This window comes from Roseomonas sp. KE2513, assembly GCF_016107305.1.
Classification (GTDB): Bacteria; Pseudomonadota; Alphaproteobacteria; order Acetobacterales; family Acetobacteraceae; genus Roseomonas.
On sequence record NZ_RCVR01000011.1, the window covers coordinates 111,287 to 168,123 of the forward strand.

51 protein-coding genes (2 of these 51 running past the window's edge) are annotated in these 56,837 nt (G+C 70.8%); 21 read left to right on the top strand and 30 right to left on the bottom strand.

Translation table 11 applies throughout. The features are described from left to right. A protein-coding gene (locus tag D9599_RS13400; RefSeq protein WP_198381731.1) for a hypothetical protein crosses the window boundary here: on the top strand, positions 1-552 show its final stretch. 1,032 nt of this gene lie to the left of the window's left edge; the window shows 552 of its 1,584 coding nt (coding positions 1,033-1,584); its start codon lies off the left edge, out of view; its stop codon occupies positions 550-552. Here the strand turns inward: D9599_RS13400 and recO are convergent, their stop codons facing one another. From recO to D9599_RS13450, 10 genes are all read right to left on the bottom strand, one after another. Next, positions 553-1,305 carry a DNA repair protein RecO gene (recO, locus tag D9599_RS13405; protein ID WP_198381732.1) on the bottom strand — a complete coding sequence of 251 codons (753 nt, stop codon included), beginning with the start codon at positions 1,303-1,305 and terminating at the stop codon, positions 553-555. A gap of 43 nt (positions 1,306-1,348) precedes the next feature. Beyond that, positions 1,349-2,284 (bottom strand): GTPase Era, encoded by a 936-nt coding sequence (gene era / locus D9599_RS13410; RefSeq protein ID WP_198381733.1) that lies wholly within the window; start codon positions 2,282-2,284, stop codon positions 1,349-1,351. After that, entirely contained in the window at positions 2,277-2,960 is a 684-nt protein-coding gene (rnc, locus tag D9599_RS13415; protein ID WP_198381734.1) for a ribonuclease III, read from the bottom strand. The genes era and rnc overlap by 8 nt, the downstream gene beginning before the upstream one ends. 13 nt (positions 2,961-2,973) lie before the next feature. Then, positions 2,974-3,726: a signal peptidase I gene (gene lepB, locus D9599_RS13420; RefSeq protein ID WP_198381735.1), complete on the bottom strand. Its 753-nt coding sequence runs from the start codon at positions 3,724-3,726 to the stop codon at positions 2,974-2,976. 112 nt (positions 3,727-3,838) lie between these two features. Beyond that, a complete protein-coding gene (acpS, locus tag D9599_RS13425; RefSeq protein WP_198381736.1) occupies positions 3,839-4,255 on the bottom strand; it encodes a holo-ACP synthase in 417 nt (138 codons plus the stop codon). Next, the gene (locus D9599_RS13430; protein ID WP_198381737.1) at positions 4,252-6,570 is read right to left on the bottom strand and encodes a bifunctional (p)ppGpp synthetase/guanosine-3',5'-bis(diphosphate) 3'-pyrophosphohydrolase; all 2,319 of its coding nucleotides are present in this window, start codon (positions 6,568-6,570) and stop codon (positions 4,252-4,254) included. Before D9599_RS13430 ends, acpS begins: the two co-directional genes overlap by 4 nt. Before the next feature lie 22 nt (positions 6,571-6,592). Next, positions 6,593-6,991 carry a DNA-directed RNA polymerase subunit omega gene (rpoZ, locus tag D9599_RS13435; protein WP_198381738.1) on the bottom strand — a complete coding sequence of 133 codons (399 nt, stop codon included), beginning with the start codon at positions 6,989-6,991 and terminating at the stop codon, positions 6,593-6,595. 73 nt (positions 6,992-7,064) lie between these two features. After that, complete coding sequence (gene folK / locus D9599_RS13440) at positions 7,065-7,619, bottom strand: 2-amino-4-hydroxy-6-hydroxymethyldihydropteridine diphosphokinase (RefSeq protein ID WP_375373050.1); 555 nt, start codon at positions 7,617-7,619, stop codon at positions 7,065-7,067. Continuing rightward, positions 7,576-8,262, bottom strand: a complete 687-nt coding sequence (locus tag D9599_RS13445; RefSeq protein ID WP_198381739.1) for a sulfite oxidase-like oxidoreductase — start codon at positions 8,260-8,262, stop codon at positions 7,576-7,578. The genes folK and D9599_RS13445 overlap by 44 nt, the downstream gene beginning before the upstream one ends. A 59-nt stretch (positions 8,263-8,321) precedes the next feature. Continuing rightward, entirely contained in the window at positions 8,322-9,158 is an 837-nt protein-coding gene (locus D9599_RS13450; RefSeq protein ID WP_198381740.1) for a S9 family peptidase, read from the bottom strand. 163 nt (positions 9,159-9,321) lie between these two features. On the opposite strand from D9599_RS13450, the gene D9599_RS13455 reads away from it, so the two are divergent. The 5 genes from D9599_RS13455 (at position 9,322) to D9599_RS13475 (ending at position 20,903) form a co-directional block, all read left to right on the top strand. After that, complete coding sequence (locus tag D9599_RS13455; protein WP_309228620.1) at positions 9,322-10,800, top strand: efflux transporter outer membrane subunit; 1,479 nt, start codon at positions 9,322-9,324, stop codon at positions 10,798-10,800. Further along, a complete protein-coding gene (locus D9599_RS13460) occupies positions 10,797-12,101 on the top strand; it encodes an efflux RND transporter periplasmic adaptor subunit (RefSeq protein WP_198381741.1) in 1,305 nt (434 codons plus the stop codon). Before D9599_RS13455 ends, D9599_RS13460 begins: the two co-directional genes overlap by 4 nt. Next, positions 12,098-15,196, top strand: a complete 3,099-nt coding sequence (locus tag D9599_RS13465; RefSeq protein WP_198381742.1) for an efflux RND transporter permease subunit — start codon at positions 12,098-12,100, stop codon at positions 15,194-15,196. Before D9599_RS13460 ends, D9599_RS13465 begins: the two co-directional genes overlap by 4 nt. A gap of 24 nt (positions 15,197-15,220) precedes the next feature. After that, positions 15,221-18,322, top strand: a complete 3,102-nt coding sequence (locus D9599_RS13470) for an efflux RND transporter permease subunit (protein WP_198381743.1) — start codon at positions 15,221-15,223, stop codon at positions 18,320-18,322. A gap of 223 nt (positions 18,323-18,545) precedes the next feature. Further along, positions 18,546-20,903 (top strand): FdhF/YdeP family oxidoreductase, encoded by a 2,358-nt coding sequence (locus D9599_RS13475; protein WP_198381744.1) that lies wholly within the window; start codon positions 18,546-18,548, stop codon positions 20,901-20,903. Between the two features lie 10 nt (positions 20,904-20,913). Here D9599_RS13475 and smpB read toward each other — a convergent pair whose 3' ends face one another. Then, positions 20,914-21,399, bottom strand: a complete 486-nt coding sequence (gene smpB / locus D9599_RS13480; protein WP_198381745.1) for an SsrA-binding protein SmpB — start codon at positions 21,397-21,399, stop codon at positions 20,914-20,916. A gap of 4 nt (positions 21,400-21,403) precedes the next feature. Next, a complete protein-coding gene (gene dapA / locus D9599_RS13485) occupies positions 21,404-22,282 on the bottom strand; it encodes a 4-hydroxy-tetrahydrodipicolinate synthase (RefSeq protein ID WP_198381746.1) in 879 nt (292 codons plus the stop codon). A gap of 163 nt (positions 22,283-22,445) precedes the next feature. Between dapA and D9599_RS13490 the strand changes: the two genes are divergently transcribed. From D9599_RS13490 to D9599_RS13505, 4 genes are read left to right on the top strand one after another with little or no spacing between them, the layout of a single operon-like run. Further along, a complete protein-coding gene (locus D9599_RS13490) occupies positions 22,446-24,404 on the top strand; it encodes a lytic transglycosylase domain-containing protein (protein WP_198381747.1) in 1,959 nt (652 codons plus the stop codon). Further along, positions 24,401-25,246, top strand: coding sequence for an alpha/beta fold hydrolase (locus D9599_RS13495; RefSeq protein ID WP_198381748.1), 846 nt, complete (start codon positions 24,401-24,403; stop codon positions 25,244-25,246). Before D9599_RS13490 ends, D9599_RS13495 begins: the two co-directional genes overlap by 4 nt. Further along, complete coding sequence (locus D9599_RS13500) at positions 25,246-25,686, top strand: phosphatidylglycerophosphatase A (protein ID WP_198381749.1); 441 nt, start codon at positions 25,246-25,248, stop codon at positions 25,684-25,686. The genes D9599_RS13495 and D9599_RS13500 overlap by 1 nt, the downstream gene beginning before the upstream one ends. Continuing rightward, a complete protein-coding gene (locus D9599_RS13505) occupies positions 25,686-26,174 on the top strand; it encodes a CinA family protein (RefSeq protein WP_198381750.1) in 489 nt (162 codons plus the stop codon). Before D9599_RS13500 ends, D9599_RS13505 begins: the two co-directional genes overlap by 1 nt. Here D9599_RS13505 and D9599_RS13510 read toward each other — a convergent pair. From D9599_RS13510 to wrbA, 12 genes are all read right to left on the bottom strand, one after another. Continuing rightward, positions 26,171-27,235, bottom strand: a complete 1,065-nt coding sequence (locus tag D9599_RS13510; RefSeq protein WP_198381751.1) for a low specificity L-threonine aldolase — start codon at positions 27,233-27,235, stop codon at positions 26,171-26,173. The genes D9599_RS13505 and D9599_RS13510 overlap by 4 nt on opposite strands. 81 nt (positions 27,236-27,316) lie before the next feature. Next, on the bottom strand, positions 27,317-27,808 hold the full coding sequence (locus tag D9599_RS13515; RefSeq protein WP_198381752.1) for a type II toxin-antitoxin system RatA family toxin: 492 nt from the start codon (positions 27,806-27,808) through the stop codon (positions 27,317-27,319). Next, a complete protein-coding gene (lipA, locus tag D9599_RS13520; RefSeq protein WP_198381753.1) occupies positions 27,808-28,869 on the bottom strand; it encodes a lipoyl synthase in 1,062 nt (353 codons plus the stop codon). The genes D9599_RS13515 and lipA overlap by 1 nt, the downstream gene beginning before the upstream one ends. Positions 28,870-28,941: 72 nt before the next feature. Then, the gene (gene lpdA / locus D9599_RS13525) at positions 28,942-30,336 is read right to left on the bottom strand and encodes a dihydrolipoyl dehydrogenase (RefSeq protein WP_198381754.1); all 1,395 of its coding nucleotides are present in this window, start codon (positions 30,334-30,336) and stop codon (positions 28,942-28,944) included. 28 nt (positions 30,337-30,364) lie between these two features. Continuing rightward, positions 30,365-30,844 (bottom strand): GNAT family N-acetyltransferase, encoded by a 480-nt coding sequence (locus D9599_RS13530; RefSeq protein ID WP_198381755.1) that lies wholly within the window; start codon positions 30,842-30,844, stop codon positions 30,365-30,367. 10 nt (positions 30,845-30,854) lie between these two features. Continuing rightward, complete coding sequence (locus D9599_RS13535; protein ID WP_232480470.1) at positions 30,855-32,258, bottom strand: hypothetical protein; 1,404 nt, start codon at positions 32,256-32,258, stop codon at positions 30,855-30,857. Between the two features lie 31 nt (positions 32,259-32,289). After that, positions 32,290-33,660, bottom strand: coding sequence for a pyruvate dehydrogenase complex dihydrolipoamide acetyltransferase (locus tag D9599_RS13540; protein ID WP_198381757.1), 1,371 nt, complete (start codon positions 33,658-33,660; stop codon positions 32,290-32,292). 14 nt (positions 33,661-33,674) lie between these two features. Further along, positions 33,675-35,132, bottom strand: a complete 1,458-nt coding sequence (locus tag D9599_RS13545) for a pyruvate dehydrogenase complex E1 component subunit beta (protein WP_198381758.1) — start codon at positions 35,130-35,132, stop codon at positions 33,675-33,677. A 1-nt stretch (position 35,133) separates the two neighbouring features. Next, on the bottom strand, positions 35,134-36,180 hold the full coding sequence (gene pdhA / locus D9599_RS13550) for a pyruvate dehydrogenase (acetyl-transferring) E1 component subunit alpha (RefSeq protein WP_198381759.1): 1,047 nt from the start codon (positions 36,178-36,180) through the stop codon (positions 35,134-35,136). 226 nt (positions 36,181-36,406) lie between these two features. Beyond that, a complete protein-coding gene (locus D9599_RS13555) occupies positions 36,407-36,736 on the bottom strand; it encodes a septum formation initiator family protein (RefSeq protein WP_232480471.1) in 330 nt (109 codons plus the stop codon). A gap of 210 nt (positions 36,737-36,946) precedes the next feature. Further along, a complete protein-coding gene (eno, locus tag D9599_RS13560; RefSeq protein ID WP_198381760.1) occupies positions 36,947-38,230 on the bottom strand; it encodes a phosphopyruvate hydratase in 1,284 nt (427 codons plus the stop codon). Positions 38,231-38,363: 133 nt separating this feature from the next. Beyond that, positions 38,364-38,966 (bottom strand): NAD(P)H:quinone oxidoreductase, encoded by a 603-nt coding sequence (gene wrbA, locus D9599_RS13565; RefSeq protein ID WP_198381761.1) that lies wholly within the window; start codon positions 38,964-38,966, stop codon positions 38,364-38,366. Between the two features lie 261 nt (positions 38,967-39,227). Between wrbA and D9599_RS13570 the strand changes: the two genes are divergently transcribed. Both D9599_RS13570 and D9599_RS13575 read left to right on the top strand, forming a co-directional pair. Continuing rightward, on the top strand, positions 39,228-39,671 hold the full coding sequence (locus D9599_RS13570) for a hypothetical protein (RefSeq protein ID WP_198381762.1): 444 nt from the start codon (positions 39,228-39,230) through the stop codon (positions 39,669-39,671). Further along, positions 39,668-40,126 carry a DUF421 domain-containing protein gene (locus D9599_RS13575; RefSeq protein WP_198381763.1) on the top strand — a complete coding sequence of 153 codons (459 nt, stop codon included), beginning with the start codon at positions 39,668-39,670 and terminating at the stop codon, positions 40,124-40,126. The genes D9599_RS13570 and D9599_RS13575 overlap by 4 nt, the downstream gene beginning before the upstream one ends. A 4-nt stretch (positions 40,127-40,130) precedes the next feature. Here D9599_RS13575 and kdsA read toward each other — a convergent pair whose 3' ends face one another. The 4 genes from kdsA to tpiA all read right to left on the bottom strand — a co-directional run bounded on the left by kdsA (position 40,131) and on the right by tpiA (position 43,884). Further along, complete coding sequence (gene kdsA, locus D9599_RS13580) at positions 40,131-40,952, bottom strand: 3-deoxy-8-phosphooctulonate synthase (protein WP_198381764.1); 822 nt, start codon at positions 40,950-40,952, stop codon at positions 40,131-40,133. Beyond that, complete coding sequence (locus tag D9599_RS13585; RefSeq protein WP_198381765.1) at positions 40,949-42,580, bottom strand: CTP synthase; 1,632 nt, start codon at positions 42,578-42,580, stop codon at positions 40,949-40,951. The genes kdsA and D9599_RS13585 overlap by 4 nt, the downstream gene beginning before the upstream one ends. A gap of 102 nt (positions 42,581-42,682) precedes the next feature. After that, positions 42,683-43,054: a preprotein translocase subunit SecG gene (secG, locus tag D9599_RS13590; protein ID WP_198381766.1), complete on the bottom strand. Its 372-nt coding sequence runs from the start codon at positions 43,052-43,054 to the stop codon at positions 42,683-42,685. Positions 43,055-43,125: 71 nt separating this feature from the next. After that, positions 43,126-43,884: a triose-phosphate isomerase gene (gene tpiA, locus D9599_RS13595; protein ID WP_198381767.1), complete on the bottom strand. Its 759-nt coding sequence runs from the start codon at positions 43,882-43,884 to the stop codon at positions 43,126-43,128. Between the two features lie 138 nt (positions 43,885-44,022). Here tpiA and D9599_RS13600 point away from each other — a divergent pair, with 138 nt between their 5' ends. The 8 genes from D9599_RS13600 (at position 44,023) to lexA (ending at position 52,608) form a co-directional block, all read left to right on the top strand. Further along, positions 44,023-45,921: a peptidylprolyl isomerase gene (locus D9599_RS13600; protein ID WP_198381768.1), complete on the top strand. Its 1,899-nt coding sequence runs from the start codon at positions 44,023-44,025 to the stop codon at positions 45,919-45,921. Further along, positions 45,918-47,435, top strand: coding sequence for an anthranilate synthase component I (gene trpE / locus D9599_RS13605; RefSeq protein ID WP_198381769.1), 1,518 nt, complete (start codon positions 45,918-45,920; stop codon positions 47,433-47,435). The genes D9599_RS13600 and trpE overlap by 4 nt, the downstream gene beginning before the upstream one ends. 91 nt (positions 47,436-47,526) lie before the next feature. After that, entirely contained in the window at positions 47,527-48,147 is a 621-nt protein-coding gene (locus D9599_RS13610) for an aminodeoxychorismate/anthranilate synthase component II (protein ID WP_198381770.1), read from the top strand. A 2-nt stretch (positions 48,148-48,149) separates the two neighbouring features. Beyond that, positions 48,150-49,157 (top strand): anthranilate phosphoribosyltransferase, encoded by a 1,008-nt coding sequence (gene trpD / locus D9599_RS13615; RefSeq protein WP_198381771.1) that lies wholly within the window; start codon positions 48,150-48,152, stop codon positions 49,155-49,157. Positions 49,158-49,257: 100 nt separating this feature from the next. Beyond that, positions 49,258-50,085 carry an indole-3-glycerol phosphate synthase TrpC gene (gene trpC, locus D9599_RS13620; protein WP_198381772.1) on the top strand — a complete coding sequence of 276 codons (828 nt, stop codon included), beginning with the start codon at positions 49,258-49,260 and terminating at the stop codon, positions 50,083-50,085. Further along, positions 50,082-50,558, top strand: a complete 477-nt coding sequence (moaC, locus tag D9599_RS13625) for a cyclic pyranopterin monophosphate synthase MoaC (protein WP_198381773.1) — start codon at positions 50,082-50,084, stop codon at positions 50,556-50,558. Before trpC ends, moaC begins: the two co-directional genes overlap by 4 nt. Continuing rightward, the gene (glp, locus tag D9599_RS13630; protein WP_198381774.1) at positions 50,558-51,763 is read left to right on the top strand and encodes a gephyrin-like molybdotransferase Glp; all 1,206 of its coding nucleotides are present in this window, start codon (positions 50,558-50,560) and stop codon (positions 51,761-51,763) included. The genes moaC and glp overlap by 1 nt, the downstream gene beginning before the upstream one ends. 113 nt (positions 51,764-51,876) lie before the next feature. Then, positions 51,877-52,608: a transcriptional repressor LexA gene (gene lexA, locus D9599_RS13635; protein ID WP_198381775.1), complete on the top strand. Its 732-nt coding sequence runs from the start codon at positions 51,877-51,879 to the stop codon at positions 52,606-52,608. A 303-nt stretch (positions 52,609-52,911) separates the two neighbouring features. On the opposite strand, the gene D9599_RS13640 is transcribed toward lexA, so the two are convergent. After that, the gene (locus D9599_RS13640) at positions 52,912-55,095 is read right to left on the bottom strand and encodes a ComEC/Rec2 family competence protein (RefSeq protein ID WP_198381776.1); all 2,184 of its coding nucleotides are present in this window, start codon (positions 55,093-55,095) and stop codon (positions 52,912-52,914) included. A 78-nt stretch (positions 55,096-55,173) separates the two neighbouring features. On the opposite strand from D9599_RS13640, the gene gltX reads away from it, so the two are divergent. Continuing rightward, on the top strand, positions 55,174-56,580 hold the full coding sequence (gene gltX, locus D9599_RS13645) for a glutamate--tRNA ligase (protein ID WP_198381777.1): 1,407 nt from the start codon (positions 55,174-55,176) through the stop codon (positions 56,578-56,580). On the opposite strand, the gene D9599_RS13650 is transcribed toward gltX, so the two are convergent. After that, positions 56,561-56,837: the end of a LysR family transcriptional regulator gene (locus D9599_RS13650; RefSeq protein ID WP_198381778.1), read on the bottom strand. It continues 656 nt past the right edge of the window; the window shows 277 of its 933 coding nt (coding positions 657-933); the start codon falls outside the window, past its right edge; it ends in the stop codon at positions 56,561-56,563. The two genes, gltX and D9599_RS13650, sit on opposite strands and share 20 nt — an antisense overlap.

Here is a 56,837-nt window from a genome sequence, read left to right on the forward strand (position 1 = left end):
ACCATCGTCACGCGCAACCTCGGCGACGAGGTGGACACGGTGCTGGCCCTGCTCGATGCCCAGGGCGGGAAGCTGTCCGAGGACGACGATGGCGGCGGCGGCCTCGCCTCCCGCGTGACCACCGGCGGCCGCGCGGCCTTCGTACGGGCCAGCCTCCTGAACAACGCGCGCGGGGGCTTCGACATCGCGGTGGCCGGCACCTCGGAGGGCACACCGGGCGCGGGCGACGTGGAGGGGGCCTCGCGGCGCCCCGCCCTCGTCCTCGGGGAGGCCGTCCGGCTGACGGTGGAGGCCGATGGGCAGGCCGTGGTCGCCCTGCCTTTCGACGGGCGCCCCGCCCTGGCGATGACCTTCGGCCTCGCGGAGGGACTGGATACGGTGCTGGAGCTGCTCGACGCCGGCGGCGCCGTGCTGGCGGAGAACGACGACGCGGAGGGGCTCGCCTCCCGGCTGGAGATCCCGGCCGAGCCGCGCCCCGCCTATCTCCGGGTGCGGTTGCTCGAGAACAAGGGTGGCGAGGTCAACCTCGTGCTCGTACGGCCCGCGCCCTGATCAGCCGGGCGCCTGGCCGGCAGGTTCCGCCCGCGTGGCGATCCGGTCGGCCAGGGCTTCCCGTGCTGCCGGCATGGGGCGGTGGCGCGTGCCGAAGGCGTCGCGCGCGAGGAAGTGGCCGGTGACGCGGAGGGCGGCAGCCCAGTCGGCGGGGCCGCTCGGCAGGCTGGCGTCCCGCAGGAAGGGCGGCAGGGGCAGCATCCGGTCGGCATAGGGGGCGGCAATATCCGCCCGCGCGGCCCGACCGGATTTTGGAGAGACATGGGTGAGCCCCTCCGTGTCCCCCGTCATGGCGCAGCGCGCGAGATCGAGGCCGTAGCCCAATTCCGAGAGGAGCAGGACCTCCCAGTGAAGGTAGTCCGGCACCACCTCCTCGGCCCCGCGCTGGAGGTGGGCGAGGATCGGCACGAGGGCGCGGAAGACAGCGGGATGCGGCTCCCGCTCCGGCAGGGCCTCGGCCGCAACGGTGCAGGCGGAGGAGAGCAGCGCGAGGGCCAGCGGGTCCTCCATGGCCAGCGCCGCCGTTGGATGGACCAGCTCTCCGCTCAGCGCCCCGAGTTGGTCGGCCAAGCGGGCAACCCAGTGGGCATCGACGAGGTTCCCCGGTAGCCAGAGCGCGGCTTGCGCGCGCGAGGCACCGCCTTTCGCCAAGCCGCCGTGGCGGCCGTGCTCCTCCGTGAGAAGCGTCACCACGGCGCCGCCCTCGCCGAGCGGGCGGGCCTCCAGCACGATGCCCGGGGCGGTCCATTCCATGCCAGTAAGATGGGGCGCCTCGGCGGGCGGCGCCACCGGCCTGCTAGTCGAGGTCCTCCAGGCCGAGGGCCCGCAGCCTCCCCCGCTCCTCATCCCAGCCCGGCCGGTCCTTCACGTTCAGGAACAGGTGCACCGGCCGTTCGAGCAGCTTCGTCAGTTCGGCTCGCGCCCTCTGGCCGATCTCCCGGATTCGGGAGCCGCGATCACCGATGAGGATCGCCTTCTGCGAGGCGCGGCCGACATAGATCGTGCAGTCGATGCGGACGGAGCCATCCTTGCGCTCCTGCCAGGATTCAGTCTCCACCGTGGCGTGGTGGGGAACCTCCTCGTGGGTCTGGCGCAGGATCTGCTCGCGCACGATCTCGGCCGCCAGCATCCGGTCGGTCACGTCCGACAGCTCGTCCTCGGGGAAGAGCCAAGGACCGAGGGGCATGGCCTCGCAGAGCCGGGCGCGCAGCCGGTCCACGCCGTCGCCCGTCTCGGCGGAAACCATAAAGGTGTCGGCGAAGGTGAGCAGGCCCGTCAGTTCGGCGGTCAGAGGCAGCAGGCGCTTGGTGTCAAACAGGTCGGTCTTGTTCAGCACGAGCCAGAGCGGCGGTGTGCCCTGGGCGAGCTTCCTGATGATGGCGCGCAGGGGATCGGTAATGCCAGCACGGGCATCCACCACCAGCATCGCCACGTCCGCGTCCTGGGCCCCGCCCCAGGCAGCCGCGACCATGGCGCGGTCCAGCCGGCGGCGCGGGGCGAAGATGCCGGGCGTGTCGGTCAGCACCACCTGCGCCGGGCCCTCGCTGAAGATGGCGCGGATGCGGAAGCGTGTGGTCTGCGGCTTGTTAGAGACGATCGAGACCTTCGCCCCCGCCAGCCGGTTCACCAGCGTGGACTTGCCGGCATTTGGCGCGCCCAGTACGGCGGCCAGGCCAGCGCGGGTCGGGCCCTGGGAGGTGGTCTCCGGCGGGGCGCCGCTTTCCTCAGCCACGGCCGAGTTCCTTCAGCAGCGCCTCGGCCGCCAGTTGCTCGGCGCCGCGCTTGCTCTCGCCCGAAGCCTCGGCCGTCTTGCCGCAGGCGCGCACCGAAACGGTGAAGACAGGGGCGTGGGAAGGGCCCTCGGCACTCTTGGTCACGTATTCGGGCAGGCCCATGCCGCGCCCGAGCGACCATTCCTGCAGCCGGCTCTTGGCAGACATTGGGGGCGTGGCATCGGCCTCCATATGGCCGATCCATTCCCGCCGGACAAAGGCGCGCGCCTTCTCCAGTCCGCCGTCGAGATAAAGGGCGCCGATCAGCGCCTCGGTCGCGTCGGCGAGGACGTTGGCGCGCTGGCGCAGCCCGGTGCGCCCTTCGGCGGGGGGAATGCGGAGCGCGGCGGAGAGGCCGATCACGTCGCCCACCTTGGCCAGCGTCTCGGCCGCGACGAGCACAGCCAGGCGCTTGCCAAGCTCCCCTTCCCGCTCCTGCGGGAAGCGCTCGGACAACCACTCGGCCATCAGCAACGCGAGGACGCGATCACCCAGGAATTCCAGCCGCTCATTCGAGTCGAGCTGGTTCCGCTTGGGGTCAGCGGCGGAGCGGTGGGTAAGCGCCTGTTCGAGCAGGGCCGGGTCGTTGAAGTCGTGACCCAGCCGCAGGGCCAGGGCTGCGACGGGAGCTTTCACGGCAAGGGGTTCATCAGCGGACGCCTGAGAAGATGCGGCTCCAGCGAACGGAGAAGGGCCAAGCCCAGACTTCCCACCAATTCGCCGTTCCGTCCCAGGAGAAGAAGATGAACTCCGCGCGGCCGACGAGGTTTTCGACCGGAACGAAGCCGACATAGTTCGTGGCGCGGCTGTCGAGGGAATTGTCGCGGTTGTCGCCCATGGCGAAGACGTGGTCTGCCGGAACGACGAATTCCTGCGTGTTGTCGTAGGGGCCGTCATCGGAGGCCTCCAGAATTTCGTGGGTGCGGCCGGGCCCATTGGCGCTCGGCGGCAGGGTCTCGCGGAAGAGGTTGACCGTGATGCGGGGACCGTCGCCCTCCACCGTGTAAGGGCCGACCCGCACGCGGTTCACGGGAGTGCCGTTCACCCGCAGCACGCCACCTCGCACTTGGATGCGGTCGCCGGGCAGGCCGACGATGCGCTTGATGTAGTCGGTCACCCCGTCCCGCGGGAGCTTGAACACGGCCACGTCGCCCCGCGCCGGCAGGCTGCCGAAGACGCGGCCGCGGAAGAGGTTCGGGCTAAAGGGCAGCGAGGCCCGGGAATAGCCGTAGGAATACTTCGAGACGAAGAGGTAGTCGCCGACCAGCAGCGTCGGGATCATGCTGCCGGATGGGATGTTGAACGGCTCGAAGGCGACGGTGCGGATGCCAACGGCGATGAGGCCCGCGTAGAGGATCGTCTTCAGGCTCTCCAGCCAGCCGCCGGAGGACTTCTTGGTCATGGTGGTAATGCTCGCGGCCCCAGCCGGCCGGCCGAACGCCCCCAAAAACCCATGAATGGGGGTCGGGTCGGGCCGCCGCAGGGCGGGTGGGTGCGCCAGAAGGGCGCGCCTGTCAAGGAAGGGGCTGGAGCGGCACGGCGGAGATGATCACCACCGCCTCGGCATAGGGGTACTCGTCGGTCATCGTCAGCGACACCTGCGGCGCATGGCCGACCGGCACCAGCCGCTCCAGCCGCGCCAGCGCGCCGCCGGTCATGCGCAGCGTGGGCTGACCGGAGGGCAGGTTCACCACGCCGAGGTCCCGCCAGAAGACCCCCGCACGGAAGCCGGTGCCCAGCGCCTTGGACGCCGCCTCCTTCGCCGCGAATCGCTTCGCGTAGGTCGCGATCCGCGTGCGCTCGCCCCGTCGCTCTGCCTTGGCGCGCTCGGCCTCCGTGAAGATGCGGGCGAGGAAGCGCTCGCCGTGGCGCGCGATGGTCCGCTCGATCCGGCGGATGTCCACCATGTCGTTGCCAAGCCCGAGGATCACGACTTCGCCCGCTCCACCTGCTCGATCCCGGGCAGGGAACGCAGGGCCGCGATGACGCTGGAGAGGTGGCGGAGGTCCTTCACCTCCAGGTCCACGTTCAGCTCCGCGAAGTCGGCGGCGCGGTGGAGGAAACGGAGGGATTGGATTCGCGCCTCCTGCTTGGCGATGGCCGTGGTCATGCCCGCGATGGCCGGCCCCTCGTTGGAGGTCACGACCGAGAGGCGCGCGACGTGCTCCCCGGCGGCACCGGGCTGGGCGTCCCAGTCCACGTCGATGAAGCGCTCGGGCGTGGCGGCGAAGGCCTCCAGCGTGTGGCATTCCTGCTTGTGGATGGTCACGCCCCGGCCGGTGGAGACGATGCCGACGATCCGGTCACCGGGAACGGGGTGGCAGCAGCCGGCGAAGCTGACGGCCATGCCGGAGACGAGGCCGGTAATGCCATGCGCCACCTCCCTCTCCCGCGGGCCGCGGGCAACGGTGGCACCTGGCTTGCCGCGGGCGCGGGTGAGGGCGAGGGCCTCAAGGCCGGTAACGGCGGGGCGTGGCGGGCCGCGCAGCTCCGGCACGGCGGCGTGGAGCACGTCCCTTGCCGTGATGTTGCCGTTGCCGACGGCGATGCAGAGTTCCTCAAAGCCTGGCTGCTTGAGCGCCTTTACCGCGGGCTCGGCGATGCGCTCGGAGAAGTCCAGGCCCTCCTGGCGGAAGGCGCGGGCAATGGCCTGGCGGCCATTCTCGCGGCTCTCCTCCCGCTGGCGGGCGAGCACGGTGCGCCGGATGCGGGCGCGGGCCTTGCCGGTGACGACGAAGCGTTCCCAGGCCGGGTTGGGCGTGCCGCCGCGGGCGGTGATGATCTCGACCTGGTCGCCATTCTCGAGCTGGTGGCGCAACGGCACGATGCGGCCGTTGATCTTCGCGCCGACGCAGGAATCGCCGATCTGGGAGTGGACGTGGTAGGCGAAGTCCACCGGCGTCGCCCCGCGCGGCATGGCGATCAGGTCGCCCTTGGGCGTGAAGCAGAAGACCTGGTCCTGGTGGAGCGCGAGCTTCGTGTTCTCGAGGAAGTCCTGCGCCTCGCCGGCGTTCTCCAGGATTTCCAGCAGGTCCTTCACCCAGGGGAAGCGCTTGCGGTCGCGGGCGGCGTTCACCACCCCGTCCGGACCCTGCTTGTAGATCCAGTGGGCGGCGACGCCGAACTCCGCGACCTCGTGCATTTCCGGCGTGCGGATCTGCACCTCAATCTTGGCGTTGCGCCGCTCCGGCACCGTTACGCCGGTATGCAGGGACTGGTAGCCGTTGGGCTTCGGGGTGGAGATGTAGTCCTTGAATCGTCCGGGGACGACGCGATAGGCCGAATGCACGGCGCCCAGCGCCGCGTAGCAGTTCGCCTTGTCGTCGGTGATGACGCGGAAGGCCATGATGTCCGAGAGCTGCTCGAACTCGACCTTCTTCGAATGCATCTTCAGCCAGATGCCATAGGCCGACTTCTCCCGGCCCTGAATATCGATCACCGGCACGTCGGCGTCCCGCAGCCGGCGGCGCAGGTCCTCCGCGATCTCGGCGATCAGGTCCGCGCCCTGTCCGCGGAGGAAGGAAAGGCGGGCGGTGATGGTCTGGGAGGCGTCGGGCTGGAGCTCGCGGAAGGCGCGGTCCTCCAGCTCGTCCTTCACGGCCTGCATGCCGATGCGCTCGGCCAGCGGCGCGTAGATCTCCATCGTTTCCCGCGCCGTGCGCTCGCGCCGGTGCTGCTGGGGGACGAAGTGCAGTGTCCGCATGTTGTGCGTGCGATCGGCCAGCTTCACGAGGAGGACACGGATGTCCTCGCTCATTGCCAGCACCAGCTTGCGGAAATTCTCGGCCTGCTTCGTGCGCTCGGACTGGAGTTCAAGCCGCGTCAGCTTCGTCACGCCGTCCACCAGCCGCGCGACCTCTGAGCCGAAGTCGCGGCTGAGTTGGGCGAGGGTGACGCCCGTGTCCTCCACAGTGTCGTGGAGAAGGGCGGTGGCGATGGTGGCGGCGTCGAGCCGGTAACCGGCGAGGATGTTCGCAACGGCCACCGGGTGGCCGATATAGGGGTCGCCGTTGTCGCGCTTCTGCTCGCGATGGGCGGCCTCGGCGACGCGGTAGGCCTTCTCGATCAGCGCCCCGTCCGCGCGCGGGTCGTAGCCGGTGACGAGGGCGGCGAGGGCCTTGCCAGGATCTGCCTCGGGGCTGCCGGCTTCCAGCCTTGCAGGGCCGCGGCTGACCACGCCCTCGGGCGCCCAGAGGGGGCCCGTGACGGCACCGGGGAGAATGGGTGTCCCGGCGCCGTCGCTCATCGGGTGCTGCGGCTGCGCGCGGTCAGCGGCGGCCGCCCAGCTCGGCCGCGATGGCGGCCTCGAGGTCGTCGCCGGACATATCCTCGACCTGCATGCCCGCTTCGCCCGCGCTCTCCTCGGTCACGTCCATGACGCCAAAGATGTTCTCGTCGGTGGCGATCAGGTCGATGACCTCCTCCTCCACGGGCTCCGGCTCCGGGGCGCGCAGGAGGGACTTCACGATGTCCTGCTCAAGGCCATCGAGCTCCACGGTCTGCTCGGCGATCTCGCGCAGCGCGATGACGGGGTTCTTGTCGTTGTCGCGGTCGACCGTCAGCTCGTCGCCGCGCGAGATGGCGCGGGCGCGCTGGGCAGCGAGGAGGACGAGATCGAAGCGGTTGGGAACCTGAAGGATGCAGTCCTCGACCGTGACGCGGGCCATGGCGGACTCCCTAAGCTGTGTACGGGGCGAAGGGATGACATAGAGAGCCGCCGATCCAAAGGCAAGGCCAGCCCTATCCGGCCGGGCGCATGGGAGCGTCCGGCAGGGAGCGGAGCATTTCGGATACGCTACGGCCGCTCGCCGGGTCCGTCCAGTCCGGCCAGACCTCCGCCAGGGGCACGAGGACGAAGCGGCGCATATGGGCGCGTGGATGGGGCAGCACCGGGTCCGGCACCGCCCGCACCAGCCCGCCCATGGCCACGATGTCGAGGTCGAGCGTGCGCGGCGCATTGGGATAGGGCCGCACCCGCCCGGCGGCGTCCTCGATGGATTGCAGCGCCCGCAGCAAGGCCGCCGGCTCTGCCGCGCCCCGCAGCCGGGCGACGCCGTTCACGTACCAGGGGCTGTCGGGGTCCGGCGGCTCGGGCGCCGTTTCCCACCAGCGGGAGACAGCGACGAGAGAGAGGCCGAGCAACCCGTCCAGTGCCGCCGCGGCGCGCCGGCAGGTAGCCAAAGGGGCCGCGCCGTCGGCCCCCGGCAGGTTGGCGCCGATGGCGACGAGCGTATCCCCCTGCCCCGCGGGCTCAGGAATAGCGCTCTTCCCGCCAGGGATCGCCGCGGTCGTGATAGCCGCGCACCTCCCAGAAGCCGGGCTTGTCCTCGGCGATCAGGGTGATCCGCCGGATCCACTTCGGGCTTTTCCAGAGATAGAGATGCGGCACCACGAGGCGCAGCGGGCCGCCGTGCTGGCGGCTGAGCGGCTTGCCGTCCCAGTGCGTGGCCAGAAGGTTCTCCGGGCGGGCGAGGTCGTCCAGCGGCAGGTTCGTCGTGTAGCCGTCATGCGACTCCATCGTGACGAAGCGGGCCTCCGGGCGCGGCTCGGCCTGCGCGAGGAGGTCGATGATCGCGATGCCTCGCCAGTCGTTGTCGTAACGCGACCACTGGGTGACACAGTGGATGTCGTTCCGCCGCTCCTCCTGCGGCAGTGCCATCAGCTCAGCCCAGGAGAGGGAGAGCGGATTGCCTACCAGCCCATCAATGTCGAGCCGCGCCGCCGCCTCGGCCACGGCCGGCTGAATGCCGAGGTCGAGGACGGGCCAGTCCGTCACCAGCCGCTGGCCGGGCGGCAGGCGATCCCGATCCGGGTCGCCGGCGGTGCCGGTGAGCAACCGGCCCTCCTCCGCCCAACGCTGCTTGGTGCGGATGAGCTTTTCCTTGATGCCCTCAAGGAGGCCCTCGGGCTTGCCGGCGGGCGTGCTGCTGTCGGTCATGGCGTCAGAGGTGCCCTCGCTGGCGCGCGGATGCAACTGGGACCCTGCGCGACGGGTTCTCAGGGATGGGAGGCGAGCCAGGCGTCGACCGGCGGTCCCCAGACCGGCTCGCCGGCTCCCGCATAGAACATGTCGTGCCCGTCCGTGCCGAATGCCGGAAGCTGCAGGAGGGTGGAGCGGCCGCCTGCGCGGGCATGGGCGGCCTGCATCTCGGCGACCAGTGCGGGCCCGAAGAAGGTGTCGTTGGGCGTATGGATCCAGAGCAGCGGCAGGGCGCTTGGCCGGGCCTCCGCCGCGAGCCGCCCGGCATCGGCAACGAGGCGACCCGGCGCGCAGTTGTTGTTGGGCAGGTCGTCCCGGTGCCCTCCCCGCCCAGGTGCCACGGCGATGATGGCGGAGACGCCGGGCGGCGGGTCGGCCGCGAGGGCGAGCACCCCCCAGCCGCCGGCGGACTGGCCGATGACCACGATGCCATCGGGCGCGATACCCGGCATCCCGCGGGCCGCGGCGATGGCGGCACGGATGTCGTGAGCCGTCTCCCGCGCCCCGGCGGCATAGTTAGGGGCATTGCAAGGGCCATAGCCCTCCATGAACGGCCCGGTATCGGTGCCGTAGCCGCGTCGCAGGGGCGCGAGCACCGCCTGCCCGCGGGCGAGGAAGTGCCGCGCGACCGGAGAGTCGCAGCTCAGCAGCCCGTAGCGCCGCCGCGCCGCCGCCTGCCCGGGCGAGCCGTGGTTGACGACAACGAGTCGCGCGGGGCCGCTGCCGTCGGGCAGGCAGATCCGGGCGGGAATCGGCCTCAGGCTCCCATCGACGCCAGGGACCTTGACGATGATCGTGTCGGCCCCAGTAACGGGCGCCCCCGTGCAGGCCGCGAGGACCAGTGGCAAGGCCATCAAGAGAGCTGAAAGCCGGCCCATGATACGGCGTGGCGGGGCGGCCTGTGGCAGGCCTGCCGCGGCGGTGCGGCATTCCCGCCGCATCAGTGGCGAAGGGTAACGAGGCATGGGGTCCGGCCCGGTTCCCGCCTACTATACGGGTGTGCAAGACGAGATGTCAGTGACCCTGCCCCCCCGCGCGACGCGACGGGGCACAAGCCAGATCATGCTCGGGACCATCCTGGGCCTGCTTCCCGGCGGCTGCGCGCTGCTGCCCGACGCGATTCCCGGCATCGCCAGCGGTCCGGACCGTTTCCGCGAGGCCCGGCCAGATGCCAGGGCCACTTGGCCGGATCCCGACTGGTGGCGCGGCTTCCGCTCGGTGGAACTGGACCGGCTGATGAACCGGATCGCCTCCCAGAACCTCGACCTTGCCCAGGCGGAGGCGCGCGTGCGCCAAGCCGATGCCTCCGCGCAGATCGCAGGCTCGGCGCTGCTTCCCCAGGTGACGGCGGGCGGCAGCACGCAGCGGAGCCGCACCGGCCAGGGCGGTGCGGCTATCCGCCGCTACTCGGCCGACCTCGCCGCTTCCTACGAGCTGGACCTTTGGGGCCAGAACCGGAACAACCTGCAGGCGGCGCTCCTCGCCGCCCAGGCGCAGCGTTTCGACCTCGGCACCGTGCTGCTGACCACTGAGGCCTCGGTCGCGAACACCTATTTCACCATTCTCGAGGCGCGGAACTCGCTCCGCATCCAGGAGGCGAACCTCGCGGCCGCGCGCCGGGTGCTGAACGTGATCCGCCAACAGGTGGCCGCCGGCACCGCGACCGGCCTGGACCTCGCCCAACAGGAGACTGTGGTGGCCCAGCAGGAGGCGGCGGTGCCGCCGCTGCGGCAGACGGTGTCGCAGAACACAGCCTCGCTCGCCGTGCTGATCGGCCTCGCGCCGACCGAACTGGACGTGATCGGGGAGGGTTTCGAGGGGCTCGACGTCCCCTCCCCCGCCCCCGGCCTGCCCTCCGCCCTGTTGGCGCGGCGGCCGGACGTGCTGGCGGCGGAGGCGGCGCTGGCGGCGGCGAATGCGGACGTGGCGGTGGCGCGGGCGGCCCTCTATCCCAATATCACCCTCTCGGCCCAGGGCGGGTTCCAGTCGGCGCTGCTGGGCACGCTGCTGCGGCCGGAGGCGCAGTTCTACAGCATCGCGGCCAACCTCGTGCAGACCGTCTTCGACGCGGGCGCCACGCGCGGCCGCATCGCCCTCTCGCGCGCCCAGGCGGAGGAGCTCCTGGCAGCCTATCGCCAGGCGATCCTCTCCGCCCTCTCGGACGTGGAGAGCGCACTGGCGGCGCTGCGGGAGACGACCGAGCAGGAGCGCCTGCTGGCCGAGGCGGAGCGGCGGGCGGCGCGGGCCTGTTCGGTGGCTGAGGAGCAGCTTCGGGGCGGGATCATCAACCTGATCACGCTGCTGAACACGCAGCTCACGCTGTTCACGGCGCGCCGGAACCTCTCCCGCGGGCGGCTGCAGCGGTTCCAGGCGGCGGTCGGGCTCTTCCGGGCGCTCGGCGGCGGCTGGGGCCCGGGCGTCTCCGGAGGCGGCGCGATCAGGATTTCATCGGCCACTCCCCCGGCGGGAGCGGGCGTGTCGGAGGGGAGCCGATGAGGCGTATTTCGGGATGGCTCCTGGCCCTCGTGCTGCTGGCGGGCGCCGGCGGCGCGGGTTGGTGGTGGTGGGAGCACCGGGGCGCCAACGACCCCTCCGCGGCGCATGACCAGGCAGGGGCCCAAGGGCAGCAGGGCGGCGCCGTCGGACCAGGCCCGGGGCGGCAGCGCGCCGGCGCCGGGGGAGGACCAGGCGGCCGTGGCCGGCCGGGTGGCGGCATCCCCGTGCCAGTGACCGTCGCCGAGGCGATGCAGCGCGACGTGCCGCTGACCGTGGACGCGCTCGGCAGCGTCGTGCCGCTCGAGAGCGTGGTGGTCCGCACCCAGCTCGATGGGCAGCTCATGGAGGTGAACTTCCGCGAGGGGCAGGAGGTCGCCAAGGGCGACGTGCTGGCGCGCGTGGACGACCGCGCCGCTCAGGCCGCGCTACAGCAGGCCGAGGGCAAGCGCGCCTACGACCAGGCGCAGCTCGCGAATGCCCGGGTGGACCTGCAGCGCTACCAGGGCCTCGCGCAGGGCGCGGGTGTCACGCGCCAGCAGTTGGACACGCAGCGTGCGCAGGTGGCCATGCTGGAGGCCCAGGTCCGCCAGGACGAGGCCGCCATCGAGCAGGCCCGCACGCAACTCGATTTCGCGACTATCCGCGCCCCGCTCGCCGGGCGGGTGGGCATCCGCCAGGTCGATCCCGGCAATATCGTGCGGGGCTCGGACACCAATGGCATCGTCACGGTGACGCAGATGGCGCCCATCGGGGTCACCTTCACCCTGCCGCAGCAGGAATTGCCGCGGCTGCTGCGGACCATGGCCGCCGGCCCTGTGCCGGTCGAGACCCTGCCCGGCCCCGGCAATGCGCCCACCGCCCGCGGCACGCTGCTGACGGTGGACAACGCGGTGGACCCCACCACCGGCACCATCAAGGCGAAGGCCACCTTCCCGAACGAGGACCGCGTGCTCTGGCCCGGCGCCTTCGTGAACCTGCGCCTGCGCATCGAGGTGGTGCCGCAGGCGACCGTGGTGCCGCTCGTCTCCATCCAGCGCGGCCCGGACGGCACTTATGCCTTCGTCGTGAAGGAGGACCGGACCGTCGAGCAGCGGCCAGTGACGGTCGGGCAGATGACCCAGGCCGACGCCGTCGTGCAGTCCGGCCTCCGCCCCGGGGAGCAGGTAGTGACCTCGGGCGGGCTGCGGCTGAGCGCGGGCACCACCGTCGCCCTCTCCGACGACACGGCGCCCGCGCGGCCAGCCGGGCCGCGCCCGCGGCGGACGGCGGATGCCCAGCCCGCAACGGGGGCGCCGAATTGAACATCTCGGCCCCCTTCATCTCCCGGCCGGTCGCGACGACGTTGCTGTCGATCGCGGTGCTGCTGGTCGGGCTCTGGGGCTACCTGCGCCTGCCGGTCTCCTCCCTGCCGGAGGTGGACTTCCCGACGATCGAGGTTTCCACCCAACTTCCAGGCGCCTCCCCGGATACGGTCGCCCTGCTGGTCACGGCGCCGTTGGAGCGGCAGCTCGGTCAGATCGCAGGGGTGTCGGTGATGACCTCCACCTCCGGCCCGGGGACGAGCCGGATCGCGCTTCAGTTCGCGCTCGACAAGGACCTCGACGAGGCCGCGCAGGACGTACAGTCCGCGCTCGATGCCGCGCGCGGCACGCTGCCGAGCACCCTTCCCTACCCGCCGCTCTACGCGAAGGTGAACCCGGCGGACCCGCCGATCATTACAATTGCCCTTACCTCCGATACGCTGCCGATCGCGCGGCTCTCCGACACGGCGGACACGCTGCTCGCGCAGAAGCTCGCGCAGTCGGCGGGGGTGGGCCGGGTGACGGTGCAGGGGAACATGCGCCCTGCGGTGCGCCTACGGATCGATCCGGCGCGGCTCGCCGGCTACGGCCTCTCCATGGCCGATGTGCGGACGGCCGTGACCTCGTCCAACGCGAACACGCCGAAAGGTTCGCTGGACGGCGCGCGCCAGGCGTCGACCATCATGTCCAACGACCAGATCACCACCCCGGCCGCCTTCGCCGATGTGATCGTCGCCTATCGCAACGACGCGCCCATCCGCCTGCGCGACCTCGGCGAAGCGGTGGAAGGGCTGGAGAACGACCGCAACGCCGCCTGGTTCAACGGAGAACCCGCGGTGATCCTCGACGTGCAGCGCCAACCGGGCGCCAACATCGTCGATACCGTCACCCGCATCCGCTCCCAGCTTCCGGACCTCGAGCGCGGCCTGCCCGCGGGGATCCGCATGTCCATCGTCTCCGACCGGACGGAGACGATCCGCGCCTCCGTGCGGGAGGTGGAGCTGACGCTGGTTCTCTCCACCGTGCTGGTGGTGGCGGTGATCTGGCTGTTCCTGCACTCGGGGCGCGCGACCATCGTGCCGGCGGTCTCGCTGCCGCTCTCGCTCATTGGCACCTTCGCCGTCATGTCCTGGCTGGGCTTCTCGCTCGACAACCTCTCCCTCATGGCGCTGGTGATCGCGACGGGCTTCGTGGTGGACGACGCCATCGTCATGATCGAGAACATCGTCCGTCACATCGAGGATGGAATGCCCCCTCTCCCCGCTGCCTATGCGGGCGCGAAGGGCATCGCCTTCACCATTGTCTCGCTCACCGTCTCCCTCATCGCGGTCTTCATCCCGCTGCTCTTCATGGAGGGGGTCGTCGGCCGCCTGTTCCGGGAATTCGCGGAGACGCTGACGGCAGCCGTGCTCGTCTCCATGGTCATCTCCCTCACTCTCACGCCCATGATGTGCGCGCTGCTGCTGCGCCCCGCCGCGGAGGAGAAGGGCCGCGTCGCGCGGGCAGCGGACCGCGTCTTTGACGCCCTGCTCGGCGCCTACCGCCGGGCGCTCGCGGTCACGCTGCGCTTCGAGGCGCTCACCCTGCTGGTGGCGCTCGGCACGGTGGTCCTGACGGGCTGGCTCTACGTCGTGATCGACAAGGGCTTCCTGCCGGCACAGGACACGGGGCTGATCCAGATCGCGACCGAGGCGCCGGGCGATGTCTCCTTCTCCCGGATGTCCGCCCTCCAGCGGCAGGTGGCGGATGCCGTGCGGGCGGACCCGGCGGTGCTCTCCGTCACCTCCGTGGTCGGTGCCGGCACGGTGAACGCGACGCTGAACGGCGGCCGCGTGACCGCGGTGCTGCGCCCGCGCGACGAGCGCAACGAGACAGCGCAGGAGATCATCGCCCGCCTCTCGCCCAGGCTGGCCGGCATCGCGGGGATCGTGAGCTATCCCTCTGCCGTGCAGGACATCCAGATCGGCGCGCGGGCGAGCACGACCCAGTACCAGTTCACTATCGTGGACGCCGACGCCGCGACGCTGAACGCCTGGTCGCCGCGTATCCTCGACGCCCTGCGGCAGCGGCCGGAGCTGCGCGACCTCTCCAGCGACCAGCAGCAGCAGGGCCTGCGCCTGACCGTGGACGTGGACCGCGCCCGCGCCGGACGTCTGGGCGTGACCATGCAGGTGATCGACGACGCCCTCTACGACGCCTTTGGCCAGCGCCAGATCTCAACCATCTACGCCGCCAACAACCAGTACCGCGTCATCCTCGAGGCTTCGGCGGATTTCCTGGCTGATCCCACCCGACTTGGCCTGCTGCGGGTGGCGGGCAGCACCAACGGCACGGCGACCGTCGTGCCCCTTTCCGAGGTCGCCCGCATTGGCCGTGGCTCCGGCCCGCTGCAGGTAACGCGGGAGAACCAGTTTCCGGCCGTCACCTATTCCTTCAACCTTGCCGAGGGTGTTTCCCTCGGCGGCGCGGTCACGGCGGTGGAGGGAACGCTCCGGCAGCTCGGCGTGCCCTCCACCATTACCGGCCGCTTCGCCGGGGATGCCGCGGAGTTCAGCTCCTCGCTCCGCAGCCAACCCTGGCTGATCCTGGCGGCGGTGGTGGTGATCTACATCACCCTGGGCGTCCTTTACGAGAGCCTCGTCCACCCGCTGACAATCCTCTCCACCCTGCCGTCGGCCGGCATCGGAGCGCTGCTCGCGCTCGAGCTTTTTGACCTCGACCTTTCAGTGGTCGGGATCATCGGCATCCTGCTGCTCATGGGGATCGTGAAGAAGAACGCGATCATGATGATCGACTTCGCCCTCGACGCGCAGCGCGAGCACGGGATGGCGCCGAGGGAGGCCATCACCCAGGCGGCGCTGCTCCGCTTCCGCCCGATCACCATGACGACGCTGGCCGCCCTTCTCGGCGCGCTGCCCCTCGTGCTCGGCCACGGCGCCGGCTCGGAGCTGCGCCTGCCGCTCGGCGTCTCCATCGTCGGCGGGCTGCTGCTCAGCCAGCTCGTAACGCTCTTCACCACGCCTTCCGTCTATCTCGCGCTCGAATGGGTGCGCGCGCGGCTGCAACGGCGCCCCACCGCCGTGCCGGCGGAGTAGAGGCCACGCGATGAGCATCGCCCAATGAGCATCTCGGGGCCCTTCATCGCGCGGCCCATCGCCACCTCGCTCCTGGCGATCGGCATCGCGCTTATCGGGCTGGTGGCCCTTTTCCGCCTGCCGATCGCAGCCATGCCGCGGGTGGACATTCCCACCATCGTCGTGACCGGCAGCCAGCCCGGCGCGAGTCCCGAGACAATGGCCGCGACCGTCGCGGCGCCGCTGGAGCGGCGGATCGGCACCATCCCGGGGGTGACGGAGATGACCTCCTACTCCTCCCTCGGCAGCACGGTCATCATCATCCAGTTTGATCTCTCCCGCACCCAGCGCAGCGCGGCGCGGGACGTGCAGGCGGCGGTGAACGGCGCGCGGCAGGACCTTCCCTCGGGGCTGCCCACGCCGCCCACCATCCGCAAGATCAACCCGGCCGATGCACCGGTGATGATCCTGGCGATGTCCTCCGAGACCATCACCGGCCCCGCCGTCTACGACGCGGCGGACTCGCTCGTCGCTCAGCGCTTGGCGCAGGTGCCGGGCGTGGCCCAGGTTTCCGTGAACGGCGGCGACCAGCCGGCGGTGCGCGTGGCCGTGAACCCGGCCGCGGCCGCGGCGGCCGGCGTCTCGCTGGACGCGATCCGCACCGCCATCACCGGCGCCAACGTCACCCAGGCCACCGGCTTCATCGAGGGACCGGAGCAGAACGCCGCCATCCAGACAAACGACCGCATCGGCAATGCCGCGGCCTTTAGCGGCATCGTCGTGAAGGCCGCGAACGGCACGATCGTGCGGCTAGACCAGCTCGCCCGCGTGGAGGACGGCGTGCGCAGCCGCCGCCAGGCCGGCTGGTTCAACAACCGCCCCGCGATCCTGCTCGTCGTGATGAAGCAGGCAGATGCTAACGTGATCGAGGTGGTGGACGGCATCCGCGCCATGCTGCCGGGGGTCCAGTCCTGGGTGCCCGCCGGCACGCGGATCGAGGTGGTGAGCGACCGTTCCGTTACCATCCGCGCCTCGGTGGAGGAGGTGCGGACGACGCTCGCCCTGACCATCGGCCTCGTTGTCGGCGTCGTCGCCGTCTTCCTTCGGCGCTGGGCACCGGTGCTGGCGGCCAGCGCGGCCGTGCCGCTCTCGCTGCTCGGCACCGTCGCTGTGATGTGGTGGATCGGCTACTCGCTGAACAACCTCTCCCTCATGGCGCTGACCATCTGCGTCGGCTTCGTCGTGGACGACGCCATCGTCATGATCGAGAACATGGCTCGCCACCGGGAGCGCGGCCTCTCGCCCCTGGAGGCGGCGCTCGCGGGCGCGAAGGAGATCGGCTTCACCGTCCTCTCCATCACCGTCTCCCTCATCGCGGTCTTCATCCCCCTTCTCGCCATGGGCGGTATCATCGGCCGCATCTTCCGGGAGTTCTCGGTGACGCTGGCCGTGGCCGTCGGCATCTCCGGCGTCGTCTCCCTCACGCTGACGCCGATGATGGCGGCCTGGATGGAGCGCGGCGGGCCGGAGAAGCCGCCCGGCCGCCTCGCCCGCGCCTTCGAGGGCGGGCTGTCGGCCCTGGTGGATGGCTATATTCGCAGCCTCGGCTGGCTGTTGCGCTTCCGGTGGAGCATGCTGCTGGCCACCATCGCGCTGATGGCGCTGACGGTCTGGCTCTACGTCATCGTGCCCAAGGGCTTCCTGCCCAGCCAGGACACGGGGCTGATGACGGGCAGCACCCAGGCCGCTCCCGACACCTCCTTCGCCACGATGGAGTCACTCCAGCGGCGGGTCGTAGCCATTATCGCCGCCGATCCGGCGGTGGAGAGCGTCGGCGCGACGGTCGGCTCGAATGGCGGCCAGGGCGCGGCGAACCGGGGGCAAATCTACATCACCCTCAAGCCGCTCGCCGAGCGCGGCATCAACGTCGAGGGGGTGATCGCCCGCCTGCGCGCGCCGCTGGGCCGCATCCCCGGCGCGGCGGTCTTCCTTCGCAGCCAGGAGGACGTGCGGATCGGCGGACGCCAGGACTCCGGCAGCTTCTCCTACGTGCTGCTGGGCAACGACGTGGAGGAGTTGCGCCAGTGGTCCCAGACCATGGTGCAGGCGCTGCGCGCCGTGCCCGGGATCAACGACGTGACCAGCGACCAGGACCGCGCCGGGCTGGTGACGCGCGTGGAGGTGGACCGCGCCGCCGCCGCGCGCCTCGGCGTGACGCAGACCGAGATCGACGCGGCGCTGAACAACGCCTTCTCCCAGCGCCAGGTCTCGACCATCTACCGCGCGCGCAACCAGTACCGCGTGGTGCTGGAGGTCGATCCATCGCTCCAGCAGGGGCCGAACGACATCTCCCGCATCTTCGTGCCGGGCCAGGGGACCACGCAGGTGCCTCTCTCGGCTCTCGTGCGGGTGGTGCCGGCCTCGGCGCCGCTCGCGGTCACGCACCAGGGCGGGTTCCCGGCCGCGGCCATTTCCTTCAACCCCGATCCCGGCCTGAGCGTGGAGGACGTGCGGCAGAAGATCGAGGAGGTGCAGCGCCAGATCCGCATGCCCAGCAGCATCCGGCCGCAGTTCGGCGGCAATGCGGCGGCGGCTCAGGCCTTCTCGCGCGACATGCCACTGCTCATCGCCGGGGCCTTCTTCGCGATCTATGTCGTGCTCGGCGTGCTCTACGAGAGCTACGTGCACCCGCTGACCATCATCTCCACCCTGCCAACGGCCGGGCTCGGGGCGCTGCTGGCCCTGCTGGTCACGGGCACGCCGATGACGGTGATCGCGCTGATCGGCGTCATCCTGCTGCTTGGCATCGTCAAGAAGAACGCGATCATGATGGTGGACTTCGCGCTGGAGCACGAGCGGCGGCTCGGGGGAACAAGCGAGGAGGCGATCCTCGCCGCCTGCCGCGAGCGCTTCCGGCCAATTCTGATGACGACGCTCGCGGCCCTCTTCGGCGCGGTGCCGCTGGCGTTCGGCACGGGCACAGGGTCCGAGCTTCGTGCGCCGCTGGGCATCGCGATCATCGGCGGGCTGATCGTCTCGCAGGTGCTAACGCTCTATACCACACCGGCCGTCTACATCGCCCTCGACCGGCTACGCCGGCGGCGGGGTGCGGGCGGCGAGGTGGCGAACGCGGTTCCCGCGGAGTAGCCGGGCGGTGCTACGGACGTACGCGGCCCATGGTCCGGTTGTGAAGAATCGTTCATCTATTTGCGCAATTACCCCGTGAAAGCGCGCGCCGCCTCGGCCCTGGCGCGGCTCCAGCCGCGGCGCAGGAAACGCGCCCACTCCCTCGACGTTGCCGACCTGACCGGAGGCTCCATTCTCCGGCGGCAAGCGGCACGGCCGCTGGTGAAACGGGTGGGGCAGTCGGATGAGCGATCAGGACGAGACGGTTCACTACGACAGCCCCTCGGGTGGCTGGGGCTCGCTCCGGGGCATCGCCCGCATCTTCGGCGAGGAGTGGAACACCCCCGCCGTGATGGAGACGCTCGCGCGGCAGAACAAGCCGAAGGGCTTCATGTGCGTCTCCTGCTCCTGGGCGAAGCCCGCCGACTATCACGCCTTCGAATTCTGTGAGAATGGCGCGAAGGCGACCCTCTGGGACCTGACGACGCGCCGCTGCACGCCGGATTTCTTCGCGGAGCACACCGTCACCGAGCTGCGCGGCTGGTCGGACTATGACCTTGAGCAGACCGGCCGCCTGACCCACCCGATGCGCTACGACCGCGCGACAGACCGCTACGTTCCCTGCGCCTGGGGGGAAGCGTTCGAGGCGATCGGGCGCGAGCTGCGGGGCATCGACCCGAAGTCGGCCGTCTTCTACTCCTCCGGCCGCGCGAGCCTTGAGACCTCCTATATCTACGCCCTCTTCGCCCGGCTCTACGGCCACAACAACCTGCCCGACAGCTCGAACATGTGCCACGAGACGACCTCGGTGGCGCTGAAGAAGGTGATCGGCGCGAGCGTCGGCACGGTGGTGTTCCAAGACCTAGCCAACTGCGACGCGATGTTCTTCTTCGGCCAGAACACCGGCTCGAACAGCCCGCGCTTCCTCCATCCGCTGCAGGATGCCGCCAAGCGTGGCGTGCCGATCGTCACCTTCAACCCCGTGCGGGAGAAGGGGCTTGAATCCTTCACCAACCCGCAGAGCCCGGTGGAGATGCTCACCGGCAAGGAGACGAAGATCAGCAGCCAGTACCACCAGGTACGGCCGGGTGGCGACATCGCGGTGCTGATGGGCATGTGCAAGCACGTCTTCGCCGCGGACGACGAGGCGAAGAAGACCGGCCGCCGCGTGCTGGACGCGGACTTCATCAAGCAGCACACCAAGGGGCTGGAGGAGTTCGAGGCCCAGGTCCGCGCGACGCCCTGGGAGAGGATCGAGGCGGAATCCGGCCTCACCCGCGAGGCGATCGAGGGCGCGGCCCAGGTCTATGTCGAGGCGGACCGGGTGATCGGCATCTACGGCATGGGCCTGACCCAGCACGTGCACGGCTTCGAGAACGTGACGATGTTCGTCAACCTGCTCCTGCTAAAGGGCAATATCGGACGGGACGGCACCGGCATCTCGCCCGTGCGCGGCCACTCGAACGTTCAGGGCCAGCGCACCGTCGGCATCTCCGAGAAGCCGGAGCTGGTACCGCTCGACCGGTTGGCGAAGCAGTTCGGCTTCGAACCACCGCGGGACGAGGGGATGAACACCGTCGCCGCCTGCAAGGGCATTCTGTCCGGCAAGGTGCATGCCTTCATCGGCCTGGGCGGCAACTTCGTGCGGGCCATCCCCGAGCGCGACCGGATGGAGGAGGCCTGGACGCGGATGCGGCTGACCGTGCAGGTCGCCACCAAGCTCAACCGCAGCCATCTCGTGAACGGCGAGGTCGCCTATCTTCTGCCCTGCCTCAGCCGCACGGAGAGGGATGAGCAGGCGAGCGGGCCGCAGACGGTGACGATGGAGGACACCTTCAGTTGCATCCACGGCTCCATCGCCCGGCGCGTGCCCGCCAGCGAGCATCTGCTCTCCGAAGTGGCCATCGTCGCCGGCATGGCGAAGGCGACCCTCGCACCAAATCCGCGTGTGAAGTGGGACGAGTGGGTGGCTGACTACGCCCGCATCCGCGAGCAGATCGCCGAAACCTACCCGGACGAGTTCCACGACTTCGAAGAGCGCAAGTTCACGCCCGGCGGCTTCTACCGCGGCAATTCCGCGCGCGAGCGGATCTGGAAGACTGAAGCCGGCAAGGCGATGTTCACGCCGCCGAAGGTGATGTCCTCCACCGGCTTCGAGGACGCGCCCGGCCGTTACCGCCTCATCACCATGCGTAGCAACGACCAGTTCAACACGACCATCTACGGCTACAGTGACCGGCTGCGCGGCATCGAGGGCACGCGTAACGTAATGCTGATCAACCCCGAGGAGATGCGCCGCGCCGGGCTGCACGAGGGGCAGGTCGTCTCGCTTGTCAGCGATGCAGGCGACGGGATCGAGCGCGAGGTGCACGGCCTCGTCGTCATGCCCTTCTCGCTGCCCGATGGTTGCCTCGGCGCCTACTACCCCGAGATGAACCCGCTGATGCCGGTCACGCACCACGACGAGCATTCCAAGACGCCCGCCGCCAAGTCGGTGCCGGTGCGGATCCGTCCGACGGACGAGACCCGCAAGCCGGGGCTGGAGCCGGTGGGCCACACCACGCGCGTTGAGGGCCGCCCCGTCGGGATAGACGCCACCTGAGCGGGGCGCGCTAGCCCCGGTCGCGCATCACCCGGGCCTTGTCGCGCTTCCACTCGCGGTCAGCGATGGCGGCGCGCTTGTCCGCCTTATTCTTGCCCTCGGCCAGACCAAGCGTGAGCTTGGCGAGCCCGCGGTCGTTGAAGTGGATATCAAGCGGAACCAGCGTCGCGCCCTCGCGCGAGATGGCACCGGCCAGCGTCTCGGCCTGCTTCCTGTGCAGCAGCAGCTTGCGCGGACGCCGCGGCTCGAACTTGGCCACCACGCTGCCGGCCTGCCATTCGGGGATGTAGAGGTTGAAGATCCACATCTCCCCGTCGCGTTCGCCGGCCCAGGCCTCGGTCAACGTCGCGCGACCGGCGCGCAGGCTCTTCACCTCCGGCCCGACGAGCGCGATGCCGGCCTCGTAGGTGTCGAGGATCTTGTAGTCGAAGCGTGCCTTGCGGTTCTGCGCCGCGACGCCGTGGCTGATCAGGCCCTTCTTGCGGGGTTCTGCCATGGGCTCAGTTCAGCAGCCCGGCACCGCTGAGGGCGGTGCGGACGCGCGTGCGGGAGGCCTCGGCGATGGGCGCCAAAGGTGGGCGGCAGTAATCCGTCCCCTTGCCGAGAAGGCTGGCGGCGAACTTCACCGGGCCGGGCGAGCTCTCGCAGAACATGGCGTCGTGCACCGGCACCAGCCGGTCCTGGATCGCCATGGCATCGGCCACCCTTCCTTCCGCCCAGGCATCGTGCATCTCCCGGCACAGGCGCGGCGCGATGTTGGCGGTCACGCTGATGCAGCCGACGCCGCCGGCGGCGAGGAACGACAGCACCGTGTGGTCCTCCCCCGACAGCTGGCAGAACTCGGGGCCGCAGGCAGCGCGGGTGTGCAGCGGGCGCGTCAGGTTCGCCGTCGCGTCCTTCACGCCGATGATGTTCGGGTGCCTCGCCAGCCGCGCCATCGTCTCCACGCTCATGTCCACCACGCTGCGGGGCGGGATGTTGTAGATGATGATGGGCAGGTCCACCGTGTCCGCGATCGTCTTGAAGTGGAGGTAAAGCCCCTCCTGCGTCGGCTTGTTGTAGTAGGGCGTGACCACCAGCACGGCATCAGCCCCCGCCCGCTTCGCGTGCTGCGCCAGCGCCACCGCCTCGGCCGTGCTGTTCGAGCCGGCGCCGGCGATCACCGGAACCTTCCCGCCCGCCGCCTCGATGCACATCTCCACCACGCGCTGATGCTCCTCGTGGGAGAGGGTCGGGCTCTCGCCCGTGGTGCCCACTGGGATCAGCCCCTGGGTGCCCTCCGCCACCTGCCAGGCGACGAAGTCCTGGAAGGCGCGCTCGTCCAGTTTGCCGTCCTGCGTCATGGTCGTGATGAGGGCGACGAGCGAACCCTTGAACATCTGGCGTTTCCTGGCGGCGGGGAGTGGAGTGATGTGGGGTGCCGGCGCCCCCCGCGCCAGCCTTCCCCGGCTTACGCGGTGCCCCATTCCAGAACAAGAGGGACGGGACAAAGGCAATGCGGCGCGGGACAGCGCGCTTCGGGACGCGCTAGAAACGGTGGTCATGCCTCTCCGCCCCAGGCCGCTCGCGGCCCTGCTCCTCCTCTCGCTCGCCATGCCGGTCTCGGCCCAGCCCTGGGCGGGGGAGGTGCAGCGCAATGCCGGGCGGACGGCGCTCGCGCTCGCCAATTCGGGGCGCTACGCCGCCGCCGAGGCCGCGGCAGCGCAGGCTGACCCGCTGGTGGCGAAGATCGCCCTCTGGCTCCGTCTCCAGCAGCGCGGACAGGGGACAGGGGCGGAACTCGCCGCCTGGGTGGCCGCCAACCCCGACTGGCCCCTGCCCCAGACGATGAACCGCCGGGCGGAGGAAGCGCTGGCCGCCGACCCCGACGATGCCCGTGCCCTCGCTCATTTCGCCCGCAATCCTGCGGTGACGCTCGACGGCGCGCAGCGCCATGCCGATGCCCTGACGCGCTCGGGAGATGCGCTCAAGGCCGCCAACATCCTCCGCGCTGCCTGGGCCGGGGGCTTCGGCGATGCCGCGGCCGAGGCCGGCTTTGCCGAGCGCAATGCCGCCATCCTGACTGCGGAGGACCGCTGGCGCCGCTTCGACCGCCTCTTCCTCTCGCGCGACCTCTCCGATGCCGGGCGGGCGGCGGCCTGGGTCGATCCCTCGCGCCGCGGCCTGGCCGATGCGCGCCTCGCCATGGCCGGGGAGGCGGCGGTGCCGCTCACCCAGTCCGACGACCTTGGCCTGCTCGCTGCCAGCGCCCGCATGCTCCGCCGGGCTGATCGGGATGCCGAGGCCGCCGCCGCCTGGGCCGCCGCCACGCCGCTTCAGCGTGACCTCTCGCCCGAGGGCGCGAAGGCGATCTGGGCGGAGCGGCAGATCCTCACCCGCAAGCTCCTCCGCCAGGGCGGGGACCGGCTGGCCTATCAGGTGGTCTCCGAGCACGGGCAGGTCTCGGGCGAGCCGCGGCAGGAGGCGGAGTTCCTCGCCGGCTGGATCGCGCTGCGGCGCCTGAACAACGCCTCCGCCGCCCTCCGCCACTTCACCGCCCTGGCCGAGGGCAGCGCGAGCATCATCACCCGCGCCCGCGCCGCCTACTGGCAGGGGCGTGCGCTGGAGGCGAGCGACGCCGCCCGCGCCAGGACGCGCTACGGCGAGGCCGCGCAGCTCGGTACCGCCTTCTACGGCCAGCTCGGCGCCCTGGCGTTGGGAGAGGACGAGACCCGCCTCGCCGCGCGCATCGGGGCCACGGCGCCGCCCCAACCCACGGCCGAGGCGGCGTCGATCTTCCCCGAGCGGGAACTGGCGGCCGCCGCCGCGGCGCTGGTCGATCTCGGCGACGCCCGGCGCGCCCGCATCTTCCTCCTGCGGATGGAGGAACTCTCGCCCGACGCCGCGGACCGCCTGCTCATCGCCCGCCTCGGCGCCTCCTTCGGCCGGCCGGACTTCGCGGTCTGGATCGCCCGCCGCGCGGGCGCGGACGGGGTGATGCTCCTGCCAGACGGCTGGCCCGCCCCCTACCCCGCCCCGCCCGGCGCGCTGGAGCCCGCGATCGTCAACGCCATTGCCCGGCAGGAGAGCAACTTCGACCCGGAGGCGGTCTCCTCCGCCAATGCACGCGGCCTGATGCAGCTTCTGCCGGCCACTGCCGCCGGTGTGGCGCGCCGGCTGGGCATCCCGCACCAGCCGGGATGGCTAATCACCGACCCCGCACACAACATGCGGCTCGGCTCGCAGTACCTGGCGGACCAGATGGAGCGCTTCGGCGGCAACCTTGCCCTGGCCGCCGCCGCTTACAACGCCGGCCCCGCGCGGGTCGGGGAATGGCTGGGCACCTATGGCACGCCGGGCGAAGGGGGGCTGGACGTGATCGACTGGATCGAGCTGATCCCCTTCTCGGAGACGCGGAACTACGTGCAGCGAGTCGTGGAGAACACGGTGGTCTACCGCGCGCGCGATCCCTCGACGGCCGCCCTGCCGCACCCGCTCCGCCGCTGGATGACCGCCCCTTGACGCCGGTCCAGCACCGCGTCCGCGCGAGGGATGGGCTGAAGCTCAGCGCGCTGGAATGGCGAGGCGACCCGACGCGCACGCCGCTCCTCCTTCTTACCGGCATCTGCCGCACGGCATGGGACTACGAGGGCCTGGCCGCGCGCCATGCAGGGAAACGGCGAATCGTCGCCCTTGAGTACATGGGCCACGGCGACAGCGACCGCGCGCCAGAACTCTCCCGCTACCGGCCCGAGAAGGCCGTGGGCGACGTGCTGGACGCCTGCGCCGCCCTGGGCGTCTCGCGCGCGGCGGTGGTCGGCACCTCCTTCGGCGGCATCATGGCCATGGCACTCTCGGTGCTCCGCCCGACGCTGCTGCGTGCGGTCGTGCTGAACGATATCGGCCCGAAGATCGACCCGCGCGGCCTCGGCCTCGTCGGCGGCTTCGCCGGCTACGACCCGGGCTTCGAGCGGATCGAGGAGGCCATCGGGTATTTGCGGAGCGTCATGCCGCTGATCCCCCTGCCCGACGAGGAGGCCTGGCGGCAATTCGCGGCGCTCACCTACAAGCCCGGCCCGGACGGGCGGCTGCACCCGCGCTGGGACACGCGCATCCAGCAGGCGATGGAGGCGGGCGGCGGCGGGCTGAACCTCGGCCCTGTCTTCCGCGGCCTGCGCCCCATTCCCGGCATGCTCGTCTGGGGCGAGAGCAGCGAGTTCCTGGCCGCCGACACGGTGCGCGCCATGGTGCGGGACAAGCCGGACCTTGAGCTGGTGAGCCTGCCCGGCGCAGGCCACGCCCCCACGCTGAACGAGCCCGAGGTGGCGGAACCGCTGGACCGCTTCCTGGAAGCCATCCGCTGATGTTCCCCGCCACGGCCGTGGCGAGCCTGCTCGGCATCGGGCGGCTTCGCCCGGCGCCGGGCACCTGGGGCTCGCTCGTCGTGTTGCCGGCGGCGCTGCTCGGGCCCTGGTGGTGCCTGGCCCTGGGTATCGGCTTTGCCGTCGCCGGTTACTGGGCCATCTCCATCCTGCCCGAGGCGCGAGCCGACCCGGGCTGGGTGGTGGCGGACGAAGCGGCCGGGCAGTGCCTCGCGCTCGCCGCCCTCGCACATAGCGCCTCCTTCTGGTGGGTGCTTGCCGCCTTCGCGCTTTTCCGCGCCCTCGATATCGTCAAGCCCGGCCCCATCGGCTGGGCCGACCGGATGGAGGGGAGCCTGGGCGTGATGCTCGACGACGTGCTGGCAGGGCTGATGGCAGCGGCCGTGCTGCTGGCTGCGCGTTTTCTGCTGGGAGAGGTCTGATGCCAGAAGCAGGCTACGAGGCAGCGGCCAGACTGCTGGAACTCCTCCGCGCGCACGGCCTGACCATCGCCACGGCCGAGTCCTGCACGGGCGGCCTCGTCGCCGGCGCGCTCACGGCCGTGCCAGGGTCGTCGGATGCCGTGGTCGGCGGCTTCGTTACCTATTCCAACGGCATGAAGACACGGATGCTCGGCGTGCCGGAGGAAGTCCTCGCCAGCGTCGGCGCCGTCTCCGAAGCCTGCGCCCGCCGGATGGCCGAGGGCACGGCGCGGGAGAGCGGGGCGGATATCGGCGTCTCCACCACCGGCATCGCAGGGCCCGGCGGCGGCAGCGCGGAGAAGCCGGTAGGTCTCGTCTATATTGGGGCCGCCCGCCGCGACGGCCGCTCCGAGGTTGAGCGCCACGTCTTTCCGGGTGACCGCGCCGCGGTTCGCGCAGCGACCGTGGAGGCCGCGCTGCGCCTGGCCGCGGAGATGGCGCGCGCCTAGTGCCGCAGGATGCGGCGCACAGCCCCGAGCGCCTCGTCAATCATCGGCGCCTGAACATCGAGATGCGTGCAGGCCCGCAGCCGCCCGCCAAGGGCGCTGACCGAGATGCCCTCCGCCAACAGCGCCGACTGTAGCGCCGCCGGCGCCATTCCCGCCGCCGTCGGATCGAAATAGACGAGGTTTGTGTCGGGCTCCTCGACCGACATGCCCTCGATCTGACGCAGCCCGGCGGCGAAAGTCCGCGCATTCGCGTGGTCGTCCGCCAGCCGGCCCACATTGTGGTCCAGCGCGTAGAGGCAGGCGGCGGCGCAGATGCCGGCCTGCCGCATGGAGCCGCCTAGCCGCTGCTTCCACCGCCAAGCGCGGCCGATGAACTCTTCCGAGCCCACCAGCACGGCGCCGAGCGGCGCGCCGAGGCCCTTGGTGAAATCCAGCCAGGCCGTGTCGAAGCCCGCGCACATCTCGTCGGCCGGCACGCCGCTGGCCACGCAGGCGTTCATCAGCCGGGCGCCGTCCATATGGGTGGACCAGCCCTGGCCATGGGCGATCTCCGTCAGCTCGTTCAGCACCGCCACCGGCCAGACCGCGCCGCCCCCGGTATTCGCAGTCTGCTCGATCTCGAGCAGCGTCTGCGGCGGGGCGTAGCGGCTGCGGGAGCGGATGGCGCCGCGCAGCGTCTCGGCGTCGAACATCCCGCGCGGCCCGCGCAGCGGGTTGATCTGCACGCCCGCGATAGCCGCGTGGCTGCCGCCCTCGCTCGTCAGGATATGCGCAGTCTCGTGCGCCACCACCTCGTCGCCGTTGCGGCAATGGGTGTTGAGGGCGACGACGTTGCACATGGTGCCGGAGGGCAGGAACATCGCCGCCTCCTTGCCCAGCAGCTTCGCCATGCGGTCGCAGAGGGCGTGCACCGTCGGATCGTCGCCGTGCTGCTCGTCGCCGACCTCCGCCTCCATCATCGCGGCCTTCATCGCGGGCGTCGGGCGCGTCTGCGTGTCGGAGTAGAGGTTGATGCGAACCGGGGGCGCACCGGGAGCGGGGCGCTCTGGGGCATGGACCATGGCGTAAACCTCTCGCGACGTGTCGCGGGGGTTCTGCCAGCCGCGCGGCGCCCCGGCCAGGGGGCAGAACAAGGGGGCGGTTCAGCCCTCGCTGGCCTTGGGGGCGGGGTTGGGGCGCGCGGTCAGCCCCGCGCTTGGCCTCTCGCGGCCGTAGAGCGCCATCGCCCGCCGCTCGAAGGCCCGGACCATCAGGCGCACGGCCTCGTTGAAGACGGTTCCGATCACCGCCTGCAGCAGACGCGACTTGAACTCAAAATCGACGAAGAACTGCACCTCGCAGCCGCCCTCCACCGGCGCAAAGCGCCAGTGGTTGTTGAGGTAGCGGAAGGGGCCGGTAAGGTATTCCACGTGCACGTGGCTCGGCCGCTCCAGCCCCACGCGGCTGCGGAACGTCTCGCGGAACATCTTGAAGCCGATGGTCAGGTCCGCGATCAGCTCCCCCTCCTCCCGCGAGATCACGCGGGCGCCGACGCACCAGGGCAGGAACTCCGGGTAGCGGCGCACATCCGCCACCAGGTCGAACATCTGCTCGGGGGTGTAGGGAAGGCGCTTGCGCTCCGCGTGGGTGGGCATCAGGCCGCGTTCACGGAACGGCCGAGAGCGGCGTCGCGGGAGGCGCGCAGCGCCGCGAAATCGCGGTCGGCATGGTAGGAGGAACGGGTGAGCGGCGTTGCCGAGACCAGCAGGAAGCCCTTCGCGCGCGCCATGCGGGCATAGTCCTCGAATTCCGAGGGTTCCACGAAGCGGTCCACCGCGGCGTGCTTTACCGTCGGCTGCAGGTACTGCCCGATGGTCAGGAAGTCGATCTCGGCGGAGCGCATGTCGTCCATCACCTGCAGCACCTCGGAACGGGATTCGCCCAGGCCTACCATGACGCCCGACTTGGTGAAGATGCCGGGGTCCAGCCGCTTCACCTCATCGAGCAGGCGGAGGGAATGGAAGTAACGCGCGCCGGGCCGAATGGTCGGGTAGAGGCGCGGAACAGTCTCAAGGTTGTGGTTGAACACGTCCGGCCGGGCCTCGACCACCACCTCAAGCGCGCCGTCCTTGCGCAGGAAGTCGGGGGTCAGGATCTCCACCGTGGTCTCCGGCGCCGCGGCCCGGATGGCCGCGATCGTGCGGGCGAAGTGCAGCGCGCCGCCATCCTTCAGGTCGTCCCGGTCCACCGAGGTGATGACGACATGGCGAAGCCCGAGGGCCGCGACCGCATCCCCCACCCGGCGCGGCTCGTCCTCGTCCAGCGCGTGCGGCATGCCCGTGGTGATGTTGCAGAAGGAGCAGGCGCGGGTGCAGATCCCGCCCATGATCATCATGGTCGCGTGGCGCTGCGACCAGCACTCCCCGATATTTGGGCAGGCCGCCTCCTCGCAGACGGTAACGAGCTTGTTGTCCCGCATGAGGTTGCGAGTCTCGTGATAGACCGGATGGGTCGGCGCCTTCACCCGGATCCAGTCCGGCTTGCGCTTGATCGGGTTGTCCGGCCGGTTCGCCTTCTCAGGGTGGCGCAGCGCGGCCGGGGCGGCGCTCGGCACGATGCGCGCGATCGCGGGCGCCTCCGGCACGGCCAGGACGGCCGAGGCCTCGGCGGCGGTGGCGCCGCCGGCGCGGTGATCCACCAGGATACGGGTGGCCATGGGTGTCATCCTAAACCCCGCCCCCGGAGTGTCCGGACGCGGGGCGATGGGGGTGGAAGCGGGTTCCGGCCGCTAGATGTGGATCACCCGGCCATAGGCATCAAGCACGGCCTCGTGCATGGCCTCGCTGACGGTCGGGTGGGGGAAGACGGTGTGCATCAGCTCGGCCTCGGTGGATTCCAGGGTGCGGGCGATGCCGTAGCCCTGGATCAGCTCCGTCACCTCGGGCCCGACCATATGGGCGCCCAGCAGCTCGCCGGTCTTGGCGTCGAACACCGTCTTCACCAGCCCCTCGGGCTCGCCCAGCGCGATGGCCTTGCCGTTGCCGATGAAGGGGAAGCGCCCGACCCGCACCTCGTGCCCGGCCTCCTTGGCACGCGCCTCAGTCATGCCGACGCTGGCAACCTGCGGGCGGCAATAGGTGCAGCCCGGGATATTGCTGACATCCATGGCGTGCGGGTGCAGCCCCGCAATCCCTTCCACGCAGATGATCGCCTCGTGAGAGGCCTTGTGGGCCAGCCAAGGCGGACCAGCCACGTCGCCGATCGCGTAGAGGCCGGGCTCGCCAGTCCGGCAGAGCTCGTCGATGACGATGTGGGAGCGCTCGACCTTCGCCTTGGTGTTCTCGAGGCCAAGATCCTCGACATTGCCGACGATGCCGACGGCCGAGATCAGCCGGTCCGCCGTGATCTCCTGCACCTTCCCGCCGACCTCGACGCTCACGGTCACGGAATTGGCCGACTTCGTGACCTTCCCGACCTTGGCGCCGGTCAGGACGTTCATCTTCTGCTTCGTGAAGGCCTTGTGGACGAAGGCGCTGATCTCCGCGTCCTCCACCGGCAGGATGCGGTCCAGCGCCTCGATGAGCGTCACCTGCGCGCCCATGTTGAGGAAGAAGCTCGCGAACTCGCTGCCGATGGCGCCCGAGCCGACGACGATGAGCGACTTCGGCATCGTGTCCGGCACCAGCGCCTCGCGGTAGGACCAGATGAGCTTGCCGTCCGGCTCCAGGCCCGGCAGCACGCGGGCGCGGGCGCCGGTGGCCAGGATGATGTTCTTCGCGGCCAGTTCCGCGACCGGCTTGCCGTCCTTCGTGACCGACAGCTTGCCCGGCCCGGCGAGCTTCGCGGTGCCGTCATAGACGGTCACCTTGTTCTTCTTCATCAGCCCCTTCACGCCCGCCGAGAGCTGCCCGGACACGGCGCGAGAGCGCTTCACGACCTTCTGGAAGTCGTAGCGGATGTTGTCGGCCGAGAAGCCATAGGCATCCAGCGTGTGCAGGAGGTGGTTGATCTCGCTCGCACGCAGCAGGGCCTTCGTCGGGATGCAGCCCCAGTTGAGGCAGATGCCGCCGAGGTTCTCGCGCTCGACAACCGCCACCTTCATCTTCAGCTGCGAGGCGCGGATAGCCGCGACGTAGCCGCCGGGCCCGCCGCCCACCACCACCAGATCGAACTCGTCGGCCATCGCGACCCTCCTTCCTGTCCCGCCAGTACTAGCTTGCCAGCCGCGCGAGAGCGTCGCCGCTCACCCGCCGCCCGCGCCATTCGTCGAGCGCCTCGGCGCCCAGCCCCTCGTAGAACTTGATGGCGGGCTCGTTCCAATCCAACACCTGCCAGTCCAGCCGGGCCCAGCCACGCTCCACCGCGATCCGCGCGAGGTGGCGGAAGAAGGCGCGGCCGATCCCGAGACCCCGGTGCGGGGGCTCGACGAAAATATCCTCGAGGTGGATGCCCGGCTTGCCCGTGAAGGTGCTGACGTTGTTGTACCAGAGCGCCCCGCCGACCACCCGGCCGCCCAGCTCCGCCAGCACCGCGTGAAGCAGCGGCGCGGGCCCGAAGAGAAGCGCACGGAAATCCTCCTCCGTCGCGACGGCGCGGTGGGAAAGCCGCTCGTACTCCGCGAGGGCACGCACGAGGCGCAGCACCGCGGGCAGATCGTCCGGCGCAGCGTCGCGCAGAGTGAAACTGTCCATCCGGCCCCCCTCAGGCCTGCGCGCCGCGCAGCGCCGGCCAGCGCTTGGCGGCGAGCGAGAGGATGGCCCAGGCAGCCGCAACCGAGAGGCCAAGGATCAGCGCGAGGTTGTAGCGCTCCTGGTTCACCGACGCCCCGGCATGGACAACCAGCATGATCCAAGCAGGCGCGGCATAGAGCGCCCAGAGCCGCAGCCGCCGCGCTCGATGCGCTGCCATCAGCCCGAGCGGCAGCAGCAGAATCACGACGATCCCCACATTCCGTCCCACCCAGAGCCCCCGCCAGGCGAGGGAGAGGGTGGAGGCCGCATAGGCGACGGGCCGGCCGATCACCTCATCCCGTAGCAGCCCCGGCACGAGGTCGTCGATCCGGCCGGGCGCCTCGAGCGCGGCGTGCCGGCGGTGCTGGCCGATGTCGTAGAGGCTGTCCGGCTGGTTCCAATCCAGCCGCCGCACCGTCTCGTGCCCGAAGAGCCGCTCGGCCAGCCTGTCGCCGAAATCCGGCAGCCAGTAAAGGAAGGAGGCGCCGAATTCGCCCGGCGTCATCTCGTTATACGCCATGCGCTCGATCAGCACCGCCGGGCCATAGCCGGCGGTGAGCGCGAAACGGCCGAGCACCGCCTCGTTCCGCGCCGCCCAGGGCAGTGTGACGGCCGCGACGCCGAGGGCGAAGAGCGCCGTCGCGGCAATCCGCCGTCCGGAGGGGGCCGGCCGCATCGCTACGTAAAGCAGCGCCAACAACGCGAGCGGAAGCAGCACGACATGGCTCGGCCGCGTGAGCAGCAGCAGGCCGAAGAACAGCCCGCCTAGCAGCGCCGCTCCGCGCCCGCCATCCAGCAGCGCCCGCATGAAGGTGTAAGCCGCACCGGAGAAGAGGAAGAGCGCCAGGCTCTCTGTCATGGCGAGGCTGAAGAGCCGCGCGTAGGCGAGGCAGAGGACCAGTCCGATTCCGGTGGCGAGCCCTGCTACAGCCAAGCTCCCGCTCACTCGCCGCGCCGCCGCCATCAGGAAGGCCAGCGCCCCCGCGACAAGCGCCATGTGCAGCGGCCGCACCAGCCCGCCATAGGCCGGGCAGCGAGCCGCGACATCGGCCGAGGGCGTGTGTTGCACCATGCAGCCCGCCGCCTCCCGCAACGCGGGCTCCACCGACATGACGCCCGCCAGCAGCAGCGGGTAAACGGGCCCGAGGAACATGCCCGGCGGGGGCGCCTCCACCGCGCTGTCCACGCGGTCGAAGAAGCCGTCTGAGAAGGTGCCCCAGCGCAGCAGGTCCCAGGCGGTTGTCGCGTAGAAGGACTGATCGCCATAGGAGAGGTCGCGCGGCGGCGCCCGCAGCCCCGCCACCAGCAGCGCGGCGAAGCAGAGGGCGAAGGCCAGCACCACCGGCCTTCCACCCCTCCCCCAGCGGGCGAGCATCGTCACCTCTCCGCGCCGGCCGCCGGATGCATCAGAGCATCAGGCTCAGCGGATCCTCGACGATCGACTTGAAGGTCGCGACCCATTCCGCCGCCAGCGCGCCGTCGATGGCACGATGGTCGACCGAGAGCGTGACCGTCATGACAGTCGCGACCGCCAGTTGCCCGTCCTTCACCACCGGCCGCTTCTCGCCGGCGGAAACCGCGAGGATGCCGGCCTGGGGCGGGTTGATGATGGCCGAGAACTCCTTCACCCCGAACATGCCCATGTTCGAGATGGAGAAGCCGCCGCCCTGGAACTCCTCCGGCTTCAGCTTCCCGGCCTTCGCGCGAGCGGCAAGGTCCTTCATCTCGTTGGAGATGGTGGCCAAGCCTTTTTGGTCGGCCTTGCGGATGATCGGCGTGATCAGCCCGTCGGGGATAGACACGGCGATGCTGATGTCCACGTCGTCGTAGATCACCATCGCGTTGTCGGTCCAGGTCGCATTCGTCTGCGGCAGCTTCCGCAGCGTCGCGGCCGTCGCCTTGATGACGAGGTCGTTCACCGAGAGCTTGTAGGCCCCCGGCCCCTCCTTCGGAGAGCGCGCGTTGAGGTCGGCACGCAGCTTCATCAGCGCGTCCAACTCCACGTCGATCGAGACGTAGAAGTGCGGGATGGTCTGCTTCGCCTCCGTCAGGCGGCGGGCGATGACCTTGCGCATGGAGGAATGCGGAACCGCCTTGTGCGGGGCGGTGATGACCGGCGCGGGCGCGGCGGGCTTCGGCGCGGCAGGTGCCGGGGCGGCGGCCGGTGCTGCAGCAGCCTGCGGCGCGGGCGCGGCGGGCTTCGGGGCCGCCTGGGCCGCCTCCACATCCGCCTTCACGATCCGCCCGCCCGGGCCAGAACCCTTGATCGAGCCGAGGTCGAGCCCCGCCTGCCCCGCCATGCGGCGCGCGAGCGGGGAGGCGAAGATGCGCCCGGCCTGCCCATTCGCCTGGGGTGCGGGTGCGGGCGCCTGCGGCTTCGGCGTATCCGGCACCACCGGCTGCTCCGGCGCGCCCGCGACCTTGCCGCCCGAGGCCTGCATGGCCTCCAGCGCGGGACTGCCGGAGGGCGAAGGCGAGGATTCCGTGGCCTTGGCGGCAGGCGCGGCGGCGGGTGCGCCCGAAGGCACCGCCTCCCCTTCCTCCACCATCACGCCGATCGGCTGGTTGACCTGCACGCCCTCGGTCCCGTCGGGCACGAGGATCTTGCCGAGGATGCCCTCATCCACGGCCTCGAATTCCATCGTGGCCTTGTCGGTCTCGATCTCGCAGATCACGTCGCCCGACTTGACCTGCTCGCCCTCCTTCTTGAGCCAGCGGGCGAGCGTCCCCTCCGTCATCGTCGGGGAAAGCGCGGGCATCAGGATGTTCGTTGCCATGGTGCGCGCGCCCCTTACTTGTAGGTCACTTTGCGCGTCGCCTCGATCACCTGCGCCACCGTCGGCAGCGCCAGCTTCTCGAGGTTGGCGGCATAGGGCATCGGCACGTCGAGGCCGGCCACGCGGACCGGCGGCGCGTCGAGGTAGTCGAAGGCTTCCTCGACCACCTGCATCGCGACCTCGGCGCCGATATTGGCGAAGGCCCAGCCCTCCTCCAACGTCACCAGCCGGTTCGTCTTGCGGACGGAGGCGAGCACCGTCTCGATGTCGAGCGGGCGGATGGTGCGGAGGTTGATCACCTCCGCCGAGATCCCCGCCTTTTCAAGCTCCGCCGCCGCCTGCATCGCGAGGCCGACCATGATCGAGTAGGAGACGATCGTGACGTCGCTGCCCTTGCGCTCCACCTTCGCCTTGCCGATCGGGAGGACGAAGTCCTCCGCCACCGGGCAGTCGAAGGTCTGGCCGTAGAGGATCTCGTTCTCAAGGAAGATGATCGGGTTCGGGTCGCGGATGGCCGCGCGCAGCAGGCCCTTCGCATCGGCCGAGGACCATGGCGCAATCACCTTCAGGCCCGGCACATGCGCGTACCAGGAGGTGTAGTCCTGGCTGTGCTGCGCGGCCACGCGTGCCGCCGCGCCGTTGGCGCCGCGGAACACGATCGGGCAGCCGAGCTGGCCGCCGGACATGTACAAGGTCTTCGCGGCCGAGTTGATGATGTGGTCGATCGCCTGCATGGCGAAGTTAAAGGTCATGAACTCGACGATTGGCTTCAACCCGGTCAGTGCCGCGCCGACGGCCATGCCGGTGAAGCCGTGCTCGGTGATCGGCATGTCGAGCACGCGCCGCGGCCCGAACTCGTCCAGCATGCCCTGCGAGATCTTATAGGCGCCCTGGTACTGGGCGACCTCCTCGCCCATCAGGAACACGTCCTTGTCGGCGCGCATCTCGAGCGACATGGCGTCGCGCAGCGCCTCGCGCACCGTGATGGGCTTTGTCTCGCCCCAGTCCTTCTCGGGCGCGGCCTCGGTGGACTTCGCCTGGGCGGCCACTCCTTCGTCGCGCGCCGCGCCGCGGGCGGAGACCTGGCCGTAATCCTCGGCGGTCTTGGCCACCTTCGCGACCTCGCCGCCGTGCTGCGTGGCGTTCGATTCCGGCAGATCGACGGAAGCCGCCTTGCTGCCCTGCTGGGTGGCGGGCGTGCCGGCATCGCCCGCGGGGGCCGCGCTGCCGTCGCCGCCGTCGAGCTCGGCAATGGCGGCATTCACCTGCACGCCCTCCGTGCCCTCGGGGACCAGGAGCTTCGTGATGCGCCCCTCGTCCACAGCCTCCACCTCCATGGTGGCCTTGTCGGTCTCGATCTCGGCGAGCACGTCGCCGGACTTTACCTCATCGCCTTCCTTCTTCAGCCAGCGGCTGAGCTTTCCCTCCGTCATGGTGGGGGAAAGCGCGGGCATCAGGATCGTCGCGCCCATCTCAGCGGGTCTCCACCAGAACGTCGGTCCAGAGTTCGGATTCGTCCGGCTCGGGGCTGGACTGGGCGAATTCGGCGGCGTCCGCCACGATCGCCTTCACCTCGTCATCCACCGCCTTCAGATCGGCCTCGCTCCGGCCGGCCTCCAGCAGCAGCTTGCGGACATGCTCGATGCAGTCGCTCTGCTCGCGCATCTTCTGCACCTCCTCGCGCGTCCGGTACTTCGCGGGGTCGGACATGGAGTGGCCGCGGTAGCGGTAGGTCAGCATCTCCAGCAGGTAGGGCCCCTTGCCCTCGCGGCAGTGCGCCACGGCCCGCTCGCCGGCGGCCTTCACGGCCATCACGTCCATGCCGTCCACCTGCTCGCCCGGGATGCCCCAGGGTGCGCCATTCTTCGACAGGTCCTTCGAGGCGGAGGCGCGCTCCACGCTCGTGCCCATGCCATAGCGGTTGTTCTCAATGACGAAGACGCAGGGCAGCTTCAGCAGGGCGGCGAGGTTGAAGCTCTCGTAGACCTGGCCCTGGTTGGAGGCGCCCTCGCCAAAATACGCGAGGCTCACCCCGCCATTCTCGCGGTACCAATTCGCGAAGGCGAGGCCGGTCCCGAGCGCCACCTGGGCGCCGACGATCCCGTGGCCACCGTAGAAGCCCTTCTCGCGGGAGAACATGTGCATGCTCCCGCCCTTGCCCTTGGAATAGCCGCCGATCCGCCCGGTCAGCTCCGCCATCACGCCACGGGCCTCCATGCCGGTTGCCAGCATGTGCCCGTGGTCGCGGTAGGAGGTGATGACCTGGTCGCCCTCCTGCAGGGTCATCTGCATGCCCACCACCACGGCCTCCTGGCCGATATAGAGGTGGCAGAAGCCCCCGATCAGGCCCATGCCGTAGAGCTGGCCCGCCTTCTCCTCAAAGCGGCGGATAAGCAGCATGTCGCGGTAGGCGCGGGACAACAGGTCCTGGTTGTGCCCTGTGGAGGGAGCTGAGAAAGGAGCCGCCTCCTTCCCGTTCGCGCCGCCGCGCTTTGTCGCGCTTTCCGTCCCGTTGGCCATGGGCTGCTCCTGGTTCAAGCCGCCCGAGAAGCGGCTTCCTAGGGGCAGATACGGTGACCCATGCCGATCAGCAAGTTATAGGACTCAGCTAAGTTATTGATGTTGCACCGCGACATGACGATTCATGCAGGGGTCATGACGCATTTGCGAGGTTGAGGAGGGCATAAACGCCCTTTCGGCCGGGCAGAACCCTAAGCGCGGGCCCCGCTGCCTATGCTAACCGAGATCAGAAAAGGCGCCGGTTCGGCGCGTAGGGAACGACGATCTCGTCCCGCGCGACGACGTTCAGCAGGGCGCGGGCGCGCTCCTCCAGCATGTCGCGGTCGAGGTGCTCGGCGCGCAGGCCGGCCACCTTCCTCTCCATGGCGTCACGTTCCGCCTCCGCTTCGGCCAGCACGAGGCGGGCCTGGGCGATCTCGGCATTGCGGGCATCGCGCGCGATCAGGCCGCGCGTGCCGTTCATCGCGTGGTGGGCGAAGTAGCCGCACAGCGCGAAGAAGATTACTGGAAGCACCAAGGCTTGCGCCCGGCGCTTCACACCGCTGAAGAAAGCCAACTGCCCCTCCCCCGAAGAGCTTAGGCTGATCAAAAGTGATCCCCTGGCCGTGAGTAGACTGACACCAGGGCTGTCGCGCAAGGCGTTTCGAGCCAATGCGATGAAAAATGGGGCAAAAATATGCGGGCGTGGCGCCGAAAACGCGGTCCACGCCCGTGTGGGGACGCCAAGCGCCCCCGCGGCGGCGGACTAACGTCCCCGCGGCAGAGGCTAGCGCCCCCGCGGCAGAACCGTACGGCCGGCGTAGCGTGCGGCGGGGCCGAGATCCTGCTCGATGCGGATGAGCTGGTTGTACTTCGCCAGCCGGTCCGAGCGCGACAGCGAGCCGGTCTTGATCTGCCCGCAATTCGTGGCCACCGCGAGGTCGGCGATCGTCGCGTCCTCCGTCTCGCCGGAGCGATGCGACATCACGGCCTTGTAGGCAGCGCGATGCGCCATCTCTACGGCCTCCAGCGTCTCGGTCAGCGTGCCGATCTGGTTCACCTTCACCAGGATGGCGTTGCCGACGCCGCGCTCGATGCCCTGGCGCAGGCGCTCGGGGTTGGTCACGAAGAGGTCGTCACCCACGAGGTTGACGCTGCCGCCGAGTCGCTCGGTCAGCAGCTTCCAGCCCTCCCAGTCGTCCTCGGCGCAGCCATCCTCGATGGAGACGATCGGGTAGCGGCCGCAGAGACCCGCCAGGTAGTCCACCATGCCCCCGGCATCGAGCTTCTTGCCCTCGCCCTCCATGTCGTATGTACCGTTCTTGAAGAACTCGGTGGAGGCGCAGTCGAGGGCGAACATGATGTCCTCGCCCACCCGGTGGCCGGCCGCCTCGCAGGCCTGGGTGATGAAGTCGAGCGCCTCCTCGGCGCTCTTCAGGTTCGGCGCGAAGCCGCCCTCGTCGCCCACATTCGTCGCGTGGCCGGCGTCGTGCAGCTTCTTCTTTAGCGCCTGGAACACCTCGGACCCGATTCGCACCGCATCCGCCACCGTGCCGGCGGCCACCGGCATGATCATGAATTCCTGGATGTCGATCGGATTGTCCGCATGCTGGCCGCCGTTGATGATGTTCATCATCGGCACCGGAAGGGTGCGGGCGAAGGTGCCGCCGACATAGCGATAGAGCGGCAGGCCGTAATGTTCCGCTGCCGCCTTAGCGGAGGCGAGCGAGACCGCGAGCATCGCGTTGGCGCCGAGCCGCGCCTTGTTGGGCGTCCCGTCCAGCTCGATCATCGTCTGGTCGATCTTCACCTGGTCGGTGACGTCGAGGCCGGAGAGGGCATCGAAGATCTCGCCCTCGACATTGGCGCAGGCCTTGCGCACGCCCTTGCCACCGTAGCGGGACTTGTCGCCGTCGCGCAGCTCCACCGCCTCATGCGCGCCCGTTGAGGCGCCGGAGGGAACGATGGCGCGGCCCATAGCCCCGCTGTCCAGCATCACCTCCACCTCCACGGTGGGGTTGCCGCGGCTGTCGAGCACCTCGCGGGCAACGATGTCGGAAATGGCGCTCATCTGTGCTGTCTCCCGGCCTTGCCCCGCGTTTCCGGGACCCGGAGCGGATAGGGCCAGCCGGGATGGCAGGCAAGTGTGCGGCCGTAACGATGCCGCCACCTGCCCTTCCCGGCCGAAGACCAAGACCGGTGGATCAGGCCGCCAGCTTGGCCGCGATCCGCGCGACATGCGCGCCCTGGAATCGGGCCCCGCCGAGGTCGTCCTCCGTCGGCTTCGCGCTGCCGTCGCTGCCCGCGATGGTGCTGGCGCCATAGGGGGTGCCGCCCTGCACCTTCGTGATGTCGGTCAGCGGTGCATAGCTGTAGGGCAGGCCCACGATCACCATGCCGAAATGATAGAGCACGTTGTTCGTGGCGAGGATCGTGCTCTCCTGCCCGCCATGCGGGCTGGCCGTGGAGGTAAAGGAGGAGCCCACCTTCCCTACCAGCGCACCGGTGGCCCAGAGCCCGCCCGTCTGGTCGAGGAAGTTCTTCATCTGCGCGGCCATGTTCCCGTAGCGGGTCGGCGTGCCGATGATGATGGCGTCGTAGCCCGGCAGTTCCGCAACCGTCGCGACAGGCGCCGCCTGGTCCACCTTATAGTGGGACTTCCGAGCCACCTCCTCCGGCACCAGCTCGGGCACGCGGCGGATATCGACGGTGGTGCCGGGCACGGAGCGGGCGCCCTCCGCAACCGCTTCTGCCAGCGCCTCGATATGGCCGTAGCTGGAGTAGTAGAGGACCAGGACCTTCGCCATCCGATGAGCTTCCTTTCGATACGGGATCTGCGCGGCGCCCGCGAAACAGCTTGGGGTGCCGCCGCAACGATGGTCGGGACTTAGGTGGCTTCGGCCCGGCGTCAAAACCCGGGAGGCGGATAACCGTCATTCACGCTGCGGCATGACAATAGCGTCATCCCGCTCTGCCAAACGTGCCGCGCCCGCGTTCGGCGCCTCATGCAAACCCCGTCAACGATTGCGCGTATCGACGCGCGAGCCGGCCTGCAGCGGCGGGTCTGGATGGCCTCCCGCATCGCGTGGCGGGTCATGGTGGCCGTGCTCCTGCTCGCCGCCGGAGGAGCCTTCGGTGACGGCCCCCTGGCGGAGGCCGAGGCACGCGCCGCCGATGGCAGCATCAGGGTCGCCTACGACCGGTTTCAGCGCTCGGATGCCGGCTCAACCCTCGACCTCCGGCTTGCAGGAGGACAGGGCAGCGAGGCGCGCTTCTGCCTCGATCACGCCTTCGGGCTAGCCTGGCAGGTCACCCTCATCGAGCCCGCTGCGGTGCGGGAGGAGCTGGACGCCGGCGGCACCTGTCATGTCGTGGCGCTTACCGCCGCGCCGCCGGCGGCGCCGCTCATCCGCCTGCGGGTCCATCCCCGCCACGCCGCGCTGCGGATCGAGGGCGCGGTGTATGTCCCCGGCGGCGACCCCGTGCGCATACAGGCGCTCGTCTGGCCATGACCGACATCATTTTCCGCACCGCCATCGCCTGGCTTGGCCTCACCATCCTGCTCCGCCTCTCCGGCCGGCGGACCTTGGGAGAAATGAGTGCGGTGGACCTCGTGGTGCTGCTGATTACCGGTGACATGATCCAGCAGTCCCTGCTCGGGGACGACGCGAGCCTCACCAGCGGCTTCGTGGTGATCATCACCCTGCTGACGCTCACCATGGCCTACGCAAAGGCCAAGGCTGTCTGGCCCGGGGCAGCGCGCCACTTCGAGGGTGTCCCGACGGTGCTGATCCGCAACGGCCAGCCGGACGAACGGCAGATGGCGAACAGCCGCGTTGCCATGGATGAGATCCTGGAGGCCGCCCGCCTGCAGGGCATCACGGAGCCGGAGGAGATCCGTTTCGCCCTGCTGGAGGTGAGCGGCCAGATCAGCATCATCCCGCGCGCCCCGACCGGGCGCGCCTAGAGGCTCAGCCCGCCTTGGTCAGCGCGTCGAAGCGCTTCAGGCGCTCGATCAGCGCCGGCATCTCCCGCAGCGGGATCATGTTCGGCCCATCGCTGGGCGCGTGGTCCGGGTCCGGATGGGTCTCGATGAAGACCATGGCCACCCCTACCGCCACCGCTGCCCGCGCCAGGACAGGGGCGAATTCCCGCTGCCCGCCGCTGGACCCGCCGAGGCCGCCCGGCTGCTGCACGGAATGGGTGGCGTCAAAAACCACGGGGTAGCCCGTCCGCGCCATGATCGGCAGCCCGCGCAGGTCGGAGACGAGGGTGTTGTAGCCGAAGGAGGTCCCGCGGTCGCAGAGCAGGATATGCTCGTTGCCGGTGGAGGCAATCTTGGCCGCAACGTTCACCATGTCCCAGGGCGCGAGGAACTGTCCCTTCTTCACGTTCACGGCGCGCCCGGTGCGGCCGGCCGCCAGCAGCAGGTCCGTCTGGCGGGAGAGGAAGGCTGGGATCTGCAGGCAGTCCACCACCTCGCCTACCGGCGCGCACTGCGCGGCGTCGTGCACGTCGGTCAGAACCGGCAGCCCGGTGCGGTCGCGCACCTCGGCGAGGATCGACAGCCCCTCCTCCAGTCCCACGCCGCGGGCGGCCCCGGCGCTGGTGCGATTGGCCTTGTCGAAGCTCGACTTGAAGACCATCCCGACGCCGGCCTCCCGCGCCATGGCCGCGAGGGCCTCGGCGCATTCCAGCGCGTGCGCCCGGCTCTCGATCTGGCAGGGGCCGGAGATGAAGGCGAGCGGCAGGTCGTTCCCGACCTGCACGTTCCCGATCGAGACGGTGCTCATACGAGGCGCGCCTGGCGCACCGCCGCCCCGATGAACCCTGCGAAGAGCGGGTGCGGGTCGAAGGGCTTGGACTTCAGCTCGGGGTGGTACTGCACCCCGACGAACCAGGGATGGTCCGGCCGCTCCACGATCTCAGGCAGCACGCCGTCGGGCGACATGCCGGAGAAGCGCAGGCCCGTCTGCTCCAGCTTGTCCCGATAGTTCACGTTCACCTCGTAGCGGTGGCGGTGCCGCTCGCTGATCTCGGCCTTGCCGCCATAGATCGAGCGCACGAGCGAATCCTCCGCCAGCAAGGAGGGGTAGGAGCCCAGCCGCATGGTGCCGCCGAGGTCGCCGCCCTCCTCGCGCCGCTCGAGCTGGTTGCCGCGCTTCCACTCCGTCAGCAGGCCCACCACGGGGTCCTCGCAGGGGCCGAACTCGGTGGAGGAGGCGTGGGGCAGCCCCGCCTGGTTCCGCGCGGCCTCGACCACGGCCATCTGCATGCCGAAGCAGATGCCGAAGAAGGGCACCTTCTGCTCCCGCGCGAACTGAACCGCGCGGATCTTGCCCTCCGAGCCGCGCTCACCGAAGCCGCCGGGGACGAGGATGCCGTGCACCCCCTCCAGCCGCTTCGTCGCGCCCTCGCCCTCGAAGATGGAGCTGTCTACCCAGTCGAGCCGCACCTTCACGTTGTGCGCGATGCCACCATGGGTCAGCGCCTCGCCGAGCGACTTGTAGGCGTCGAGCAGCGACATGTACTTGCCGACCACGGCGACCGTCACCTCGCCCTCCGGTTGCTGGAGGGAGGCGACGATCCGGCGCCAGCGGGAGAGGTCGGGCTCACCGTAGACCGACATGTCGAAGTGCCGCAGCACTTCCCGGTCCAGTCCCTCCGCATGGTATTGCAGTGGCACGGCGTAGATCGAGGTCGCGTCGAGCGCCGGGATCACGCTCTCGGGCCGCACGTTGCAGAAATTGGCGATCTTGCGCCGCTCGTTCTCCGGAATCGGCCGATCGCTGCGGCAGAGGAGGATCTGCGGCTGAATGCCCAGCCCTAGCAGCTCCTTCACGCTGTGCTGCGTCGGCTTCGTCTTCAGCTCGCCGGCGGAGGCGATCCAGGGCACGAGCGTCAGGTGCACGAAGATGCTGCGGCGCGGGCCCAGCTCGTTCGCCAGTTGGCGCATCGCCTCGAGGAACGGAAGGCTCTCGATGTCGCCGACGGTGCCGCCGACCTCCACCAGCACGAAGTCGTAGTCCTCGACCCCTGCGGTGATGCCCTCCTTGATGGCGTCGGTGATGTGCGGGATCACCTGGACAGTTCCACCCAGGTACTCGCCGCGCCGCTCCTTCGCGATCACGTCGGAGTAGATGCGCCCCGTCGTCCAGGCGTCGGCCTGGTTGGCATGAACCCCGGTGAAGCGCTCGTAATGGCCGAGGTCGAGGTCCGTCTCCGCGCCGTCGTCGGTCACGAAGACCTCGCCGTGCTGATACGGGCTCATCGTGCCCGGATCGACGTTGAGATAGGGGTCCAGCTTCCGCAGGCGGACCTTGTAGCCGCGCGCCTGCAGGAGGGCCGCAAGGGACGCGGCGGCGATGCCCTTGCCGAGGGAGGAGACCACGCCGCCGGTGATGAATACGTACCGCGTCATGGGAGACCCTCATAGCAAGCGTTTGGGCGCCGCGGCCAGGGGCCGCGGACGCAGGGAAGACATGCACGACCCCTCCTTGCGAAGGGCCGCCGTCGGAACGGGTTAGTTGTTCGGCACGCTCGGCGCCGGCGGCAGCGCGGGCAGCGCCGGGGCGGCAGGTGTGCCACCGGCAGCGGGCGCGCCGCCGGGCGCGGCACCCGGGGCGGCGGAGGGCGGCGGCGCGTCGAAGATGGAGCGCTGCCGCCCCGTTCCCTGGTTCATCAGCCCGAGCGCGAGGGCGAGCGCCATGAAGATGGCCGCCAGCACGCCCGTCGCCCGCGTCAGCAGGTTGGCGGTCCCCCGCCCGGACATGAAGCTGCCCATGCCCTGGGAGGAGCCGATGCCCAGCCCTCCGCCCTCGCTGCGCTGAAGCAGCACCACCCCGATCAGGGCGGCGGCGACGAAGAAGTGCAGAACGAGAAGGACGGTGATCATGGCGGCCGGGTTCTAGCCCCGTTACGTCCCCGGGGGGAAGGGCAAAGCCCTCCCGGCCCCGGCTTGGTGGTTCAGGCCGGCACCGCCGCCGCAATCGCCAGGAAATCCGCCGCCTTGAGGCTCGCCCCACCGACCAGAGCCCCGTCCACGTTCGGGAGCGCCAGGATGGAAGCGGCGTTCGAGGGCTTCACCGAACCGCCGTAGAGCAGCCGCGTCGTCGCACCGCTTCCGGGGAAGCGCCCCACCAGTTCCGCCCGCATCCGCGCGTGCATGGCCTCGATGTCCCCCTCCGTCGGCGTGCGGCCGGTGCCGATCGCCCAGACGGGCTCGTAGGCCACCACCCCCTTGGCCTCCGTGAAGCCCTCGGGCAGGGAGCCCGCGATCTGCGCGGCCACCACCGCCTCCGCCTCGCCCGAATCGCGCTGGGCCTCCGTCTCGCCGACACAGACCACGGGGATCAGCCCCGCCTCGATCGCGGCCTTGGCCTTGGCCTTCACCAGCGCATCGGTCTCGCCCCGGTCCGCCCGCCGCTCGGAATGGCCGAGGATGACGTAGCCGCAGCCGGCATCGGCCAGCATGGCGGCCGAAACGTCGCCGGTATGGGCGCCGTTCGGCTCCGCCGCGCAGTCCTGCCCGCCGATCGCGACCGGCTTCCAGCCCATGGAGGCCGCGGCGACATGCAGGTGCAGGAAGGGCGGGCAGATGAGCAGGTCCGCCCCGCGAACCTCCTCCAGCCCGGCGCGCACGCCCTCCGCGAGGGCGGCCGCATCGCGCAGCGTGCCGTTCATCTTCCAGTTGCCGGCGATGAGGGGGCGGACTCCGGGCGTCATGATCTCTCTCCTGGGCTTGGCGCCGCGTATCGGGGCGCCCCGCTTTTGGCAACCGGCGGTTCGGCGATCCGGCGTTTGGCAAGGGCCCCCGGTTGCGCTACGGGCTGCGCCTTCTCCCGCCTTCAGGTCTCAACGCCAATGATCACCGCGTTCCGCCGCCTCGCCGGCACCTGGTTCGCCAAGGGCCTGTTCATCCTCCTGGTGCTGTCCTTCGGCATCTGGGGCATCGAGGACGTCGTCCGCAATTTCGGGCGGGACAACGCGGTGGCGCGCGTCGGCGGCCAGCCGATCGAGCTGACCGAGGCCCAGAACGCCGCCCGCCGGGAGGGCCAGCGCATCCAGCGCGAGCTCGGCCCGCGCTTCGAGCCGAACGACGCCTTCCGCAACGCCGTCGCCCGGCAGGCGCTGGAGAACCTCATCGCCGGCCGCGCGCAGAACCTGGAGGCGCGGCGCATGGGCGTCGGCGCCTCGGTGGACGCGATCCGCGCCTATACCTTCTCCATTCCCTCCTTCCAGGGCGCGGATGGCCGCTTCAATCCGCTGATCCTGAACCAGTTCCTGCGCCAGAACGACCTGACCGAGGCCGACTTCACCCGCCTCGTCGCCTCGGACCTCGAGCGCCAGCAACTCGTCGGCGCCGTGCGGGCCGGTGCCCGCTCGCCGGAGGTCCTCACCCGTCAGCTCCTCGCCTTCGCGGAGGAGAAGCGCAGCGCCGACGTGGCCGAGTTCCCGCTGCTGAGTGCCCCCGAGGTGCCCGAGCCGACCGAGGCGCAGCTGACCCGCTTCCACGAGAACAACCCCGCCCAGTTCTCCTCCCCCGAGTACCGCGAGGCCGCCCTCGCCCTCCTCACGCCCGAGGTGCTGCTGCCCCGCGTGACCGTGACGGATGCCGAGGTGGAGGCCGGCCTCGACGCCGAGCGTGAGCGGAGCGGCACGCCCGAGCGCCGCACGGTCGAGCAGGCCCTCGTCTCTACGAAGGAGGCGGCGGACGCGATCCGCACCGCCTGGCAGGGCGGCGCCGACCTCGCGACGATCAAGGCCCAGGCCGAGGCCGCCGGCGGCTCCGCCCTCGAGATGGGGACGGTCACTCGCGCCGAGATGCCCGTAGAGAACCTCGCCGCCGCTGTCTTCGGCGCCCCCGAGGGCGGCGTGGCCGAACCGGTGCAGAGCCCCTTCGGCTGGCACGTGATGAAGGTGACGGCGATCCAGCCCGGCGCCGAGCCGCCGCTGGACGAGCTGCGCGCCCGCACCCGGCAGGCTCTCGCCCTAGAGAAGGCCGCCGATATGACTTTCGAGGAGGCGAACAAGCTGGAGGACGCGCTCTCCTCCGGTGCGACTGTGGAGGAAGCCGCCCAGCGCTTCGGCCTCACCCCCGCCCGCGTCACGGTGGACAAGGACGGCAACGGCCGCGACGGCCGCCGCGTGGAGCTGCCCGGCGGCCCCGCCGCCCGCGCCGCCGTGCTGGAGGCAGTCTTCGCCAGCCCCGTCGGCAGCGGCCCGCGCGTGGCCGAGGCCGCCGGCAGCTTCGTCGCCCTCGACGTGCCCAGCTCCACCCCCGCCGCCCTCCGCCCCTTCGCGACGGTGGAGGCCGAGGTGCGCCGCGCCTGGACCCTCGACGCCCGCCGCCGCGCCCAGGAGGAGCGGGCCGCCGCCCTCCTCGCCGCCGCGCAGGGTGGCAAGGACTTCGCCGAGGCAGCGCGGGAGGCGGGCGTGGAGCCCGCCCGCATGGGCCCTGCGCTCCGTGATCCCCAGGCCGCGACGCCCAGCGGCATTCCGCCGGAGCTGCTGCCCGGCCTCTTCGCCGCGAAGCCCGGCGAGGTGACCATGGCCGCCACCGCCGCCGGCTTCGCGGTCGCGCGCCTGGCCGAGGTCGTGCCGGCGGATGTCGCGGCCGACACGGCCGGCCTCGCCCGGGTGAAGGGCGAGGTGGAGGGAACCATGCAGGACGACCTAGAGGCGCAGTTCGCCGCGGCCCTTCGCGCCCGCGCCAACGTCACCATCAACCCCGCCATGCTGGAGCAGGTCGCCGGGCGATGAGCGGAACCGAGCAGGGCTACGCCGCCTTCGCCGAGGCGCACGCCGCCGGCCGCGGCCAGGTCGTTTGGCGCGAGCGCGTGGCGGACCTCGACACGCCCGTCGGCGCCTTCCTGAAGCTCGCCGAGGGCCGGCCGAACACCTTCCTGCTTGAGAGCGTCGAGGGCGGGCAGAGCCGCGGCCGCTACTCCGTGATCGGCCTCGCGCCCGACCTTGTCTGGCGCTGCCGGGATGGGAGGGCCGAGATCAACCGCCACGCCCTCTCGGCTCCCCACGCCTTCGCGCCCGAGGAAGCCCCGCCGCTCGAAAGCCTGCGCGCCCTCATTACCGCCTGCCGCATGGATTTGCCCCAGGGCTTGCCGCCCCCCGCCGCCGGCCTCTTCGGCTATCTCGGCTACGACATGGTGCGGGAGATGGAGCGCCTGCCCGCACGCACGCCGGACGTGCTCGGCATCCCCGACGCCGTGCTCGGCCGCCCCACCCTCATCGCCGTCTTCGACCATGTGCGGGACGTGCTAACCCTCTGCGCCCCCGTCCATGCCGACCGCGGCGAGACGCCGCGCGCCGCCTGGGAGTCGGCCCAGGCGCGGCTGGACGAGGCCGAGGCCGCGCTCGACCGCCCCGTGCCGCGCGCCGCCCCGCCGGCCGCCCTGCCCGCCCCCGGCGCCCCCAGCTCCAACTTCACGAAGGAGGGGTTCATGGCGGCGGTGGAGCGCGGGAAGGAGCTCATCGCCGCCGGCGACGCCTTCCAGATCGTGCTCAGCCAGCGCTTCCAGGCGCCCTTTGCCCTGCCGCCCTTCGCGCTCTACCGGGCGCTGCGGCGGCTCAACCCAGCGCCCTTCCTCTTCCACTTCGACTTCGGCGGCTTCGCTGCCGTGGGCGCCAGCCCCGAGATCCTCGTGCGGCTCCGCGACGGCACCGTCACCGTCCGCCCCCTCGCCGGCACCCGCCGCCGCGGCGCGACGCCCGAGGAGGACGCGGCGTTGGAGAAGGAGCTGCTGGCCGACCCGAAGGAGCGCGCCGAGCACCTCATGCTGCTCGACCTCGGCCGAAACGATGTCGGCCGCGTGTCGGAGATCGGCAGCGTGCGGGTCACCGCCCAGTTCGGGATCGAGCGCTACAGCCAGGTCATGCATATCGGCAGCGAGGTGCAGGGCCGGCTGCGCCCCGGCCTCTCCGCCCTTGACGCCCTCGCCGCCGGCTTCCCGGCCGGCACCCTCTCCGGCGCGCCCAAGGTGCGGGCGATGGAGATCATCGAGGAGACCGAGCCCTCCCGCCGCGGCGTCTATGCCGGCTGCTTCGGCTATTTCGGCGCCGATGGCGGGATGGACACCTGCATCGGGCTCCGCATGGCGCTGGTGAAGGACGGCGTCATGTCCGTGCAGGCCGGGGCCGGCGTGGTGGCCGACAGCGACCCCGAGGCCGAGTACGAGGAAACCCGCCAGAAGGCCCGCGCCCTGTTCCGCGCGGCGGAGGAAGCGGTGCGCTTCGCCGCCGTCCACAAGCGCGGCGGCTAGGGACGGCCCACCAGCCGCGGCCATGCGCCCGATGCAGGGCACCCCGGCCCGGCTTGACCCGCGGTGGTCCCTCAGCCGAAGTGAGGGCGCCATGATCCTGCTCATCGACAACTACGACAGCTTCACCTTCAACCTCGTCCACTTCCTGGGCGATCTGGGCGCGGAGGTGGAGGTCTGGCGCAACGACAGCCTGTCGGTGGATCAGGCACTGGAGATGCGGCCGAGCGCCATCGTCCTCTCGCCCGGCCCCTGCACCCCGAACGAGGCGGGCATCTGCCTCGACCTCATCGGCGCGGCCTCGAAGCGGGGCGTGCCGCTCTTCGGGGTCTGCCTCGGGCACCAGGCGATCGGGCAGGCCTTCGGCGGCACGGTGGTGCGCGCCCCCCAGCCGGTGCACGGCAAGGTGCACGAGATCACCCATGGCAACACGGACGTCTTCTCCGGCCTTCCCTCCCCCTTCCCGGCGACGCGCTACCACTCCCTCGTCGTCCGCCGCGACGACCTGCCGGAGCAGCTTGCGGTTACGGCGGAGACGGCGGACGGGCTGGTCATGGGCCTCGCCCATCGCGACCTGCCGGTCTGGGGCGTGCAGTTCCACCCGGAGAGCATCGCCTCCGCCCATGGCCACGACATCCTGGCCAACATGATGCGCCTCTCAGGCATCAACCTTCCCCCGGTGGGGCGTGCCGCGCCCCAGCCCCGGGCGGCCTGACCATGTCCCTCAAGCCTGTCCTCGCCCGCCTCGCGGCCGGGGAACGCCTTGCCGAGAGCGAGGCGGAAGCGGCCTTCGGCACCGTCATGGCCGGCGAGGCGACGCCCGCCCAGATCGCGGGCCTGCTGATGGCCATGCGCGTGCGCGGGGAGACGGTCGCGGAGATGACCGGCGCCGTCCGCGCCATGCGCGCCCGGATGATCGCGGTGGAGGCGCCCGAGGGCGCCATCGACATCGTCGGCACCGGCGGCGATGCGGCCGGGACGCTGAACATCTCCACAGCCGCCGCCCTGGTGGTCGCGGGGGCTGGTGTACCAGTCGCCAAGCACGGCAACCGCGCCCTCTCCTCCCGCTCCGGCGCCTCGGACGTTCTCTCCGCCCTTGGGGTGAACACCGACGTTCCCTTCGAACGCCTGCCGGACGTGATCCGCGAGGCCGGAATCTGCTTCCTCATGGCGCCCCGCCACCACGCGGCGCTGCGCCACGCCGCCGGGCCCCGCATGGAGCTGGCGACGCGCACCATCTTCAACCTGCTGGGGCCGCTGACGAACCCCGCGCGTGTGCGTCGCCAGATGACCGGCGCCTTCGCCCCTCAGTGGCTGCGCCCTATGGCCGAAACCCTCGGCAGGATCGGAACAGAGCACGCCTGGCTTGTCCACGGACAAGGGTTGGACGAGCTGACGGTCGCCGGCTCCTCCGATGTCGTGGAATTGAAGAACGGCGTGATCCGGGAATTTCGGGTTACGCCCGAGGAAGCGGGCCTCTCCCACCACCCAGCCGAGTCGCTTCGCGGCGGCGAGGCTGCGGAGAACGCGGAAGCGCTGATCGCCGTCCTGAAGGGCGAGACGGGCGGCTATCGCGACTGTGTGCTGCTGAACGCGGCCGCTGCCCTTCTTGTCGCGGGCCGCGCGGCGGACCTCCGGGCGGGGGCGGCGCTGGCCGCCGAATCCGTCGCCTCCGGTTCGGCTCTTGCCGCGTTGGAGCGGTTGCGGGCGGCCACATCGGCCTGACTGCCCCTCTTGCTCCCTGGCGCGGGGATGGCTGCCCCGCGGCCGGGGCACCCGCCTGCGCTTGACGCCGGGCGCGCATCGGCCCCAGGAACCGCGCATCATGGACCAGACATTTCCGGTAACCGACGCGCCCTTCTCGGACACGCTCCGGCAGATCCTCGAGGGAAAGCGCGCCGAGGTGGAGGCCCGCCGGGCGCAGTCCCCGCTGGCGGAGATGGAGAAAAGGGCCCGGCTGGCACCGCCTGTGCGCCCCTTTACGGCCTCGCTCTGCCAGGCGGTGGCCGAGATGCGGATCGGGCTGATCGCCGAGATCAAGCGCGCCTCCCCCTCCGGCGGCCTCATCCGCGAGCCCTTTGACCCCGCGGGCATTGCCCAGGCTTATGAGGCGGCCGGCGCGTCCTGCCTCTCCGTCCTCACGGACGAGCCATGGTTTCAGGGCGCCGCCGAGCACCTGCGCCTGGCACGCGAAGCGACGAAGCTGCCGGTGCTCCGCAAGGACTTCATGATCGACCCCTGGCAGGTCTTCGAGGCCCGGGCGATGGGCGCGGACGCCATCCTCATCATCATGGCGGCTCTGACCGATGCCGAGGCGGAGGTGCTGGAGGACGTGGCGCGCAGCCTCGACATGGGCATCCTCGTCGAGGTGCATGACGAGAAGGAGCTGCAGCGCGCCCTTGGCCTCGAAACGCGCTTGATTGGCGTGAACAACCGCGACCTCCGCTCCCTGAAGACTGACATCGCCGTCACCGAGCGCCTGGCGCCCCTGGTTCCCGCTGATCGCATCCCCGTCGCCGAGAGCGGCATCCGCACCCCCGCCGACGTGCGCCGCATGGCCGCCGCTGGCGCCCGCTGCCTGCTGGTGGGCGAGCACCTGCTGCGCCAGCCCGATCCCGGCGCCGCCGCGCGCGAGCTGGTGGGGGCGGCTTGAGCGGCCCCCTCACCCATTTCGACGCCGCCGGCCGGGCGGCGATGGTGGATGTCTCGGCCAAGCCCGAGACGGTGCGGGAGGCCACCGCCCGTGGGCGGATCACCATGCAGCCCGAGACCCTCGCCCTGATCGCCGAGGGCCGCGCCGGCAAGGGCGACGTGCTGGGCGTGGCGCGCCTCGCTGGCATTATGGCCGCCAAGCGCACCGCCGACCTCATCCCCCTCTGCCACCCCCTCCCCCTCTCCTCCGTCACGCTCGACCTCGAGTTGGCCGAGCCTGACGCGGTGGAGATCGCGGCGACCGTCCGCACGGCCGGGCGCACGGGGGTGGAGATGGAGGCGATGACCGCCGTCAGCGTCGCGGCGCTGACCATCTACGACATGGTCAAGGCCGCCGACCGCGGCATGCGGATCGAGGCGGTGCGGCTGGTCAGGAAATCCGGCGGCAAGTCGGGCCTCTACGAGGCGCCCTGATGATCGCCGTCTCGGAGGCGCTGGAGCGCATCCTTGGGAATCTCACCCCCACCGGGGCAGAGACGGTGGCGCTGTCCGAGGCCGCCGGCCGCGTCCTCGCCCGCCCGCTGGAGGCGCGGCTGACCCAGCCGCCGACCGACGTTTCCGCCATGGACGGCTACGCGCTGCGGGCGGAGGATGCTGCCGTCGGCGCCCGCCTGCGCGTGGTAGGCGCCTCTCCGGCCGGGCACCCCTTCGAAGGGGGCGTGGGCCCAGGCGAGGCGGTGCGGATCTTCACAGGCGGCGCCCTGCCGCCCGGCGCGGACGCCATCCTCCTGCAGGAGGACGCGACCGCGGAGGACGGCCACGTCACCCCCACTGAGGCGCCGCGGCGTGGCCGTTGGATCCGGCGCGCGGGCCTCGACTTCAGTGCGGGCGACACCCTCCTCCCTGCCGGCCGCCGACTGACGGCGCGCGATATCGGCCTCGCCGCCGCCGCGAACCATCCCTGGCTGACGGTCCACCGCCGCCCGCGCGTCGCGATCCTCGCGACCGGCGACGAGATCGTGTTGCCCGGCGAGGCACTGCCCCCCGGCGGCATCGTCTCCTCCAACGCCCATGCCCTCGCCGCACTGATCCGGGCTGCGGGAGCCGAACCGCTGGTGCTGCCCATTGCGGGCGACGATCGCGAGGCCATCGCCGCCGCCGCCGGGGCCGCCGCGGGCTGCGACCTCATCGTCACCACCGGTGGCGCGAGCGTGGGCGAGCACGACCTGGTACAGGCGGCGCTCGGCCCGCATGGCTTCTCGCTCGATTTCTGGAAGATCGCCATTCGGCCGGGCAAGCCGCTGATCTGGGGCGGGCTGCGCGGCACGCCGCTGCTCGGCCTGCCGGGGAACCCCGTCTCGGCCGTAGTCTGCGCCGTGGTCTTCCTCATTCCCGCCCTCCGCCGCCTTTCCGGACTGGCAGCAGGCCCGGTGGAGACGCGCCACGGCCTTCTCGGCCGCGCCCTGGAGGCGAACGACCGCCGCCAGGACTACATCCGAGCCACCCTCTCGCGCGATGGGGAAGGCCGGGTTGTCGTTACCCCTTTCCCCATGCAGGACAGCTCCATGCTGGCGACCCTGGCCAGGGCGGAGGCGCTGATGATCCGCACCCCGCATGCGCCGGCTGCCGAAGCCGGCACGCCGGTGGAGTTTGTGGAGCTCTCCTCCCTCGGCGTCTGAAGGCCTTTGCGGGACGGCATTGACCGACACGGGAGAACTTTAATAGAACTCTTTCGTCGGTTGCCCGTTTGTTCGTGCAAGAGACCCCCCGCCCCCAGGGAGACGCCCGGACCATGCTAACCCGCAAGCAGCACGAACTGCTCCTCTTCATCGACAAGCACCTGCGAAGCACCGGCTTCTCGCCCTCCTTCGAAGAGATGAAGGAGGCGCTGAACCTCAAGTCGAAGTCCGGCATCCATCGCCTGATCACGGCGCTGGAGGAGCGCGGCTTCCTCAAGCGCCGCGCCCACCGCGCCCGCGCGCTCGAGGTGCTGCGCGTGCCGGACAGCCTCTCGCCCCGCATGGCCGCCGCCGTGGCCGCCCCCCAGCCTGCCCAGCCCCCCTCCTTCGCGCCGAACGTCATCCGCGGGAACTTCGCGCAGAACCTGCCGGGCGCGATCCGCACGGCCAACGACGCCGCGGCCGTCCACCTCCCCCTCTACGGCCGCATCGCCGCGGGCCTGCCGATCGAAGCCCTGCGCGACGGCGGCGAGAGTGTGGAGGTTCCGGCCGCGATGCTCAGCGGTGGTGAGCACTACGCGCTTGAAGTCGCGGGCGATTCGATGGAAGGCGCTGGCATCCTGGACGGCGACACCGTCATCATCCGCCGCGGCGACACGGCCGATAACGGCGCGATCGTCGTTGCCCTGGTCGATGAGAACGAGGTGACGCTGAAGCGCTTGCGCCGCCGCGGCAACTCGATCGCCCTGGAAGCGGCGAATCCCCGCTATGAGACCCGCATCTTCGGGCCGGACCGGGTGAAGGTGCAGGGACGGCTGGTAGGTCTCGTGCGCCGTTATCATTGAGGGCTGTAAGCGCCGCTTTAGAGATACATCACTGGTAACTCCGGGGAGAGGAAGGAGAAATTCCTCCTCTCCCCGGACCCTTCACCATCATATCTTTCTTCAGGTTCGAGAGGCTTCACGGCTGGTGCGCCTCGGGTCGTGGACCGGAGGCGTCTACATGGACCGGAAGAGCGCCAGGAAGCAGAACTGGTGTCCGATCACCGCATCCGCGACGGCCATACGGGAATTCAAGGGCCTTAGGGCCTTGGCGCGTGAGGTCTGGAGAAGGCCGAGCGCTATCTGGCGCCGCAGCGCCAGCCCACCTCATTCCGTCTCCGCCCCCGGTTCCGCCTGTGCCCGCGCCCGCGGCACCGGCGCGGGCGGCACCCAGGGCCGTTCCCCCCGGTTAGCGCGGTCAGAGAGGATCTGCGCGCCGGCCGCAGCCAGCCAGATCGCGTGGGCACCGTCTCGCCAGACGCTGAAGCGGTCCACCCGCGGGGTATCGCCGCACCGCCCTCGAATGGGTTCGAGGGAGATCAGGACCGCCGCCCGGCCACAGCCCGCCTCCGCCAGCACGGGTGGAGGAGGCGGCGCGGGCCCGCGGCGAGGCGCCGGCACATCGCGTGGTGGCTGCCGAAGCAGAATGGCGGCTGCCGCGTCGGCCTGCGGGCGCAAGAGGCAGGAGACCGGCGAGCAGGCCACTCCGGGCGCCTCCCCGCTGCGCGGGAGGGGGGCCGCGTCCTCCTCGCCCCAGCTTCGCAGCCAGGATTCGCGGGTCAGGCGGCTGGCGCCTGAGGCGCGCTCGGAAAGGATGCCTGCGGGGGTCGAGACCGCGAGCATTCGTCCATCGGCGGCGATGAGGATATCGGGCGGAGTGGTGACCAGGCCGGAGAGAAGGCCGGCGGCCATGACCGGCAGCCCTGCCCATCGCCAGGGCAGTCCCCAGAGGCAGAGCCAGCAGAGCCCAAGCGCGAAGAGACCGAGCCCCCAGGCCGGAATGGGCGGCGCCGCGATGGCTGCGCCCGGCCAGGCCGCGACCGTGCGCCCGACGAGGAGCGTGGCGTCCACCCCCCAGCCCATCACGGCGAGTGCCGGCCCCTCGAGCCCGAGCGGCATGAGAAAGGCCGCCAGCATCCCCGCGGGCATGACGATGAAGGAGGTGAGCGGCACGGCGATCGCGTTGGCGGCCACGCCGTAGAGCTGCAGCCGCCCGAAATGGTGGAGGCCGAAAGGCGTGGTGGCCGCGCCTGCGATCAGCGAGGTCGCCATCAACCCGAACACCACCAGCGCGGCCCGGCCCGGGGCACCCATGGCACGCAGCCGTTGAGTCAGCCCGCGCATGCCCTCTGCCGCGGCGATCAGCGCGAGCACCGCGGCGAAGGACATCTGGAAGGACGGGCCGACCAGCGCCTCCGGGGCGAAGAGCAGCACCACGCCTGCGGCCAGGGCCAGGGCCCGCGGCGAGAGCGCCCGCCGCCCCGTCAGGATCGCCAGGGTGGCCAGCGCGGCCATGGCGAAGGAGCGCAGCATCGGCACGCCCGCGCCCGTCAGCAGGGTATAGGTCCCGACAAGGGCGAGCCCGAGCACCGCCGCCGCGCCCTTGGAATCGACGCGCAGCGCGAGCCAGGGGATCGCGGCTATGGCTGCGCGCAAGGTCACGAAGCCGAGTCCGATGACGATGGCAACGTGAAGGCCCGACGGCGAGAGGAGGTGCGCGAGGCCCGCATCCCGCAGTGCTGCCAGCGCCGGAGCTGGGATCGCGGATTGGGAACCGGTGAGAAGCGCGGCCGAGACCGCCCCTGTCTCCCCCGGCAGGGCGGCCGAAACGCGGGCTTCGATGGCGGCGCGCAAACCGGCGAACATGGGTGCCCCGGCACGCGGCGTGACCTCGGCCGGGTTCAACGCGAAGCCGGAACCCGCCAGCCCGGAGAAAAAAGCGGCGCGCTGGAAGTCGAAGGCACCGGGATAGGCCGGCGGCATCGGTGCCCGCACGAGGGCGCGGACAGTGACGTCGTCCCCCGGCGCCGGGCGCGCGGGGTCGTTGTTGCGGAGCCTCACTCGGATCGCCCGTTCCAGCGGCGGCCCGTCTCCGAGGCGCGGCGCTTCGAGCGTCACGCGGCGCCCCTCCGGCAGCAGGTCCACCGCGACCACCCGGCCCGAGACGACGGCGGCGGTGCGCGGCAACTCCACCAAGGGGGCCGCGGCGCGCGCATGGAACAGGGCGGCCGCGAAGCCGAGCGCGGCGACGCCCGCCAGCGCCAGCGCGGCGCCGGCCAGCGGATGCCGCCCTCGCGAGAGGAGGGAGAGAAGAAGAAATGGCCAGGGCAGCGCCATCCAGGCCGCAGCGGGTTCCGTGCGAAGCCCAAAATAGGCGAGCACCCCCGCCCCCATCGCGACCGGCAGCCATAGCGGCCAGCGGCTCCACTCGGCCGCCGCCCAGCCGGCGGCGCGCTCGGCGAGCGTCAGGGCGGGGGCGGCGAGGAGGCCTTGGGCGGCGTGGGCAGACATGTTCGGGCGCGATCCTAGAGCAAACGATCACGCGGGCGTGAGGGGTCAACAGCGGCTTTCCGCGTGATAGAGGGGCGCATGACCGTCCGAACCCGCTTCGCCCCCTCCCCCACCGGCTATCTTCACATCGGTGGGGCGCGCACCGCCCTCTTCAACTTTCTCTTCGCGCGCCACCATGGCGGCCAGTACCTTCTGCGGATCGAGGACACGGACCGCGCGCGCAGCACGCCCGAGGCGGTGCAGCAGATCCTGGACAGCCTCGACTGGCTCGGCCTCTCGCCCGACGAGCCGCCGGTGATGCAGACCTCACGCGAGGCGCGGCACGCCGAGGTCGCGCGGGCGCTGCTGGAGAAGGGCGCCGCTTACCTCGCCTACGACACGGCGGAGGAGTTGGTGGCGATGCGCGAGCGCGCCCAAGCCGAGGGCCGCCCCCCCCGTTACGACGGCCGCTGGCGTGACCGCGACCCGTCCGAGGCGCCCGCCAGCGTCGCGCCCGTCATCCGCATCAAGGCCCCGCGCGAGGGCGAGACGGTGGTGCGCGACCTCGTGCAGGGCGAGGTGCGCGTCGCGAACAGCGAGCTGGACGACATGATCATCCTCCGCTCCGACGGCACGCCCACTTACCTCCACGCCGTGGTGGTGGACGACCACGACATGGCCATCACCCACGTCATCCGCGGCGACGACCACCTGACCAACACCTTCCGGCAATGCATGGTCTATGACGCCATGGGCTGGGAGCGGCCGGAATTCGCGCATATCCCGCTCATCCACGGGGCGGACGGGGCGAAGCTCTCGAAGCGCCACGGCGCGGTCGGCGCGCTCGAGTTCCGCGACCAGGGGCTGCTGCCGGAAGCGGTGTGCAACTACCTCCTCCGCCTTGGCTGGGGCCATGGCGACGAGGAGTTCGTGCCGCGCGAGCGGGCGATCGAGCTGTTCGACTTGAAGGATGTCGGCCGCGCTGCCTCCCGCATGGACTACGCGAAGCTCATGCACCTCAACGGCCAGTACATCCGCGCCGCCTCGCCCGAGGCGCTGCTGCCGCGCGTGCTGGAGCGGCTCGGCGAGGTGACCGAGATGCAGGCGGCGCGCGTGGCCGCCCTCATCCCCGACCTTCAGCCCCGCGCCCGCAGCCTTGCCGAGATGGCCGATGGCGCGCGCTTCGCTCTCGCCAACCGCCCGCTGAAATACGAGCCCAAAGCCTCCCTCGCCCTTGAGGACCACGAGGCGCGGAAGCGGCTGTCGGCGCTGGCGAAGGCGCTCGCGGGCGTGGGATGGGAGCGGGCGGCGCTCGACGCCGCGCTGCGCGCCTTCGCGGAGGCGCAGGGCGTGAAGCTCGGCCAGGTTGCCCAGCCGCTGCGCGCGGCGCTCACCGGCAGCCTGCAATCCCCGCCGATTGACGCGGTGCTGGCGGCGCTCGGCCGCGAGGAGAGCCTGGCCCGCATCGGCGATGGGGCGGAGGGAGTCACGCTCGTCGGCGGCTGAGCGCCCCGGGCTCCGTGATCTCGGCCAGGGCGGCGAGGAGGCGTTCCAGCAACGCCTCCGTCAGCGCCGGCAGGCGCCGGTCGCTCGGCACGCAAACGGCGAGCACGGTGCGGGACGGCGCCGCCTCGTCCAGCGGGCGCCAGACCAGCTCGCCCCGCCGCTCGTCCGCCAGCACGTCGAGCCGCGAGAGGAAGGCGACGCCGAGCCCCGCCCGCGCCATCGCGCGCATCGGCAGCACGCGGTTGCATTCGGCAAGC

Bases quoted from the DNA above. Each gene is read 5' to 3' on its own strand.
- recO (WP_198381732.1), bottom strand. From the start codon at position 1,305: ATGGAATGGACCGCCCCGGGCATCGTGCTGGAGGCCCGCCCGCTCGGC.
- lepB (WP_198381735.1), bottom strand. From the start codon at position 3,726: ATGACCAAGAAGTCCTCCGGCGGCTGGCTGGAGAGCCTGAAGACGATC.
- D9599_RS13430 (WP_198381737.1), bottom strand. From the start codon at position 6,570: ATGAGCGACGGCGCCGGGACACCCATTCTCCCCGGTGCCGTCACGGGC.
- rpoZ (WP_198381738.1), bottom strand. From the start codon at position 6,991: ATGGCCCGCGTCACGGTCGAGGACTGCATCCTTCAGGTTCCCAACCGC.
- D9599_RS13445 (WP_198381739.1), bottom strand. From the start codon at position 8,262: ATGACCGACAGCAGCACGCCCGCCGGCAAGCCCGAGGGCCTCCTTGAG.
- D9599_RS13450 (WP_198381740.1), bottom strand. From the start codon at position 9,158: ATGGCCTTGCCACTGGTCCTCGCGGCCTGCACGGGGGCGCCCGTTACT.
- D9599_RS13460 (WP_198381741.1), top strand. From the start codon at position 10,797: ATGAGGCGTATTTCGGGATGGCTCCTGGCCCTCGTGCTGCTGGCGGGC.
- D9599_RS13470 (WP_198381743.1), top strand. From the start codon at position 15,221: ATGAGCATCTCGGGGCCCTTCATCGCGCGGCCCATCGCCACCTCGCTC.
- D9599_RS13475 (WP_198381744.1), top strand. From the start codon at position 18,546: ATGAGCGATCAGGACGAGACGGTTCACTACGACAGCCCCTCGGGTGGC.
- smpB (WP_198381745.1), bottom strand. From the start codon at position 21,399: ATGGCAGAACCCCGCAAGAAGGGCCTGATCAGCCACGGCGTCGCGGCG.
- dapA (WP_198381746.1), bottom strand. From the start codon at position 22,282: ATGTTCAAGGGTTCGCTCGTCGCCCTCATCACGACCATGACGCAGGAC.
- D9599_RS13490 (WP_198381747.1), top strand. From the start codon at position 22,446: ATGCCTCTCCGCCCCAGGCCGCTCGCGGCCCTGCTCCTCCTCTCGCTC.
- D9599_RS13500 (WP_198381749.1), top strand. From the start codon at position 25,246: ATGTTCCCCGCCACGGCCGTGGCGAGCCTGCTCGGCATCGGGCGGCTT.
- D9599_RS13505 (WP_198381750.1), top strand. From the start codon at position 25,686: ATGCCAGAAGCAGGCTACGAGGCAGCGGCCAGACTGCTGGAACTCCTC.
- D9599_RS13510 (WP_198381751.1), bottom strand. From the start codon at position 27,235: ATGGTCCATGCCCCAGAGCGCCCCGCTCCCGGTGCGCCCCCGGTTCGC.
- D9599_RS13515 (WP_198381752.1), bottom strand. From the start codon at position 27,808: ATGCCCACCCACGCGGAGCGCAAGCGCCTTCCCTACACCCCCGAGCAG.
- lipA (WP_198381753.1), bottom strand. From the start codon at position 28,869: ATGGCCACCCGTATCCTGGTGGATCACCGCGCCGGCGGCGCCACCGCC.
- lpdA (WP_198381754.1), bottom strand. From the start codon at position 30,336: ATGGCCGACGAGTTCGATCTGGTGGTGGTGGGCGGCGGGCCCGGCGGC.
- D9599_RS13530 (WP_198381755.1), bottom strand. From the start codon at position 30,844: ATGGACAGTTTCACTCTGCGCGACGCTGCGCCGGACGATCTGCCCGCG.
- D9599_RS13535 (WP_232480470.1), bottom strand. From the start codon at position 32,258: ATGCTCGCCCGCTGGGGGAGGGGTGGAAGGCCGGTGGTGCTGGCCTTC.
- D9599_RS13540 (WP_198381757.1), bottom strand. From the start codon at position 33,660: ATGGCAACGAACATCCTGATGCCCGCGCTTTCCCCGACGATGACGGAG.
- D9599_RS13545 (WP_198381758.1), bottom strand. From the start codon at position 35,132: ATGGGCGCGACGATCCTGATGCCCGCGCTTTCCCCCACCATGACGGAG.
- pdhA (WP_198381759.1), bottom strand. From the start codon at position 36,180: ATGGCCAACGGGACGGAAAGCGCGACAAAGCGCGGCGGCGCGAACGGG.
- eno (WP_198381760.1), bottom strand. From the start codon at position 38,230: ATGAGCGCCATTTCCGACATCGTTGCCCGCGAGGTGCTCGACAGCCGC.
- wrbA (WP_198381761.1), bottom strand. From the start codon at position 38,966: ATGGCGAAGGTCCTGGTCCTCTACTACTCCAGCTACGGCCATATCGAG.
- D9599_RS13570 (WP_198381762.1), top strand. From the start codon at position 39,228: ATGGCCTCCCGCATCGCGTGGCGGGTCATGGTGGCCGTGCTCCTGCTC.
- D9599_RS13575 (WP_198381763.1), top strand. From the start codon at position 39,668: ATGACCGACATCATTTTCCGCACCGCCATCGCCTGGCTTGGCCTCACC.
- kdsA (WP_198381764.1), bottom strand. From the start codon at position 40,952: ATGAGCACCGTCTCGATCGGGAACGTGCAGGTCGGGAACGACCTGCCG.
- D9599_RS13585 (WP_198381765.1), bottom strand. From the start codon at position 42,580: ATGACGCGGTACGTATTCATCACCGGCGGCGTGGTCTCCTCCCTCGGC.
- secG (WP_198381766.1), bottom strand. From the start codon at position 43,054: ATGATCACCGTCCTTCTCGTTCTGCACTTCTTCGTCGCCGCCGCCCTG.
- tpiA (WP_198381767.1), bottom strand. From the start codon at position 43,884: ATGACGCCCGGAGTCCGCCCCCTCATCGCCGGCAACTGGAAGATGAAC.
- D9599_RS13600 (WP_198381768.1), top strand. From the start codon at position 44,023: ATGATCACCGCGTTCCGCCGCCTCGCCGGCACCTGGTTCGCCAAGGGC.
- trpE (WP_198381769.1), top strand. From the start codon at position 45,918: ATGAGCGGAACCGAGCAGGGCTACGCCGCCTTCGCCGAGGCGCACGCC.
- D9599_RS13610 (WP_198381770.1), top strand. From the start codon at position 47,527: ATGATCCTGCTCATCGACAACTACGACAGCTTCACCTTCAACCTCGTC.
- trpD (WP_198381771.1), top strand. From the start codon at position 48,150: ATGTCCCTCAAGCCTGTCCTCGCCCGCCTCGCGGCCGGGGAACGCCTT.
- trpC (WP_198381772.1), top strand. From the start codon at position 49,258: ATGGACCAGACATTTCCGGTAACCGACGCGCCCTTCTCGGACACGCTC.
- glp (WP_198381774.1), top strand. From the start codon at position 50,558: ATGATCGCCGTCTCGGAGGCGCTGGAGCGCATCCTTGGGAATCTCACC.
- lexA (WP_198381775.1), top strand. From the start codon at position 51,877: ATGCTAACCCGCAAGCAGCACGAACTGCTCCTCTTCATCGACAAGCAC.
- D9599_RS13640 (WP_198381776.1), bottom strand. From the start codon at position 55,095: ATGTCTGCCCACGCCGCCCAAGGCCTCCTCGCCGCCCCCGCCCTGACG.
- gltX (WP_198381777.1), top strand. From the start codon at position 55,174: ATGACCGTCCGAACCCGCTTCGCCCCCTCCCCCACCGGCTATCTTCAC.